This window comes from Rhizobium sp. CFBP 8762 (assembly GCF_014841565.1).
Taxonomy (GTDB): domain Bacteria; phylum Pseudomonadota; class Alphaproteobacteria; order Rhizobiales; family Rhizobiaceae; genus CFBP-8762.
Genome location: NZ_JACYUD010000008.1, coordinates 221,711 through 276,246, shown reverse-complemented (window position 1 = coordinate 276,246; position 54,536 = coordinate 221,711). Strand labels below are relative to the sequence as shown.

48 protein-coding genes and 1 tRNA gene (1 of these 49 cut by a window edge) are annotated in these 54,536 nt (G+C 57.9%); 30 read left to right on the top strand and 19 right to left on the bottom strand.

The window, feature by feature from the left end; translation table 11 throughout:
• The first annotated feature begins 115 nt into the window (after window positions 1-115).
• A tRNA-Met gene (locus tag IFT84_RS18310) sits at window positions 116-192 on the top strand.
• Between the two features lie 320 nt (window positions 193-512).
• Here IFT84_RS18310 and IFT84_RS18305 read toward each other — a convergent pair.
• Together IFT84_RS18305 and IFT84_RS18300 are read right to left on the bottom strand one after the other, a co-directional pair.
• A complete protein-coding gene (locus IFT84_RS18305; protein WP_192122022.1) occupies window positions 513-1,790 on the bottom strand; it encodes an NAD(P)/FAD-dependent oxidoreductase in 1,278 nt (425 codons plus the stop codon).
• 13 nt (window positions 1,791-1,803) lie between these two features.
• Window positions 1,804-2,472, bottom strand: a complete 669-nt coding sequence (locus tag IFT84_RS18300; protein ID WP_192122020.1) for a haloacid dehalogenase type II — start codon at window positions 2,470-2,472, stop codon at window positions 1,804-1,806.
• Between the two features lie 313 nt (window positions 2,473-2,785).
• Between IFT84_RS18300 and IFT84_RS18295 the strand changes: the two genes are divergently transcribed.
• The 6 genes from IFT84_RS18295 to IFT84_RS18270 all read left to right on the top strand — a co-directional run bounded on the left by IFT84_RS18295 (window position 2,786) and on the right by IFT84_RS18270 (window position 10,446).
• Window positions 2,786-3,622, top strand: a complete 837-nt coding sequence (locus IFT84_RS18295; RefSeq protein WP_192122018.1) for a GNAT family N-acetyltransferase — start codon at window positions 2,786-2,788, stop codon at window positions 3,620-3,622.
• Between the two features lie 20 nt (window positions 3,623-3,642).
• Complete coding sequence (locus IFT84_RS18290; protein WP_192122016.1) at window positions 3,643-5,016, top strand: aspartate aminotransferase family protein; 1,374 nt, start codon at window positions 3,643-3,645, stop codon at window positions 5,014-5,016.
• A 289-nt stretch (window positions 5,017-5,305) separates the two neighbouring features.
• Window positions 5,306-6,919 carry an ABC transporter substrate-binding protein gene (locus tag IFT84_RS18285; RefSeq protein ID WP_192122014.1) on the top strand — a complete coding sequence of 538 codons (1,614 nt, stop codon included), beginning with the start codon at window positions 5,306-5,308 and terminating at the stop codon, window positions 6,917-6,919.
• A gap of 70 nt (window positions 6,920-6,989) precedes the next feature.
• Window positions 6,990-7,940 carry an ABC transporter permease gene (locus tag IFT84_RS18280; protein ID WP_192122012.1) on the top strand — a complete coding sequence of 317 codons (951 nt, stop codon included), beginning with the start codon at window positions 6,990-6,992 and terminating at the stop codon, window positions 7,938-7,940.
• Window positions 7,941-7,942: 2 nt separating this feature from the next.
• Complete coding sequence (locus IFT84_RS18275; RefSeq protein WP_192122011.1) at window positions 7,943-8,788, top strand: ABC transporter permease; 846 nt, start codon at window positions 7,943-7,945, stop codon at window positions 8,786-8,788.
• Window positions 8,785-10,446: an ABC transporter ATP-binding protein gene (locus IFT84_RS18270; protein ID WP_192122009.1), complete on the top strand. Its 1,662-nt coding sequence runs from the start codon at window positions 8,785-8,787 to the stop codon at window positions 10,444-10,446. The genes IFT84_RS18275 and IFT84_RS18270 overlap by 4 nt, the downstream gene beginning before the upstream one ends.
• A gap of 57 nt (window positions 10,447-10,503) precedes the next feature.
• Here IFT84_RS18270 and IFT84_RS18265 read toward each other — a convergent pair whose 3' ends face one another.
• Complete coding sequence (locus tag IFT84_RS18265; protein ID WP_192122007.1) at window positions 10,504-10,980, bottom strand: Lrp/AsnC family transcriptional regulator; 477 nt, start codon at window positions 10,978-10,980, stop codon at window positions 10,504-10,506.
• 236 nt (window positions 10,981-11,216) lie between these two features.
• Between IFT84_RS18265 and IFT84_RS18260 the strand changes: the two genes are divergently transcribed.
• Entirely contained in the window at window positions 11,217-12,542 is a 1,326-nt protein-coding gene (locus tag IFT84_RS18260; RefSeq protein ID WP_192122005.1) for an NAD(P)/FAD-dependent oxidoreductase, read from the top strand.
• A 48-nt stretch (window positions 12,543-12,590) separates the two neighbouring features.
• Here the strand turns inward: IFT84_RS18260 and IFT84_RS18255 are convergent, their stop codons facing one another.
• The gene (locus tag IFT84_RS18255) at window positions 12,591-13,472 is read right to left on the bottom strand and encodes a GNAT family N-acetyltransferase (protein WP_192122003.1); all 882 of its coding nucleotides are present in this window, start codon (window positions 13,470-13,472) and stop codon (window positions 12,591-12,593) included.
• A gap of 184 nt (window positions 13,473-13,656) precedes the next feature.
• Here IFT84_RS18255 and argE point away from each other — a divergent pair, with 184 nt between their 5' ends.
• From argE to IFT84_RS18220, 7 genes are all read left to right on the top strand, one after another.
• Window positions 13,657-14,781: an acetylornithine deacetylase gene (gene argE / locus IFT84_RS18250; protein WP_192122001.1), complete on the top strand. Its 1,125-nt coding sequence runs from the start codon at window positions 13,657-13,659 to the stop codon at window positions 14,779-14,781.
• Window positions 14,782-14,888: 107 nt separating this feature from the next.
• Window positions 14,889-15,812: a 2-hydroxyacid dehydrogenase gene (locus tag IFT84_RS18245; protein WP_192121999.1), complete on the top strand. Its 924-nt coding sequence runs from the start codon at window positions 14,889-14,891 to the stop codon at window positions 15,810-15,812.
• A 16-nt stretch (window positions 15,813-15,828) separates the two neighbouring features.
• The gene (locus tag IFT84_RS18240) at window positions 15,829-16,194 is read left to right on the top strand and encodes a cupin domain-containing protein (protein WP_192121997.1); all 366 of its coding nucleotides are present in this window, start codon (window positions 15,829-15,831) and stop codon (window positions 16,192-16,194) included.
• Entirely contained in the window at window positions 16,184-17,647 is a 1,464-nt protein-coding gene (locus IFT84_RS18235; RefSeq protein ID WP_192121995.1) for an aldehyde dehydrogenase family protein, read from the top strand. Before IFT84_RS18240 ends, IFT84_RS18235 begins: the two co-directional genes overlap by 11 nt.
• A 12-nt stretch (window positions 17,648-17,659) precedes the next feature.
• Complete coding sequence (locus IFT84_RS18230) at window positions 17,660-18,703, top strand: tartrate dehydrogenase (protein ID WP_192121993.1); 1,044 nt, start codon at window positions 17,660-17,662, stop codon at window positions 18,701-18,703.
• 12 nt (window positions 18,704-18,715) lie between these two features.
• Complete coding sequence (locus IFT84_RS18225; protein WP_192121991.1) at window positions 18,716-20,185, top strand: NAD-dependent succinate-semialdehyde dehydrogenase; 1,470 nt, start codon at window positions 18,716-18,718, stop codon at window positions 20,183-20,185.
• Window positions 20,186-20,471: 286 nt separating this feature from the next.
• Window positions 20,472-21,035, top strand: coding sequence for a GcrA family cell cycle regulator (locus tag IFT84_RS18220; protein ID WP_192121989.1), 564 nt, complete (start codon window positions 20,472-20,474; stop codon window positions 21,033-21,035).
• Window positions 21,036-21,096: 61 nt separating this feature from the next.
• Here IFT84_RS18220 and efp read toward each other — a convergent pair whose 3' ends face one another.
• Window positions 21,097-21,666 (bottom strand): elongation factor P, encoded by a 570-nt coding sequence (efp, locus tag IFT84_RS18215; protein ID WP_192121987.1) that lies wholly within the window; start codon window positions 21,664-21,666, stop codon window positions 21,097-21,099.
• A gap of 145 nt (window positions 21,667-21,811) precedes the next feature.
• Between efp and epmA the strand changes: the two genes are divergently transcribed.
• Both epmA and IFT84_RS18205 read left to right on the top strand, forming a co-directional pair.
• Window positions 21,812-22,876: an EF-P lysine aminoacylase EpmA gene (epmA, locus tag IFT84_RS18210; protein WP_192121985.1), complete on the top strand. Its 1,065-nt coding sequence runs from the start codon at window positions 21,812-21,814 to the stop codon at window positions 22,874-22,876.
• Window positions 22,873-23,925: a lysine-2,3-aminomutase-like protein gene (locus IFT84_RS18205; protein WP_192121983.1), complete on the top strand. Its 1,053-nt coding sequence runs from the start codon at window positions 22,873-22,875 to the stop codon at window positions 23,923-23,925. The genes epmA and IFT84_RS18205 overlap by 4 nt, the downstream gene beginning before the upstream one ends.
• Here the strand turns inward: IFT84_RS18205 and IFT84_RS18200 are convergent.
• Both IFT84_RS18200 and IFT84_RS18195 read right to left on the bottom strand, forming a co-directional pair.
• Window positions 23,922-25,676, bottom strand: a complete 1,755-nt coding sequence (locus IFT84_RS18200) for an ABC transporter ATP-binding protein (RefSeq protein WP_192121982.1) — start codon at window positions 25,674-25,676, stop codon at window positions 23,922-23,924. The two genes, IFT84_RS18205 and IFT84_RS18200, sit on opposite strands and share 4 nt — an antisense overlap.
• Window positions 25,677-25,706: 30 nt before the next feature.
• The gene (locus IFT84_RS18195; RefSeq protein ID WP_192121980.1) at window positions 25,707-26,615 is read right to left on the bottom strand and encodes a siderophore-interacting protein; all 909 of its coding nucleotides are present in this window, start codon (window positions 26,613-26,615) and stop codon (window positions 25,707-25,709) included.
• Window positions 26,616-26,827: 212 nt separating this feature from the next.
• Here IFT84_RS18195 and IFT84_RS18190 point away from each other — a divergent pair, with 212 nt between their 5' ends.
• Genes IFT84_RS18190 through IFT84_RS18175 form a run of 4 tightly spaced genes read left to right on the top strand, consistent with a single transcriptional unit; the run spans window position 26,828 to window position 30,570 of the window.
• Window positions 26,828-28,192 carry a glutamine synthetase family protein gene (locus IFT84_RS18190; protein WP_192121978.1) on the top strand — a complete coding sequence of 455 codons (1,365 nt, stop codon included), beginning with the start codon at window positions 26,828-26,830 and terminating at the stop codon, window positions 28,190-28,192.
• A complete protein-coding gene (locus tag IFT84_RS18185; protein ID WP_192121976.1) occupies window positions 28,192-29,517 on the top strand; it encodes an NAD(P)/FAD-dependent oxidoreductase in 1,326 nt (441 codons plus the stop codon). The genes IFT84_RS18190 and IFT84_RS18185 overlap by 1 nt, the downstream gene beginning before the upstream one ends.
• A gap of 55 nt (window positions 29,518-29,572) precedes the next feature.
• Window positions 29,573-29,893 (top strand): XdhC family protein, encoded by a 321-nt coding sequence (locus IFT84_RS18180; RefSeq protein WP_192121974.1) that lies wholly within the window; start codon window positions 29,573-29,575, stop codon window positions 29,891-29,893.
• Complete coding sequence (locus tag IFT84_RS18175; RefSeq protein WP_192121972.1) at window positions 29,893-30,570, top strand: XdhC family protein; 678 nt, start codon at window positions 29,893-29,895, stop codon at window positions 30,568-30,570. The genes IFT84_RS18180 and IFT84_RS18175 overlap by 1 nt, the downstream gene beginning before the upstream one ends.
• Window positions 30,571-30,582: 12 nt before the next feature.
• Here the strand turns inward: IFT84_RS18175 and IFT84_RS18170 are convergent, their stop codons facing one another.
• From IFT84_RS18170 to IFT84_RS18140, 7 genes are all read right to left on the bottom strand, one after another.
• Entirely contained in the window at window positions 30,583-32,211 is a 1,629-nt protein-coding gene (locus IFT84_RS18170; RefSeq protein ID WP_192121970.1) for a cisplatin damage response ATP-dependent DNA ligase, read from the bottom strand.
• 2 nt (window positions 32,212-32,213) lie between these two features.
• Window positions 32,214-33,224: a ligase-associated DNA damage response exonuclease gene (locus IFT84_RS18165; protein ID WP_192122059.1), complete on the bottom strand. Its 1,011-nt coding sequence runs from the start codon at window positions 33,222-33,224 to the stop codon at window positions 32,214-32,216.
• Between the two features lie 110 nt (window positions 33,225-33,334).
• Complete coding sequence (locus tag IFT84_RS18160; RefSeq protein WP_192121968.1) at window positions 33,335-34,282, bottom strand: nucleoside hydrolase; 948 nt, start codon at window positions 34,280-34,282, stop codon at window positions 33,335-33,337.
• A 179-nt stretch (window positions 34,283-34,461) separates the two neighbouring features.
• Complete coding sequence (locus IFT84_RS18155; RefSeq protein WP_192121966.1) at window positions 34,462-35,304, bottom strand: metal ABC transporter permease; 843 nt, start codon at window positions 35,302-35,304, stop codon at window positions 34,462-34,464.
• Window positions 35,301-36,173, bottom strand: coding sequence for a metal ABC transporter permease (locus IFT84_RS18150; RefSeq protein WP_192121965.1), 873 nt, complete (start codon window positions 36,171-36,173; stop codon window positions 35,301-35,303). The genes IFT84_RS18155 and IFT84_RS18150 overlap by 4 nt, the downstream gene beginning before the upstream one ends.
• Window positions 36,157-37,044, bottom strand: a complete 888-nt coding sequence (locus tag IFT84_RS18145) for a manganese/iron ABC transporter ATP-binding protein (protein ID WP_192121963.1) — start codon at window positions 37,042-37,044, stop codon at window positions 36,157-36,159. The genes IFT84_RS18150 and IFT84_RS18145 overlap by 17 nt, the downstream gene beginning before the upstream one ends.
• On the bottom strand, window positions 37,041-37,931 hold the full coding sequence (locus IFT84_RS18140; RefSeq protein WP_274603619.1) for a metal ABC transporter substrate-binding protein: 891 nt from the start codon (window positions 37,929-37,931) through the stop codon (window positions 37,041-37,043). The genes IFT84_RS18145 and IFT84_RS18140 overlap by 4 nt, the downstream gene beginning before the upstream one ends.
• A 229-nt stretch (window positions 37,932-38,160) precedes the next feature.
• Here IFT84_RS18140 and IFT84_RS18135 point away from each other — a divergent pair, with 229 nt between their 5' ends.
• Window positions 38,161-38,745 (top strand): hypothetical protein, encoded by a 585-nt coding sequence (locus IFT84_RS18135; protein ID WP_192121961.1) that lies wholly within the window; start codon window positions 38,161-38,163, stop codon window positions 38,743-38,745.
• Window positions 38,746-38,903: 158 nt separating this feature from the next.
• Here IFT84_RS18135 and lysS read toward each other — a convergent pair whose 3' ends face one another.
• Both lysS and gltX read right to left on the bottom strand, forming a co-directional pair.
• A complete protein-coding gene (lysS, locus tag IFT84_RS18130) occupies window positions 38,904-40,409 on the bottom strand; it encodes a lysine--tRNA ligase (RefSeq protein ID WP_192121959.1) in 1,506 nt (501 codons plus the stop codon).
• Between the two features lie 7 nt (window positions 40,410-40,416).
• On the bottom strand, window positions 40,417-41,871 hold the full coding sequence (gltX, locus tag IFT84_RS18125; protein WP_192121957.1) for a glutamate--tRNA ligase: 1,455 nt from the start codon (window positions 41,869-41,871) through the stop codon (window positions 40,417-40,419).
• A gap of 236 nt (window positions 41,872-42,107) precedes the next feature.
• Here gltX and IFT84_RS18120 point away from each other — a divergent pair, with 236 nt between their 5' ends.
• A complete protein-coding gene (locus IFT84_RS18120; protein WP_192121955.1) occupies window positions 42,108-42,914 on the top strand; it encodes an NAD-dependent epimerase/dehydratase family protein in 807 nt (268 codons plus the stop codon).
• 271 nt (window positions 42,915-43,185) lie between these two features.
• On the opposite strand, the gene IFT84_RS18115 is transcribed toward IFT84_RS18120, so the two are convergent.
• Both IFT84_RS18115 and IFT84_RS18110 read right to left on the bottom strand, forming a co-directional pair.
• Window positions 43,186-43,941: a TerC family protein gene (locus tag IFT84_RS18115; RefSeq protein WP_192121953.1), complete on the bottom strand. Its 756-nt coding sequence runs from the start codon at window positions 43,939-43,941 to the stop codon at window positions 43,186-43,188.
• Between the two features lie 80 nt (window positions 43,942-44,021).
• Window positions 44,022-44,705 carry a TetR/AcrR family transcriptional regulator gene (locus IFT84_RS18110; RefSeq protein WP_192121950.1) on the bottom strand — a complete coding sequence of 228 codons (684 nt, stop codon included), beginning with the start codon at window positions 44,703-44,705 and terminating at the stop codon, window positions 44,022-44,024.
• 143 nt (window positions 44,706-44,848) lie between these two features.
• On the opposite strand from IFT84_RS18110, the gene IFT84_RS18105 reads away from it, so the two are divergent.
• The 7 genes from IFT84_RS18105 (at window position 44,849) to IFT84_RS18075 (ending at window position 54,341) form a co-directional block, all read left to right on the top strand.
• Window positions 44,849-46,084, top strand: coding sequence for an HlyD family secretion protein (locus IFT84_RS18105; RefSeq protein ID WP_192121948.1), 1,236 nt, complete (start codon window positions 44,849-44,851; stop codon window positions 46,082-46,084).
• A gap of 28 nt (window positions 46,085-46,112) precedes the next feature.
• Window positions 46,113-47,711 (top strand): DHA2 family efflux MFS transporter permease subunit, encoded by a 1,599-nt coding sequence (locus IFT84_RS18100; protein ID WP_192121947.1) that lies wholly within the window; start codon window positions 46,113-46,115, stop codon window positions 47,709-47,711.
• A 72-nt stretch (window positions 47,712-47,783) separates the two neighbouring features.
• A complete protein-coding gene (locus tag IFT84_RS18095) occupies window positions 47,784-48,857 on the top strand; it encodes a LacI family DNA-binding transcriptional regulator (protein ID WP_192121945.1) in 1,074 nt (357 codons plus the stop codon).
• Entirely contained in the window at window positions 48,841-50,292 is a 1,452-nt protein-coding gene (gene xylB, locus IFT84_RS18090; protein WP_192121943.1) for a xylulokinase, read from the top strand. Before IFT84_RS18095 ends, xylB begins: the two co-directional genes overlap by 17 nt.
• A gap of 25 nt (window positions 50,293-50,317) precedes the next feature.
• Window positions 50,318-51,625, top strand: a complete 1,308-nt coding sequence (gene xylA / locus IFT84_RS18085; RefSeq protein WP_192121940.1) for a xylose isomerase — start codon at window positions 50,318-50,320, stop codon at window positions 51,623-51,625.
• Window positions 51,626-51,737: 112 nt separating this feature from the next.
• Window positions 51,738-53,102 carry a GH1 family beta-glucosidase gene (locus tag IFT84_RS18080; protein WP_192121938.1) on the top strand — a complete coding sequence of 455 codons (1,365 nt, stop codon included), beginning with the start codon at window positions 51,738-51,740 and terminating at the stop codon, window positions 53,100-53,102.
• Between the two features lie 159 nt (window positions 53,103-53,261).
• Window positions 53,262-54,341, top strand: coding sequence for an FAD-dependent oxidoreductase (locus IFT84_RS18075; RefSeq protein WP_192121936.1), 1,080 nt, complete (start codon window positions 53,262-53,264; stop codon window positions 54,339-54,341).
• Window positions 54,342-54,379: 38 nt separating this feature from the next.
• Here IFT84_RS18075 and IFT84_RS18070 read toward each other — a convergent pair whose 3' ends face one another.
• Window positions 54,380-54,536, bottom strand: the final stretch of a protein-coding gene (locus IFT84_RS18070) for an aspartate/glutamate racemase family protein (protein WP_192121934.1). Its footprint extends 563 nt past the window's final position; only the last 157 of its 720 coding nucleotides appear in the window; its start codon lies beyond the right edge, outside the window — the gene reads right to left on this strand; the stop codon is at window positions 54,380-54,382.

Here is a 54,536-nt window from a genome sequence, read left to right as displayed (position 1 = left end):
CCCAGCGCCGATGGTACTTCGTCTTAAGACGCGGGAGAGTAGGTCGCTGCCAGGTCTGCAAAGCGCAACACACACATCGTAAAATCTCACACAACAACAAACAACCCAAACATAACGCGGGGTGGAGCAGCCCGGTAGCTCGTCAGGCTCATAACCTGAAGGCCGCAGGTTCAAATCCTGCCCCCGCAACCAAAATCAAAATACACACAAAATCCCCTGTACATCACGTGCAGGGGGTTTTGCGTTCTGGCAACCAAACTGAAAGGGGCACGTCACGTCCGCATCCAAGCATGACACTCATCGCCAAAACACCAAACCCGTTAACGATCGTGCCGAAAAACTATAACGATTTATCCCACTGCCAAAACTCTCAACCATCTGAAAAAACAACACCAAAATCAACAAACCAAACTCCATCAAAAGCTGCCAACCTTGGCACAGTCAAAACCAGCAGCAGACAAATGCTAGTGATGGCAAAGGACCTCGCGGGAGGACAGTTGGTTTTGACAACCTTAATGGTACCTATCCAGCACCCGGTAATACATTCCCACAACCGGTAAAAACCAAGCCTTGGCAAAATGACCGGGGATTGCAGGCCACTCAAAACCATCAACAGGGTTGCGATCAGTCCAGCCCATGATCTGATCGGCAATCGTGATTCCCATATGCGTTGATAACTGTGCGCCGTGGCCGGAATATCCCATTGCAAACCAGACACCATCGGCGAACCCTGCCCGAGGGAAACGGTCCTTGGTCATGTCGACCAAACCGCCCCAGCAATAATCAACGTCGATTGGACCAAGCTGCGGGAATAGCTTGCGCAAGGATGCCTTTAAAATGGCGCCGCTTGTGGCGTCGGATCGTTGATCCGAGGTCGCAGAAAATCGCGCACGGCCGCCGAATATAAGGCGGTTGTCAGGAGACAGTCGAAAGTAGTTGCCGATGTTCAAGGACGTAACGCAGGTTCTGTTCCCCGGCATCACGCATTCAGCTTCGGTAACGCTGAGAGGGCGGGTCGCAATCAGAAAGCTACCAACCGGAACAATCCGCTGTTGAAAATAACGGAAGGGGCCCGAAGTATAAGCCCCGGTTGCAAGGAATACTGTATCTGCGGTCACCGTTCCGCGCTCAGTGGTGAGATGATGCCGGTTTTTTTGCAGAGAGCGACGGGTCACGGCCGCTTTCTCAAAGATTACAGCGCCCCGGCGCTGGCTGGCAGTAGCAAGCCCGGTGAGAAACCGGCCCATGTGCATCATGGCGCTTTTCTTGGATAGCATGGCACCATGAAACTGCGTCGATCCAATTTCAGCTTTGAGATCGTCGGCCGTCAGCATCGCCGTATCCGGGTCAACGTCCCGGTGAATGGCTTCGAAATTCTCTGCGATTGAGGCGACATGCGCCGCCTTCGATGCCAGTTTTAGTTTGCCTGCGCGGCGGAAATCACAATCAATGGCTTCTTCGCTAATAATGCGTTCGATCGTGTCGATAGATTCGTCGAATGCCCGATAAAGGCTTTTTGCGCGTTCCGGCCCAAGGTGCTGTTTGGCTGCGATAAAGCTATGCGCAAGGCCGTTGTTCAGATGCCCACCATTTCTGCCGGATGCCCCGGCGCCGACGGTCGCACCCTCCAGCACGACGACCCGGACTCCTGATTTCGCGAGGTGAAGGGCCGCTGACAGACCGGTGAAGCCGCCTCCGATAATGGCCACATCAAAATGACCCTCGACCGGTCCCGCTTGCGCTCCGGAGAAAACAAGGGCGGTATCCTGCCAGTAGGGTTTGAACTGCATCACCGCTTCCTTATTACAAACCAACGACGGCAGGCAGCCCCGAAATATCCGGGATCTCGGTATACTTATAATAGGGATTGGCGGGTTCGTGCCCCCGGTTCACCCAGACCTTGTTTCGGATGCCAAGATCGTGAGCAGACATCAGATCATAGCGAAATGACGACGAGCAATGCAGAATGTCATCAGGCCCGCAACCAAGCATATCAAACATATATTCAAATGCCCGAAAGCGCGGCTTGTAGGCATTGGCCTGTTGTGCAGTGTAAACCGCGTGAAACGGCGCGACCAGTTTTTCAACATTGGACATGATCTGCTCGTCCATCGCGTTGGATAGAATAACCAGCGGTATCTCTTTGGCAACCTTTGCCAGCCCAGCGGGCACATCTGCGTGTGGGCCCCATGTCGGCACATGTTCGTAGATGGCGCGTGCATCGTCTGCGTGAAATGAAACCCCGTTTTTACGGCACGTCCGTTCCACGGCATTGTGCAGAACTTCATTGTAAGGCTTCCAGTCTCCGAGAATCTCATCGAGACGGTAGGCGGCAAAGTTCTTGATGAACTGTTTCATACGGTCTGCATCCAACTGCTCGCCGTAGATGGCCTGCGCACTTTCGGCCATTTGAAAATTGGTCAGCGTGCCGTAGCAATCGAAGGTAATATATTTGGGCCGGAACTGGGGCATAACGGGTGTGTCCTCGTGGGTTGCAGCACTTTGAGAACATCATAGCGGGCATCGCGTCACGTGAGCACTGCAATCACCGATCAGCGAAGCACAATGTTGCGTATCATCCAGCCGGTTTGGCACAGAGTTGTGCGGGCACATAGATGACCTGCGCTGAACACAGGCCTTCATGACAGATGCTTGGCACGGCAGAAGATGCGGTAAAATTGGCTGAGACAGCGGAAAGGGTGTGTGAGGTCGATATTGTCGGGACGATCTACCAGCACAACAGGGTTATTAATGACAGGAAACATGGATTACCCGGGAGAGGGGCATGACAGCAGAGCCAATTAAGTTCGTAACGTTTTCGCCAGCGCATCTGGATGGCGCTGTCGCGTTGTCGCAACAAGCCAGGTGGCCGCATCGCCGCGAAGACTGGGCAATGGTGGAATCCCTGAGCGATGGTATTGCCGCTGTGTCGGGTGACGGGGTGGTGGGAACGGCATTTGCGACACCTTACGGTGAGAACGCCGCCACCATCAATATGGTCATCGTGGATGAGTCCATGCGCGGGCAGGGTATCGGTCGAAAGCTGATGGATGCCGCCTTGGCGAAATGCGAGGGGCGGGAGGCGCGGCTGGTTGCGACCCAGGATGGACTGCCATTGTACCAGAAACTGGGTTTTCAGCCCTCTGGCACTGTGTTGCAATATCAAGGCGTGATCGGCAACAACGCATTTGACAGTACGGCAGACTGGGCCAGCGCAACGGACGTTTCCGAACTGATTGCCGTTGATCATGCCGCCTGTGGCCTTGATCGTTCGCGGCTCATGAAAAGATTGAGCGAAACCGGTCGACTGGTTGTGCTCCGAGAGAATGGCAGGATCGTCGGTTTTGCTGTGTTGCGTGACTTTGGCCGCGGTGAGGTGGCCGGACCTATCGTAGCGCGAACCCTGGAAGAGGCCCAAAGTCTGCTTGGCTTTCTGTCTGCTGCCCGCGCAGGTCATTTCCTTCGTGTCGATACGACGGAGGATGCGGGACTTGCCCCCTGGCTGGAAGCGCAGGGGCTTGCCCATGTGGGCGGGGGAATTTCCATGCGGCGCGGTGGTTATCAAATATCCCCATCGTCCGAGTTTCACGTCTTTGCCTTGGCAAGTCAGGCTTTTGGCTGAACCCTGTTACGGAGTTTGAAATGCTCAGCAATTCCTTGATTGAACTGGACCGTGCCCATCTGGTGCACCCGGTCGCGTCCTATCGCGGCCACGAACATATGGGTGTCCGGGTTCTAGCGTCCGGAGCGGGCGCGTGGGTAACGGATGCCAGCGGCCATAGGCTGGTGGATGGCTTTGCCGGTCTTTGGTGCGTCAATGCGGGCTATGGGCAGGATAGTATTATTGAAGCGGCCACCAGGCAGATGCGTGAACTGCCCTATGCTACAGGATATTTCGGGCTGGGCTCAGAATCCGCCATTCGGCTGGCAGCCGAACTGGCGGAGCGCTCTCCGGGCGACCTCAATCATATCTACTTCACGTTGGGCGGGTCGGATGCCGTGGATAGCACCGTGCGCTTCATCCGCTACTATTATCATGCCAAAGGCATGCCAGAGAAGGACCAGTTCATTTCCGTAGAACAGGGATATCACGGATCATCCACGGTCGGCGCGGGTTTGACCGCGCTCCCCGTTTTCCATGCGGGCTTTGGCCTCCCTTTCGACTGGCAGCATAAAATTCCGTCGCATTATGTCTATCGCAACCCGGTGGGCTCCGAAGATCAGGCTATCATTGCCGCGTCTGTCGCTGCACTGCGGCAAAAGGTGGAGGCTATCGGGCAAGAGCGTGTAGCAGCGTTCTACGTCGAACCCATTCAAGGCTCTGGCGGTGTACTTGTGCCGCCACCGGGCTGGATGAAGGCCATGCGCGAAGTCTGTACGGAACTGGACATTCTGTTCGTTGCCGATGAAGTCATCACCGGCTTTGGCCGCACCGGACCGTTGTTTGCCTGTACGGACGAAGACATCGTGCCGGACTTCATCACCACGGCCAAAGGCTTGACCTCGGGCTACGTGCCTATGGGTGCCGTGTTCATGTCCGACAAGGTGTACAATACTATTGCCGATGGGGCAGGGGCCGCAGCGGTTGGCCACGGCTATACCTACTCCGCGCACCCGGTCAGTGCAGCCGTGGGTCTTGAAGTGCTGCGTCTCTATGAAAATGGCCTGCTGGACAATGGTCGGAAGGTTGGCGCATTGCTGATGAAAGGCTTACGCGCTTTGGCCGATCACCCCTTGGTTGGCGATGTCCGTGGACGCGGAATGCTGGCAGCCATTGAGCTGGTAACGGACAAAGCCCGCAAGACCCCTCTGCCTGCGGCAGCCGATCCGGCCCGCCGCATTTTTGATCGTGCCTGGAACAACGGCTTGGTGGTGCGTGCCTTTGGAAATGGCATTCTGGGTTATGCGCCGCCCTTGTGCTGCACACCGGATGATATCGAGGCGATCATCGAACGGACGAGGCTGACCCTCAACCAGACACTTGAAGACCCTGACGTGCGGACGGCCATGGCGTGAGCGTGGTTCTACGGGATATTCTGCAGGAGAACCGTATTCAGAATTATCTGCCGCCACGCTTCTCGCATTCAGCGAAATCGGCAAAGGTTTTTTGCCAAACTCATATTCAGAGGCGACGATATACCAACACGCGCCCCACCATAACGATCAGAAAGCAAGAATACGAGGGCGCGATCAGCCTTGAGCATGTCGATCCACAGCTACCCGTGCGAGCGCCAAAGCGCTGGTAACGGTCGCCTTTAACGTCTTTTGCCGGAATGCCTTCAATATCAAAAAAAGGGGAAAGCGCATGTCTGTACCGTCAATTACCAACTGGACAGCGTCCGATGACGCCATGGTGGAAAATGCTATTCGATCCGGCGCAAGCCGTCGCGACCTTCTGAAAGTGATGCTGGCTGGCGGCGTCGCTCTCACGGCTGGATCGGCCCTTTTTGGCCGCGCCACCAGCGCGCTGGCCGCCACACCCGTTTCGGGCGGTGCGCTGAAGGCCGCCAGTTGGTCGTCGTCTACTGCCGATACGCTGGACCCCGCCAAAGCCTCGCAAGCCAGTGACTATGTGCGTTGCTGCGCCTTCTACAACCGGCTTACCTTTCTGGATGCCAGGGGCGTAACCAACATGGAGCTGGCAGAAAGCGTGGAAAGTGCCGATGCCAAGGTATGGACGGTCAAGCTGCGCAGTGGCGTTACCTTCCACGACGGCAAAACGCTCAAAGCCGCTGATGTAGTCTACTCCCTCAATCGCCATCTGGACCCTGCCGTCGGCTCGAAGGTCAATTCCATCGCCAAGCAGATGACCGGTATCAAGGCGCTGGATGACCTCACGGTAGAAATCACGCTGGCCAATCCCAATGCCGATTTGCCAACCATTTTGGCGATGCACCATTTCATGATCATCGCTGATGGCACCACGGATTTTGCAAAGGCCAACGGCACAGGTGCTTTTGTCTGCGAGGTGTTTGAGCCGGGCGTTCGGTCAATCGGGAAAAAGAACACGAATTACTGGAAGGAAAAGGGTCCGTATATCGATACCTTCGAGTATATCGCAATTTCCGATGACACGGCACGGGTCAACGCGCTGCTATCGGGCGACATTCAACTGGCCGCGTCGATCAATCCACGCTCCATGCGTCTGGTGGAAAGTCAGACTCACGTCGCGTTGTCCAAGTTCACTTCGGGGAACTATACCAACCTCAATATGCGACTTGATCTCAGCCCCGGCAACAAGGCCGATTTCGTGCAGGGTATGAAGTATCTGCTCGATCGTGAAAAAATACAGAAATCCGCGTTGCGCGGTGTCGCTGAACTGGGCAATGACCAGCCCGTATCGCCAGCCAGCATCTATCACAATGCAGACCTGAAACCGAAGGCGTTCGATCCTGAAAAGGCAAAATTTCACTTCGAAAAAGCCGGTCTTTTAGGCCAGACAATTCCCGTTATCGCATCGGATGCTGCTGCCTCCTCCATTGATATGGCCATGATCCTGCAGCAGGCCGGTGCAGATATCGGCGTTACACTGGATGTGCAGCGCGTACCCTCCGACGGTTATTGGTCCAACTACTGGCTGAAGGCACCGGTCCATTTCGGCAATATCAATCCGCGCCCCACGCCCGATATCCTGTTTTCGCTGCTGTATGCATCCGATGCGCCGTGGAATGAAAGCCAGTATAAATCCGAAAAATTCGATGGCATGATGCTGGAAGCGCGTGGATTGTTGGATCAGGCCAAGCGCAAGGAAATCTATGATGAAATGCAGGTGATGATTTCGGAAGAAGCCGGTACGGCTATCCCGGTTTTCATCTCCAATGTCGATGCGATCTCCGCGAAATTGAAGGGGCTGGAAGGCAACCCGCTCGGTGGGCAGATGGGTTATGCCTTCGCGGAATATGTCTGGCTGGAAGCTTGACCTTCCCCCGGTGGAGGGCGGCTGACCGCCCTTCACCAGCGCCTTTAGGATATGCCGACGCGGAGAATCCATGAACCGACACGTCCTTATGCTTGTGGTCAACCGGCTGATTATTGCAGTCATAACCCTCCTGATCGTTTCCTTTACCGTTTTTGCGGCAACGGAAATGCTGCCCGGAGATGTTGCGCAAATCCTGCTCGGCCAAGCGGCAACGGCGGAGGCAGTCGCCGGCTTGCGCACCGCCATGCATCTGGATGACCCGGCTATCGTCCGCTTTGCCCGTTGGCTGGCCGGCTTGGCTTCCGGCGACCTTGGCACGTCATACGCCAATAACCTGCCGATTGCCGATCTCATTGGCCCACGCTTTCTCAGTTCCATGAAGCTCGCTGCGGCTACGGCGGTCTTTTCCGTTCCAATTGCGCTGTTCCTTGGAATTACCGCTGCTATTTTGCGTGGCACTCTGTTTGATCGTGTGGTTACAGCGGTTACAATCGGCGTGATCTCCGTTCCGGAGTTCATGGTGGCAACATCGGCCGTGTTGATTTTCGCGGTCTATCTCCAATGGCTTCCGGCCCTTGCCTTTGCCAATGAGGTGCACTCATTCGGTGAGTTGCTGCGGGTCTTCGCCATGCCCGTCATCACGCTCAGCTTCGTCATTTCCGCCCAGATGATCCGCATGACCCGCGCTGCGGTGATTGAAACCCTGAACACTCCCTATATTGAAATGGCTTTGCTGAAAGGCGCATCGCGTCGGCGCATCGTTTTGAAACACGCATTGCCCAACGCGCTCGGCCCCATCGTCAATGCGGTGGCCCTGTCGCTCTCCTACCTGCTTGGCGGTGTCATCATCGTTGAGACAATTTTCAATTATCCGGGCATTGCCAAACTGATGGTTGATGCGGTGGCAACACGCGATCTGCCATTGATACAGACCTGCTCCATGGTTTTCTGCCTTGGCTATCTTCTACTGATTACGATTGCCGACATCATCGCCATTCTATCCAATCCGAGGTTGCGCTGACCATGGCCCGTTTTGCATTGTCTCCTCGCAGACTTGGCTACCGTTTCAATGCGGTTGGTATGATCGGCCTTTCGGTAATTGTGTTTTGGGCCACTGTCGCAGTATTTGCGCCGCTGCTGATCCCTTACCCCATAGGCGATATCGTCGATTACGATTATTTCGGGCCTATGTCCGCGCAGTTTCTGTTGGGCACTGACTACCTCGGCCGGGACATGCTTTCCCGTATTCTCATGGGGGCACGGTATACGGTCGGCATTTCACTGGCTGCCGTGGCGCTCGCCTGTTTCAGCGGCGTCGCGTTGGGAATGAGCGCAGCCGTGGCAGGCGGGTGGTTCGATGCGATCCTATCCCGTTTTCTCGATGCGTTAAACTCCATTCCGAGCAAACTTTTCGGACTTGTGGTCGTGGCAGCAGTCGGGTCGTCAATGCCGGTGCTGGTTCTGACCCTGGCCGTGATCTACACGCCCGGCTCCTACCGCTTTGCCCGCGCCTTGGCCGTCAATATCAACAGTATGGATTTTGTGACCGTCGCGCGTGCCCGGGGGGAAAAGACCTTGTATCTCATCGGTTCAGAAATCCTGCCCAACATTCTGGGGCCGGTGCTTGCGGATCTCGGCCTGCGCTTTGTTTTTATTGTTTTGCTGTTGTCTGGCCTGTCTTTCCTTGGTCTCGGTGTGCAACCTCCCAATGCCGACTGGGGCGCGCTGGTGCGCGAGAACATTGGCGGGCTGCCATTTGGCGCACCCGCGGTTATGGTTCCTTCGCTGGCGATTGCCAGCCTGACCATCAGCGTCAATATGCTGATTGATAACCTGCCCGTGAAGATACGCGACCGGAGCAACGGATGACCAATCTTGTCGAAATCCGAAACCTGCGGGTTCAGGCCAAAACTGACGCAGACCGTACAGTGGATATCATCAGGGACGTTAGCTTCGATATTGCAGAAGGGGAAATCGTTGCGCTGATTGGTGAAAGCGGTTCAGGCAAGACCACAATTGCGCTGACCTTGATGGGCCATACTCGCCCCGGCTGCCGCATAAGCGGGGGTTCGGTTCTGCTGGGCGGGCGCGATATGGCCGCTTTGCCGCAAAAAGCGCTCGCCCGGTTGCGGGGCACCGAGGTCGCCTATGTGCCACAAAGTGCCGCCGCGGCTTTCAACCCGGCGCAGACGATTATGGATCAGGTGATCGAAATCGTCCGTATCCATGGGTTGATGTCGACTGAGGCGGCGCGTGCCAAAGCCTTGAGCCTGTTCCGGGCTTTGGCGCTGCCGGACCCGGACGGAATTGGCGCACGCTATCCGCATCAGGTTTCCGGTGGGCAGTTGCAGCGATTGTCAGCCGCCATGGCGCTGATTGGCGACCCGCGACTGGTCATTTTCGATGAGCCCACGACTGCGCTCGACGTGACCACACAGATCGAGGTGCTCCGCGCGTTCAAATCCGTCATGAAGACGGGTGGCTTGACGGGCGTGTATGTCAGCCACGATCTGGCAGTTGTTGCCCAGATCGCAGATCGGATTGTGGTTTTAAAAGGTGGAGAGGTGCAGGAGATCGGCACCACAGCCCAGATTTTGGAACATCCTGCACATCCCTACACACAGCAACTGGTGGCCGCCTTCAAGCCAGCTACGCGCAGCAAGACTGTCGCGGTGGACACCGTAAAACGGCAACCGCTGCTGGAGGTACGCACTCTATCGGCAGGATATGGCCCGATACAGCCAAATGGTCGGCCGCTGGCCATGGCCGTGAATGCAGTTGATATCACCTTGGAGCACGGCCAGAACCTCGGCATTATCGGCGAATCCGGATGTGGAAAATCGACGCTGGCACGGGCCATTGCGGGTATTCTGCCGCCGACGGATGGGCACATCCTGCTTGATGGACGAGAGCTTGCGCCTTCCGCCCGCAACCGGCAACGCGAAGACCTGAGAAAACTGCAGATTGTGTTTCAGTTTGCAGATGCCGCGCTCAATCCGTCCAAATCTATCGATGATATTCTGGCTAGACCGCTCGGTTTTTATCACAGCATGTCGAAACGCGACCGTGATCAACGAATCGATCAACTTCTCGATATGGTGCACCTGCCCCGGACTGTAAAATTTCGCCGCCCCAGCGAATTGTCCGGCGGGCAAAAGCAGCGCATCAATCTGGCTCGCGCACTGGCTGCCGATCCAAAGGTTATTCTATGCGACGAAATTACCTCGGCTCTCGATACCGTGGTTGCCGCTGCCATTATCGATCTTTTGAAAGAGCTTCAAAGAGAGCTGGGTCTCTCCTACATCTTCATCAGTCATGATCTGTCCGTGGTTCAAGCCATTTGCGACGAGATTGCCGTTATGTATGCGGGCGAAAAGATCGAGCAGATAGAGCCTGCTGCGTTTGGCGCAGCCGGCGGTCATCCCTATTCGCGGCTGCTCCACTCATCGGTTCCCCAACTCAACCCCTGCTGGCTGGATGCGTTGGAACAGGACCCGGAACTGGTAAACGCGTTTTCCAAGCGATAGACGAGAGCGTTTCATCGGCTGTGAACCCAACAGCAAGCCGCCTTTTACAGGCAAACGCTATAGCGGAAACAGGCTGTTCAAAGGCATGTGCGGTTTGACGATGGGGGATTTCAGCACGACGAAGCTGAAATATTTGTCGATGCCGATATCCATGTCGATCAGCCGTTCCATGATGGTCTGGTAGTCGGCAATGCTCGCTGTTACGAACTTGACGAGGTAATCGTAACCGCCGGAGACCAGATGGCATTCGATAACGGAATCGATCTTTTCGATGGCCGCCAGAAATCGGGCGAAATCAATCTGGCGATGGTTTTTGAGTGTGATTTCTGTGAAGACCGTCAAGGTCTGGCCCAGTTTGGCGACGTTGATCTGTGCGGAGTAGCTTTGGATATATCCTTCTGATTGCAGTTTTTTCACCCGCATCAGGCAAGGACTGGGCGACAGGTTTACCAGATCGGCCAGCTCCACATTGGTGATACGGCCGTTCTTTTGCAATTCCGAGAGGATTTTGATGTCGATCCGGTCCAGTTTCATCGAAGCATCCTGTGCTTGTCGCTGCGCGTTGGCGCGAATAAGCAGCATATTATGCGGAACGCTTTCGGCGTCAAACAGGAATAATCTGCTGTTCTTGAAAAGCTTTACGGCAACTACATGCGCACGATGCACTGACGTACCATGCAGAGGCAGAACAAAATGCTAAATCGCGTTGCAATGCGGCAACCATGATTTTTGCGGCCCTGTTATAGGTCAGCAAGTCAGGAGAAACTGCTATGCCCGCACCTCTGTTGAAGGTTGAAACCTCATCCACCTTGCCCGCGCAAGCTGATGTAGTGGTGATTGGCGGTGGCGTCGCAGGTGTGTTTTCCGCCTACTACCTTGCAAGACGCGGCTTGCGTGTTGCACTGGTGGAAAAGGGGCTGATTGGTGCCGAGCAATCCAGCCGGAACTGGGGTTGGTGCCGACAGCAGAACCGCGATGCCCGTGAACTGCCGATGTCCACCAAAAGCCTTGAGCTTTGGGACACGCTTGCGGGCGACATTGGGGAGGATGTTGGCTTCCGCCGATGCGGACTGCTTTATCTCAGCAATAATGAGGCTGAAATTGCCGGTTGGGCGCGTTGGCGCGACTTTGCGCGCACGGTGGGTGTGACAACGCATATGCTCAATGCCGCCGAAGCTGCGGAGCGGGGGCGTTCGACCTTGCGGGCTTGGAAAGGCGGCGTGTTTTCCCCCAGTGATGGCATCGCCGACCCCGTTCGGGCCGCGCCCCTCGTGGCGCTCGGTGTTCTGAAAGAGGGCGGGTCTGTGCACCAGATGTGTGCGGCACGGGGTCTGGAACTGGAAGCGGGCCGCGTCAGCGGCGTAGTAACCGAGCATGGCACCATCCGTACCAAAACCGTCGTGATGGCCGGAGGGGCGTGGGCATCTTCCTTTTGTCGTCAACTGGGAATTCGTTTTCCGCAAGCGTCCATCCGCTCATCCATCATGGCGGTCAGCGCGGGAGTTGAAGGTGTGCCGGATGCGCTGCATACGTCAGAGGTTTCCGTCACGCGCCGGGGTGATGGTGGCTATACGCTCGCCATCAGCGGTCGTGCACGGGTTGACCCCACGCCGCAGCAATTGCGCTTCTCGCGAGAATTTGTCCCCATGTTTGTGAAGCGCTACAAAAGCCTGGCGCCCGGTGATCTGACCGGCTGGCGGTCGGGCCACGAGTCTTTGAAAACGTGGCGGTTGGATGCGCCGACCCCGATGGAACACCAGCGTATTCTTGATCCGAAGCCAGACCGTAGACAGATCGACGACACGTTGAAACGCGCGCGCGCTCTGCTGCCTGCCCTACAGGCAGCGGAGGTTACCAGCGTCTGGGCGGGCTATATCGACAGCACGCCGGATGGTGTTCCGGCTATTGGGGAAATTGATTCTGTACAAGGGCTTGTTCTGGCGGCCGGTTTCAGCGGTCACGGCTTCGGCATTGGGCCGGGGGCCGGGCATCTGGTGGCCGATATTATCACAGGAATGCCACCGATCGTGGACCCCGTTCCGTACCATCCCTCGCGGTTCACACACGCCTCATGGGGCAAGGTTGCAGAGTTTTAGAGCCAATACGACCGGAATGAAACAAGCATCAAAAACCCGCTGAGACCGTCAGCTCAAAGCCTGCGTGACCAGCGCGTAGGTTTTCAGGGCCTGGGTGGGGGATGCGTCCAGCCAGTCGCCGCCAAGCGACATGCTCGTCACGGTGTCGAAAACCGGCAGGCCGGATTGCGCGAGGAAATCCGCAAATGCGCCTGTGTCCTGCCGTGTGTCGATCCGCAGGAACTGGCCAACATGCGCGGCGATCAGGGGGTGGATGACCGCTATCGCGTCCCTATCGTCAGCCGCGACCACTGGCCCAATCAAGGTGCCTCGTCCAAACTGGCGTGACAGGGAAAAAGCCGCTATCTCGCCGTCCCGAAGCAGCGCCATGCCTTTGGACACCGACAGCAGATGGGTAAACAGAGCCGTACGTCTGGCACCGAAGGCTTGGTGATCGAGTTTCACCAAATCAGCAAGATGGGCTGGCGTCACGTCGCGCAGAACGGCGTCGTGCGGCACATCCGGCGCGACATAAGGTATAACGGTTCCCTGTCGTTGATAGACAGTCTTCTCAATTTTGAAGCCCAGGGACTGATAAAGCCTGCGCGCCGCATGGGTCGCGTTCAGCCGGAGCGGACGGGTTCCGATCTGCCTCATCGCGTGGTTCATCAGCCAGCGCGCCGCGCCGTGAGTCTGTAGTCGCGGCGACGTGATCACCATACCCAGCGTGGCAAAATCGGGTGCGTAGGGGAACCACATGGCAGATGCAAAAACCCGTCCAATCGCATCCCGCGCCACGATGCCGTGCCCGTTCTCGCGCAGCATCTGCCAGTCCTTCGTTCGGTGCGGCCAGCGAACGGACAGAGACAGGGCATGCAGGTTTTCCAGGTCTACATCCACGATGTCACACAGGGAGAGCTGAAAGGATTCCAACTGCATCGTTTCGGTCATCACTACGATTTCGTCCTTAGAATCGCTCTTGTTCAACGAGTATCGTTGAAAACTGCCGTATGTCCCGCTCGAAATAGGGCTGTTTTCAGCAGTTTACACTGCGCAGCCCGCACATTTGGCGTGTTACCCCTGATCTGACGCCTATGCTGGCAGTGTTACAGGCAAGCCAGCAGAGCGAGGCACCATGGAGCAAGACGAAATATTGGCACACTTGATCGCGTTGCCTTCAATCGTTGGCACGGGCAATGCTGCCATTGTCGACTGGATCGTCACCTATGCAAGAGCGTGTGGGGCCGAAGTGACTGTGGCGATGGGGCCGGAAGGCGACAGGGCCAATCTCCTCATCACCGTCGGCCCTCGGTTCGTTCCCGGCCTTGTTCTCTCGGGCCATATGGATGTGGTGCCTGCCAACGAGCCCGACTGGTTATCAGACCCTTTTACGATGCGTGCTGAGCATGGACGTCTTTATGGACGGGGCACCAGTGATATGAAAGGGTTTTTGGCCTGCGCGCTTGCTGCGCTGCCGGAGCTGGCAAAACGTCCACTCACCCGGCCAGTTCATCTGGCGTTTTCCTATGATGAGGAAGCGGGATGCCGTGGTGTGCCGCACTTGCTGGCGCTGCTGCCTGATCTCTGTGCCTTGCCGCAGGCCTGTATCGTGGGAGAGCCCAGTGGTCTGCGCGCCATACGCGCCCATAAGGGTAAGGCAGCGGCTCACCTGGAGGTTCGTGGCCGAGCTGGCCATTCATCACGCCCGGATCAAGGGCTGAATGCCGTTCATGCGATGGCAAGCGTTTTGAGCACGGCGGTTGATGCCGCCCGCGGGTTGACGGATGGTCCGTTCGAAAGCGCGTTCGAGCCGCCCTACTCATCCCTTCAGGTGGGAATGATCCATGGGGGGCAGGCCATCAATATTATTCCTGATCACTGCAGCGCTGACATTGAAGCGCGTGCAATTTCCGGACAGTCGCCCGTTGTGTTGCTGGACCCGATCCGCCAAGTGCTTGCCGACCTCGACGCCCAAGGTTTTGAAACGAGTTGGACGGTGACCAGTCAATATCCTGCATTGTCGCTGGCCGAAGATGCGCCCTTGGCTGCAATGATGGCAGAAATAACCGGGCAGGCCCCGCTTGCGGCTGTGAGCTACGGCACTGAAGCCGGGCTATACCAAGCCGCTGGCATCCCGGCCATTATCTGTGGTCCGGGCGATATCGCCCGCGCCCATCGCGCCAATGAATACATAGAACGGGACGAGTTGTCTGCCTGCCGACGCATGATCGACATTCTTGGCCAAAGGATGTGTGCATGATGTGCCACGGTTTTTGGTGCAATGTGCCGTGGGCTGGGTCTGGTTCAGCGCATCCTGCGGCGCTGTTTGGGAAACCATAGGTCTACCTTCCGCTGGAGCGCCGCCGCATGGCTTTTCTGTTTCTTTCAACGCCGGAGCGAGCGCGCGTTTTTTCTGCCGCTTTTGCAGACCGCCTTGGGCAGCTTCCTTTCATCACGGATGCCCACTCGGTTGATCCGGCGGCGGTTCGCTATCTGCTATCGTGGACCGCGCCGGACGATCTGGCACGATACACCAATCTTGAAGTCTTGTTTTCCATTGGCGCTGGTGTCGACCAGTTTCAGTTGGGCGCGCTTCCTCGCTGGGTCAAACTTGTTCGCATGGTGGACGCTGGTGTAATGCGCATGGTTCGGGACTATGTCACGATGGCAGTGCTGGCTTTGCATCGCAATCTGCCTGTGTATCTCGCACAGCAGAGCCGGGGGGAATGGACACCGCATCCCGTCACCCCGGCAGCGGAAAGGCGCGTTGGTATTCTCGGCCTTGGAATGATGGGGCAGGCCGTTCTTGAATCGCTGAAAAACTTTGGCTTTGTGTTGTCGGGCTGGAGCCGGAGCGCGCATGTCATTCCCGATGTCACGTGTTTCTCAGGGGCCGAGCAACGGAAAGATTTTTTGGCGCAGGTCGATATTCTGGTCTGTCTCCTGCCCTTGACGGCGGAAACTCGCGGTATTCTGAATGCCGATCTGTTTGCCGCTCTTCCCGTCGGTGCCAGCCTTGTCCATGCCGGGCGTGGTCCGCAACTGGATGAAACCGCGCTGCTCGCTGCACTGGACAGCGGCCATCTCTGCGGTGCCGTGCTGGATGTCACCGACCCGGAGCCGTTGCCTGCCGACCATCCGTTCTGGCAGCATCCGAATATTATTCTGACCCCCCATATCGCCAGTATCACGCAATCGGATTCGGCTGCCACGGCAGTTATCGACAATATCATTCGCCACGAAGCCGGCGAGGCGCTCGTCGGCCTCGTGGATCGCAGCCGTGGTTATTAGTAGGAGGAAAGCGTTTATGTCCCTGATCACCCGTATTGAGACCAATCCGAAAACGGCACTGCGTGAATCCCGACCAACGCCTGAACGGCTGATTTCCGGCGACCCCTCGTTCAATACATGGCCGCAGGATGCGTCGCGAGATGATACCGTCCACACCGGCATATGGGAGGCAACACCCGGCGAAACCCATTCGATCAAGGGCACCACCTTCGAGTTTTGCCATCTGATTTCCGGCTACGTCGAAATTACGGAAAAGGACGGCGAGACATTCACGTTCAAAGCCGGCGATAGTTTCGTGATGAAGCCAGGTTTTGTCGGCGTGTGGCGTACCATTGAGACCGTGCGGAAAATCTATGTCACGGCCACCGATCATGTCTCTTAGCTTTTCGCCGGAGAGTGTCGATCTGCCGCGTGGCCATTTCATCGGCGGTAAAATGGTGCCCGCCAAGGGCGAAATGCCCATGCGCCGCCCATCGGACGGCGTGCTGTATGCTGATTGCCCCATTGCCAGTGTCGAACTGGTGGATGAAGCCGTGCAGGCGGGCAAACGCGCCCTGAAAGACAGCGGCTGGGCAACTGAACGACCCCGTGAGCGTACCAAAGCGCTTCACCGCTGGGCCGATTTGATTGAGGCGGAAGCCGAAACGCTGGCCCGGCTGGAAGCGGTCTCATCCACGCGGCCCGTGGGCCAACTCGTCGATGGTGATATCGCCGTGACTGCCGAGCAAATCCGGTTCTTCGCGGAATTTGCCGATAAGGAGGGCAGCGATCTGGTGCCAACGGCGAGCGGCAGTCTGGGTATGATCATGACCGAACCCTACGGGGTTGTGGGTGCCATTACGCCATGGAACTTTCCGCTGTCCATGGCCGGTTGGAAGTTGGGGCCTGCGCTGGCCGCAGGCAACGCGGTGGTGCTGAAGCCATCCGAGCTTACGCCGTTTTCAACCCTGTATCTGGCCGAACTGTCCGTGCGCGCCGGTCTCCCCGCCGGGTTGATCAACATTGTGCTGGGAAATGGCGCGGTAACGGGAACGGCGCTGACGGGCCATCCCGAAATCGGCAAGGTCAGCTTTACCGGCTCGACGGTTGCGGGGGCAGCGATCATGGCAAATGTCGCGCGCACCGGCATCAAACCCATGACACTGGAACTGGGCGGCAAAAGCCCGCAACTGGTGTTTGCCGATGCCGATCTCAGCCGTACCGCAAAAGCTGTTGCATCCAGCATTCTGTTCAATGCGGGGCAGGCCTGTGTTGCAGGATCACGGCTAATCGTGGATGCGCGGGTGGCAGACGCGCTGGTTGATGCAATTCTGGTCCTGATCTCCGAGGCTCGACCCGGTCCCACATGGGATGCGGATACACAATATTCGCCCGTCATTTCACAAGCCCAGATCGACAGGATCGACAGCATTGTCCAGACGGCGCGACGTGCAGGTGCTGAAACATACGCGGGAGGCGGCCCGCTGGACAGCGCCGGTTATTTCTATGCGCCAACCCTGCTTGGCAATCTTGAGCCGTCGTCGCCCGCGTTGACGGAGGAAATCTTCGGACCGGTTCTTACAGTTCAGACATTTCAACACGAAGACGAGGCGCTGGCACTGGCGGACCACCCCACCTACGGGCTGGCCGCCGGCGTGTTTACGCAGGATGTGTCCCGCGCCATCCGCGTCACGCGGGCGCTTCAGGCCGGAACGGTATGGGTCAACCGGTATGGCCGTTCGCGCGATCATATTCTGCCCACCGGCGGCTACAAAAGTTCCGGTATTGGCAAAGACCTTGGCCGGGAAGCCTATCAGGCCAACCGAAAGTCAAAGAGCGTGCTGATCGATGTTTAGGACAAGCAAACGATGAAGACCTATTCCATAGCACTGATACCGGGCGATGGCATTGGCGTGCCCGTAACGGATGCCGCAGGCCAAGTGCTGGAAGCGGCCGCGCGGCGGGGAGGTTTTGCACTGGCCACGCAAACCTATCCATGGTCCTGCGCCTTCTACAAGCAAACGGGCGCGATGATGCCGCCGGACGGCGTCGAAACGTTGCGTGGTTTTGATGCAATCTTCCTCGGTGCCGTTGGCTGGCCCGCGCAGGTGCCGGACTCAGTATCGTTGCATGGCCTGCTTCTGCCTATCCGCAAAGCGTTCGTGCAATATGCCAATATCCGCCCCCACCGGCTTTTGCCGGGGGTCGAGGGGCCCTTGAAAGCACGTCAGTTCGACATTCTCTGCATTCGGGAAAACACCGAGGGTGAGTATTCCGGTGCTGGCGGGCGTGTGCATGTGGGCACGCCCGATGAGGTGGCCGTCGAAACCTCCATTTTCACCCGCACCGGTGTCGAGCGTATCCTGCGCTTTGCTTTTGAGCAGGCGCGCAAGCGACGCGGCAAGCTGGCATCCGTAACCAAATCCAACGCGCAGAAATACTCCATGGTGTTTTGGGATGAGGTGACGGAGCAACTGAAACCCGAGTATCCCGATGTCGACGTGACCAGTTACCATATCGACGCCATGGCGGCACGCATGGTCATGGCACCGGAAAGCCTCGATGTTGTTGTGGCCTCCAACCTGTTCGGCGACATCCTGACCGATCTCGGCGCGGCAATACAGGGCGGGTTGGGCTTTGCAGCCTCTGCCAACATCCACCCCGGCAGGCAGGCCCCATCCATGTTCGAACCGGTCCACGGCTCCGCACCGGATATTGCCCATCTGGGCATCGCCAACCCGATAGCGGCCATCTGGTCAGCGGCCATGATGCTGGATCATCTGGGAGAACCCGGGGCTGCCGCCGATATTCTCGCGGCCATTGAAGCGGCGACAGCACGCGGCATCGGCACCACCCCGGGCAAGGACCGGACAGAGGCTGTCACCGCCGCTGTGTTGTCGTCGCTCGTATGAAAGGCAAGTTTTATGAAAACGTTCAGCGATCTACGTGACCCTACTCTTTTGCGCCAACAATGCCTGATTGGAGGCGCGTGGCAGAACGCGCGCTCCGGTGCAACCGTGCCCGTCGTCGATCCCGCCAGCCAGTTGACCATCGGCCATGTGCCAGATGCTGGTCGTGATGAAACGCGCAGCGCCATTGTGGCAGCGCAGGAGGCTCTGGCCGCATGGAGGGCGCGGCTCCATGGGGAGCGCGCGGTCCTTTTGGAAAAGTGGCATGGGCTGATGCTGGAGCATGAACAGGATCTGGCGTTGATCCTGACACTGGAGCAAGGCAAACCGCTGAGTGAAGCCTTGGGCGAGATCCGCTACGGCGCGTCTTTTGTCAAATGGTTTGCCGAGGAAGCGCGCCGTATCGGCGGAACGACCATTCCATCACCGACGGCGGATCGACGGATCGTGGTGCTGAAAGAGGCGGTGGGCGTCTGTGCTATCATTACCCCCTGGAACTTTCCCAATGCCATGATCACCCGCAAGGTCGCGCCAGCGCTTGCGGCGGGCTGTACAGTGGTGGTCAAGCCGTCGGAGTTCACGCCGTTTTCCGCTTTGGCGCTCGGCGTTCTGGCGCAACGCGCAGGCATTCCCGCTGGCGTTGTCAACATTGTCACCGGCATGCCAGGCGACATCGGCACCGAATTGATGGCCAATGAGACTGTCCGGAAGATATCGTTCACCGGCTCTACCCGCATCGGCGCATTGCTGATGCGCGGTGCAGCCGACAGTATCAAACGCTTGAGCCTCGAACTTGGTGGCAACGCACCATTCATTGTCTTTGATGATGCCGATCTCGATCTGGCTGTTGAGGGCGCAATCGTTTCCAAGTTCCGCAATGGAGGACAGACCTGTGTGTGTTCCAACCGCATTCTGGTGCAGGCAGGCGTTTACGATGACTTTGCAGCAAGGCTCTCCGCGCGGGTATCGGCCATGCGCGTCGGTCCCGGACAAGAGGACGCGGTGGATATCGGCCCGATGATCAATGCGGCTGCTATCGACAAGATCAATCGCCACGTCGAGGATGCGCTGGCGAAGGGCGCAAAGCTTCTTTCGCGCGCTGCGTCCATGCCGGACGGCCTGCAATACGCCACGCCGATGGTTCTGGGTGATGCAACGACTGAGATGGCGTTGGCCAATGAGGAAACCTTTGGCCCGGTCGCGCCCCTGTTCCGGTTCAAAACGGAAGCTGAAGCCATAAGCATTGCCAATGCCACGCCCTTCGGTCTGGCTGCCTATTTCTATACTGAAGGTCTGACGCGCTCCTGGCGCGTTGCCGAGGCACTGGAGTTCGGCATGGTCGGGCTCAACACCGGCTTGGTATCCACCGAGGTTGCACCCTTTGGCGGTATCAAGCAATCCGGGCTGGGCCGCGAGGGCGCGCAGTGCGGCATCGAGGAATATCTGGAAATGAAGAGCTTCCACATCGGCGGTCTCAATCGCTGATTTTCAGACGTGATCCTGTCGAGTTTCGTTTGCCGCTGGTTGGACAGACCTTTCCTGCCGGATCGTTCGCCGGTTTTCATCATGAACCATTCCCGCTGAGGCACGTTGCGTCAGTGGTCGCTGACATTTTCCATGAATAAACGTCGAATTGCACGATAGTTGTGGAAAATGGTATGTGCGCGCCGGAATTTAAGTCAAAGACAAGCGGTGCATTGTAAAGCTTCGTCGCAATGGCAAACTTTGCTCTGTATCTTGTATGAAGTACCCTCGCGTTGGAATGAATGAAATGGAAAAGCCCTCCACCTGGACTGAAGCCCGGATTGAAACGCTTAGCCGGCTCTGGGCCGATGGCCGAAGCGCGAGCGAAATTGCCGCTGAAATGGGGGGTGGGCTGACACGCAATGCGGTGATCGGCAAGGTGCATCGTCTGGGCTTGCAACAGCGGCGCACAGCCAACGGAACCGCGTTGCCAGTTGCAGCAGCTCCCATAACCGCTGTGGTGGAAGACGAACCCGTGCTGGAAGCAAAGCCAGCGGTTCAGCGGGCGGCTGCTGCCAATGAGCGCCGCCCGGTAACGCCAGCGCCCGACATCATCGCCACGCCATTCTCAGGCCGTGTGCTGGAGGATGTGGCAGTGGCCGAAACGGCCCCGGCTTCAGGCTTTCCAAGCATTACCCTGCTGGAGCTTGGTTCATCCACCTGCCGTTGGCCTCTGGGGGACCCAACCACATCGGAATTCCGCTTCTGCGGGTCGCGGACAGATGGGACCAACGTCTATTGCACCCATCATTCCTGTTTGGCCTATCAGCCAAAGACAAACGTGCGTCGTTCAAGCTTCGTCCCGCGTTAAACCTATGCATAAAAAAGCCGCTGGCAGTGCCGGCGGCTTTTCTGTCTTCAAATGGCAAGGATCAGTCCTTAGCGCGCTCAACGTAGGAGCCGTCTTCTGTCATGATGACGACGCGTGTGCCAGCGTTGATATGAGGCGGCACCAGTGCGCGCAGACCGTTGGACAAAATGGCAGGCTTGTAGGACGAGGACGCGGTCTGCCCCTTGACGACCGGCTCGGTCTCCATGACTTCCAGCGTCACCAGACGCGGCAGTTCAATGGCGATGGCCAGACCGTTGTAGATCGAAAGCTGAACGACCATGCCTTCCTGAAGGTAAGCCTTCTGGTCGCCGATATCTTCGGCGGTCATGCTGACCTGATCGTAGGTTTCCGGGTTCATGAAGTGAAAGCCTTCGCCATCTTCATACAGGAAGCTATGCGGACGGTCTTCCACAAAGGCGCGCTCGACCTGCTCGGTCGTGCGCCAGCGTTCCGATACCTTCACGCCATCGGCAATGCGGCGCATATCGACCTGGGTAACCGGGGTGCCCTTGCCGGGATGGAAATTTTGCGCGGTGAGCACCACATAGAGCTTGCCGTCGGCTTCGACGACATTGCCTTTGCGGAGCGAAGATGCAATGACCTTGACCATAAGGTTTCCTTGTAAGAAGCGTACACGCCGGACGCATGACAATGCTGTTGGCGCGAAATGAAACGATGGGCTGGAGCTATCCTATCTCGGTGTAAAATGCCAGTGCGGCGTGAAGAAACCCGGTTATAGACGAATTACCAAGACAATGAACACGCCAATTTCCCGACCGTCTCCCTGGTGGATGCCTCATGTGCATGCCGACCGCCGCCCGTTTTTGCTGGCGCGAAACCGCATTCAGGCAGCGTTGCGCATGTTTCTGGCCGAGCAGGACTTCATAGAGGTCGATACCTCCACCCTGCAGGTATCCCCCGGCAACGAGGCCCATTTGCACGCCTTCGCCACGGAGGCGATAACGACGGCGGGCGCACGCGCGCCGCTCTATTTGCACACATCGCCGGAGTTTGCCTGCAAAAAGTTGCTGGCTGCCGGTGAGCGGCGTATTGCCTGCTTTGCCCATACCTATCGCAACCGCGAACGCGGGCCTCTGCACCACCCGGAGTTTACCATGCTGGAATGGTATCGCGTGGGAGAGAGCTATGAGGTGCTGATGCAGGATTGTGCCGCACTTCTGCAACTGGCTGCGGAGACCGCGGGAACGCGAGTCCTGACCTTTCGAGGCCGGGTGACAGACCCGTTTGCTTCCGTGGAGCGTGTCACAGTTGCCGAGGCCTTTCAGTGCCATGCGGGCATAGACCTGCTGGCGTCCATCGATCCATCCGGCGAAACGGACCGTGATGAACTGGCCCAGGCCATGACAGCGGTCGGCATGCGTGTGAGCAGTGATGATACATGGGCTGACCTGTTCAGCCGTGTGATCGTGGACAAGGTAGAGCCACATCTTGGCATGGAGCGGCCCACCCTTCTCACGGAATATCCGGTGGCGGAGGCTGCACTGGCGCGGCGCACGGCGTATGATCCGCGTGTTGCTGAACGGTTCGAGCTTTATGCCTGCGGTGTGGAACTTGCCAACGGCTTTGGCGAACTGACGGACGGGCCGGAGCAAAAGCGCCGGTTTGAACTGGAAATGCGGGAGAAGCAGCGCGTTTATGGCGAGACCTATCCCGTCGATGAGGACTTGATTGCGGCGCTCGATATCATGCCCGATGCGAGCGGCATCGCGCTGGGTTTTGACCGGCTGGTTATGCTGGCAACCGGTGCATCACGCATTGAGCAGGTGCTTTGGGCACCGGTCGCGGATATACCGGAATGACAGTGCGGGCGCTCAAATCGGTTCAGGATCTGGCAGATGCAGGGCTGATTGCAGACGGTGATGCAACCGGGCTGGACCGGTTGGCGCAGCACTATGCTATTTCGATCACACCCGCTATCGCGGCGCTCATCGACAGGACCGACCCGAATGATCCGATGGCGCGGCAATTCGTGCCGGATATGGCCGAACTGACGGTGACGCCGGAGGAGCGGGGAGACCCGATTGGCGATTTTGCCCACACGCCTGTGGAAGGCATCGTCCACCGCTACCCGGACCGGGTGCTGTTGAAGGCCGTGCATATCTGCCCGGTCTACTGCCGGTTCTGTTTCCGCCGTGAAATGGTGGGGCCAAAGGGCGATGGGCTGTTGTCCGGTGCGGCACTGGAGCAGGCGCTGAACTATATCCGGGATCACACCGAAATCTGGGAGGTGATCCTGACCGGCGGTGATCCGCTGGTGCTATCACCCCGGCGGCTGACAGCCCTAATGGCGGCGCTGTCGGCCATCGAGCATGTCAAGATCGTGCGGTTTCACACACGCGTGCCGGTGGTGGAGCCGGGGCGGGTGGATGCGGATCTGATTGGCGCTTTAAATGCCAGCGGCAAGGTGATTTATCTGGCGCTCCATGCCAACCATCCGCGTGAGTTCACAGCCGATGCACGAGCGGCGTGTGCGCGGCTGAATGCGGCGGGCATCGTGCTGGTCAGCCAGTCCGTGCTGCTGAAAGGGGTTAACGACGATGTGGACACGCTGGCCACGCTGATGCGCACCTTCGTGGAAAACCGGGTGAAGCCCTATTACCTGCACCATCCCGACCTTGCACCCGGAACCAGCCATTTCCGGCTGACGATTGCTGAAGGACAGGCATTGGTCGCGGCACTGCGTGGCCGTGTCTCCGGCCTGTGCCAGCCCACCTATATTCTGGATATTCCCGGCGGGCATGGCAAAGCCGACATTGGACGCGCGGAAATCAGCGCTGATACTGGCGGGTGCTACACCGTATCGGACTATCAGGGCGGGCAGCATCGCTACCCACCGAGTGACAATTAGGTAGGGTCAAACTGCGGACCAAACTGGGGCCAGAACTGGGCCCCGAACTGGGCATTGTGCAGGGTGGCATAGGCGCCTTGCGTTTGCAGCAGGCTGGTATGCGTGCCCTGTTCGACGATTCCGGTTTCGTTGACGACGATGATGCGGTCTGCATTCTGGATCGTCGCCAGCCGATGCGCGATGATCAGCGTCGTGCGGCCCTTGGACAATTCGTTCAATGCGCGCTGGATCGCCTGTTCGGTGGCCGTGTCGAGCGCGGAGGTCGCCTCATCCAGAATCAGGATTGGCGGGTTCTTGAGGAAGATGCGGGCAATCGCAAGGCGTTGTTTCTGGCCCCCGGACAATTTGACACCACGCTCGCCCACGATGGTATCGAGCCCTGCGGGCAGGCCAGCAATCACATCCTCCAATTGGGCGCGCCGCGCGGCATGCAGGATATCCTCATCCGTTGCGCCCAGGCGGCCATAGGCGATGTTGTCGCGAATGCTGCCGCCGAACAGGAACACGTCCTGCTGCACAATGCCAATCTGGTTGCGCAGCGACGCCTGCGTCATATCGCGGATATCAATGCCATCAATGGTAATGATACCGGAGTTGGCTTCGTAAAAACGAGGCAACAGCGAGCAGATCGTGGTTTTACCGGCACCGGACGGGCCGACGAATGCGATGGTTTCCCCTGCCTTGACTGACAGGTTGAAGCCTGACAGCACCGCCGCATGGTCGGAGTAGCCAAACGACACGTCCTGATAGACGATATCGCCGTGCAGATGATCAACGGCCTTTGCATTCGGCCTGTCGGCAATATCCGGTACGGTATCAATCAGGCCGGTAAACCGGCGGAAACCGGCAATGCCCTTGGGATAGCTTTCCAGCACGGAAGTGATCTTGTCGATCGGCCGGAAAAATACATCGATCAGCAGCAGAAAGCCAATGAAGCCGCCATAGGTCAATTCGCCCTGAATTACAAACCACGTACCAGCCATCATGACGATAAGCTGCACCAGCCGGGTGCTGAGATAGCTGAGCGTGATGCTGGCCGTCATAATGCGGTAGGCCATCAGCTTGGTGGTGCGGTAGTTTTCATTGTCGCTGGCAAACAGCGTGCGCTCGTGGTCCTCGTTGGCAAACGCCTTGACCACGCGGATACCGCCGACGCTTTCGCCAATGCGGGTATTGAAGTTTCCCACATTGCTGAACAGCGATTGCCAAGTGGAGGTCATGCGTGAGCCATAGCGGCCGACCAGCCATGTCATGAACGGCACGATGACGGTGGTCAGCAGCGCCAGCTTCCAGTTGATGGAAAACATCAGCAGGAACGCCCCGATAAAGGTCATAATGGCGATAAACAGGTCTTCCGGCCCGTGATGGGCAATCTCGCCCACTTCTTCCAGATCCTTGGTGACGTGGGTGATCAATTGGCCGGTCTTGTTGTTGTCAAAAAACCGGAAGGACAGCTTTTGCAGGTGATCGAATGCCTGACGCCGCATATCCGTCTCAATACCCACACCCAGGGCATGGCCCCAGTAATTGACGATGGCGATAAGCCCGGTATTGACGATGTAGATGCCGAGCAGCAGTGCAGCCGCACCGAGGATAAGACCCCAGTTCTGCCCCGGAAGCAGCTTGTCGATGAAGGTTTTAACCGCAAGCGGAAACACCAGTTCCAGCAGTCCGGCCACCACCGCACTGCCAAAATCAAGGAAAAAGAGGCCCTTATAAGGGGCATAATAGGAGAAGAAGCGCCGGATCATAGCCCTACCTGATGCAAATCACGTGTGCGGTCAATAGACTTTACCGCAGCGCCAATAGCCCATCAGGTTGAGTGCGTGGCGGTCGATGCCTTTTTCCTTGATCAGAAAATTGCGGATGTTGGCAACGGCTGCGGTTTCGCCCGCGACCCAGGCGTAGAAACTACCCGCCTTTTCATCGGCCACATCCCACAACACGTCCTCGTCCACATTCACATCGCTCAGGCGCTCGGTCGTCTCAGCCTTGGCGCTCGCGGGCAGACGGGCGCGCCGCGCAGCTTCCGCCATCAGCAGGCCATTGTCCTTGCAGCCGGTATCATCTTCACGCGCCAGCCACTCGACCTTCAAACCATCCCAGACAGGCAGGGGCAGGGCATCGTCGACGGACGGAACCTCCAGAAATGCCTGTACCTTGGGCGGGTTTTCCCGCGCGGCCAGTTGTTCCAGAATGCCGACAGCTGCCGGAATGGCGGTTTCATCCGCAATCACCAGAATGTCATCTGCCTGTGCCGGTGGCTTCCACTCATAGCCGCCGATTTCGCCCTCATACAGTCCGTTCGGCGCTGTGATCTGTACCTTGTCGCCAATCTGCGAGCGGATGGCCCAGCGTGAGGCCGGGCCGGTTTCGCCATGCAGCACGAAATCCACATCCACCTCATGCGCCTTAGCGCGCAAGTGACGAATGGTGTAGGTGCGCATGGGTGGGCGCTGTTTTGCCGGCACGGAGCGATAGACATCATACCAGTCAGCCGTGTCGGGAAGGGCGGAGGGAACTCCGTCATCGGACGGGAAGAAAATCTTGATGCGCTGGTCCGGTGCCAGTGTGCGCATGGTGGCGATGCTCGGATCTGTGAACGTCAGGCGGCACAGATGGGGGGAAATCATGGTCTTGCGAGCAAGGCTGGCATTGAAGATACGGTATGGTCTGGCGGCAATCGTCATGGCGTCAAATCCCGGCTTTAGCGTTTTGCGCTTTTATAGCTGACCTTTATACTCGGGTTTTACGCTTGGCTAGAGCATTTCCCGCAAAAGCGGACTCGTTTTCACGTCAGACACTGCGTTCAACACATGCTTTACCCCCTTATTTGCCGCAATTGACTCTGCTGGTGAAAGCAGACACCCTTGGGCCATCTTTAACAGCGCAAGGAGATATGATGGCTGCCGAGATAAGCGACCCGATGGATTTCGAGGCGTGGTTGGTCGAAAATGGACCGATAGAAAGCATTCAGGCAGTTGTCTGTGATCTCAATGGAATTATGCGCGGCAAGCGCGTGCCCGTGGAACAGGCCGGCAAGGTTCTGTCTGGCGGTATCCGCATGCCTCTGTCCATCGTGGGCGTGGATGTGTGGGGCGAGGATATTGTCGGCAGCGCGCAGGTGTTCACCATCGGCGATACCGATGGCATTTGCGGCGCGACAGGGCGCGGCGCGCTTCCGGTCAAATGGACGTCCCGCCCCAGTGCCATGGTGCCTCTGTGGTTGTACACCGAAAGCGGCAAGCCGTTTCTGGCCGATCCCCGTCAGGCGCTGGCCCACATCGTTCGCCAATATGCGGAGCTGGGGCTGCGTCCCGTTGTGGCAACCGAGATGGAGTTTTACCTGATCGACCCCGAGCCGGACAGCGCGATGCCGCCAATCTCCCCCTATACCGGAAAACGGCTGGATTCGGACGCTATTCTCTCGATTGATGAACTGGATGATTTTGGCGAGTTCTTCTCCGAGGTGTATAAAGAATGCGCCCGCCAGAATGTGCCTGCCGATGCGGCGATTGCCGAAAACGGCATCGGGCAATTTGAAATCAACCTTATGCACAGCGATGATCCGTTGAAAGCGGCAGATGATGCCCTGTTCTTTAAGCGCATTGTCAAAGGCGTGGCACGCAAGCATGGGCTGGCGGCAACCTTCATGGCCAAGCCTTACGGGCTTCGCTCCGGCAATGGCATGCACATGCATTTCAGCCTGCTGGATGAGGACGGCAACAACGTGTTTGACGATGGCACGGCGGAAGGCTCGCAGTTGCTGCGCCACGCCGTTGCGGGCCTGCTGCGCGGCATGGCGGAAACGACCCTGCTGTTTGCGCCGCATTTCAACTCCTACCGCCGTTTGCGCCCCGATACACATGCACCAACCTCCATTTCGTGGGGCTATGAGAACCGCACTGCCGCCATTCGCATTCCCGGCGGCAATCCGGCAGCGCGGCGCATCGAGCATCGCGTGGCGGGTGCGGATGCCAATCCGTATCTCGTCATGGCTGCGATTTTGGGTGCGGCCCTTGTCGGTATCCGCAACAAATGGCAGCCGGTGCGCCCCGTATCGGGCCGGGCCTATGCAGACCGCTTGAAGAAGATACCGTCTGACTGGGGCTCCGCAGTAGATGCGTTCGAAGCGGGAAAAATCGCGGCTGAAATCTTCGATCCCGTGCTGCGGGGAATGCTGGTGGCCTGCAAGCGGCAGGAAATCGCAGGCTTTGCCGAGCAGGTGACCGATTATGAATTCAGCGCGTATCTGGAAATTGTCTGATGACCAAAGATGCAAATTACGCCCAAAACACAAGCTATGCGGGCAATGGTGCCTATCCTGATAGCTACTATGCTGCCTCACGCAATAGTATCCGCACCCCTTTGGTGTTGGAAGGCGCGGTGGAGGCAGATGTCTGCGTTGTGGGGGCGGGTTACAGCGGCCTGTCCACCGCCATTCATCTGGCCGAAAAGGGCTATAAGGTCGTGGTGGTGGAAGGTGCTGGCGTCGGCTGGGGCGCATCGGGCCGCAATGGCGGGCAGATTGTCAACGGTCTCAACGCTTCGCTGTCCACCATCCAGAAACGCTATGGTGACGGTGCCGCGGATTTTGTTGGCGGGCTGGTCCAGGAGGGCGGAAAGATTATCCGCCGCCTGATCAGGGATTATCAGATTGAATGCGATTTGAAGGATGGCAACATTTATGCCGCCTATACCCCTGCCCATATGCGTGATCTGGAGGCCAAGCAGGCCCTCTGGCGCAAATATGGGATGGACGATCACCAGATGCTGGATAAAACTGGCATCCGCGCACTGGTCAACACGGATGCTTATGTTGGCGGTATGCTGGATACGACCGGCGGGCATATGCATCCGCTCAACCTGGTGCTGGGCGAGGCCCGCGCTCTGGAAAGCCTTGGCGGCATGATCTACGAACAGTCTCCGGTGACGAAGGTGGAGCACGAGCTGCCACGGCCTGTGGTGCACACGGCCAAGGGCCACGTGACCGCTGGTACAGTGGTGCTGTGCGGCAATGCCTATCTCGGCGACGTCGTGCGCAAACTTGTCTCCCGGGTCATGCCGGTTTCCACCCAGATGGTGACGACGGCGCCACTTGGGGAAGCGGCGGCGAAAGCCTTGATACCGAGCGATATGTGCGTGGAGGATGTGCGCTACATTCTCGATTACTTCCGGCTGTCTGCCGATAACCGTCTGGTGTTCGGCGGCGGCACGGTCTATGGCGGCACGGACCCCGCGGATGTGGTGGCAAAGCTTAGGCCCAATCTGGAAAAGGTCTTTCCCCAATTGAAAGGCGTTGCCATCGACTATGCGTGGAGTGGTAACTTTGCGCTGTCCTTCTCGCGTGTGCCGCAAATGGGCCGGATTGGCACCAACACCTATTTTGCCCATGGCTATAGCGGGCATGGGGTTACGGGGTCGCACCTGTTCGGGCGTATTCTGTCGGAAGCAATCCACGGCGATACCAGCCGCTTCGATCAGTTTGAGAAACTGCCCTATATTCCTTTTCCCGGCGGGCGAATGTTCCGGGCGCAGTATTCCACAATCGGCTCGTGGTGGTACTCGCTGAAGGATTCCTTAGGGATCTAGTCAGTTTTAAAGACCGCCCCATATTCGCAGAAATAGGATCTGCGAAAGTAATGAGATGAGCGACAATTTGGATCCCCTCAGCGTTGCAGCGCGTTGGGTGGAAGAAGGCCGCGCAGTAGCGTTGGCGACCGTGCTGGAAACATGGGGCTCGGCCCCCCGGCCTGTGGGTAGCCATCTGGTAGTGGATGCTGACGGGAATTTTCAGGGTTCTGTGTCCGGCGGCTGCGTCGAGGGTGATGTGCTGGCGGCGGCAGAAGACATTATCGGCACCGGCGGCGCGAAGCTTCTGGATTTCGGCGTCGCGGATGAAACCGCGTGGCGGGCAGGTCTATCCTGTGGCGGGCGCATCCGCATTCGTGTCGAAAGGGTCGGCTGATGGAGCTTGCCATTCTGGAACGGCTGGATGCGTTGCGCGCGCAACGCCAGCCGGTCGCCCATATCAGCGCTATCGAAGGTGGCGAGGATCGTTTGCTCTGTCCCGGCGAGCCGGCAGAGCCGGAACTGGCGTCGGCCTTGGCGGAAGCATTTCGTACGGGCAAGTCACGGGTCAGCGAGGACGGGGCGCATTTCATCAATGTCTATATGCCGCCCGTGCGGATCGTCGTGATTGGCGCGGTGCATATTTCTCAGGCTTTGGCAGGACTGGCGAAAATTGCCGGTTTCGATCTGACGATCATCGATCCCCGCACGGCTTTCGCAACTCCAGAGCGTTTCGGCGACGTGAACCTGATTGCCGAATGGCCCGATGATGCCCTGAAACTCCATAGGCTCGATGCCTATACGGCGCTGGTGGTGCTGACTCACGACCCGAAAATTGACGACACGCCGCTGAAAATGGCGCTGGAGACCGGCTGTTTCTACATCGGTGCGCTGGGTAGCCGAAAGACCCATGCCAAGCGGGTGGAACGGCTGATGAGGGACGGTGTGTCCGGCGAGGCGCTGGCAACGATTTCAGCGCCGGTCGGGCTGGATATTGGCGGGGTAACACCGCAGGAAATTGCGGTGTCCATTCTTGCGGAGATTATTGCGAGCTTGCGGAAAAAGCCGCAGTAAACGCGCGGTCAATCATTCTGTCGTGGCGGCTTCATCGGCGGAAATCATGGCCAGCAGCGTGTCCAGCCGGTCTGCTTCCGCCGGTATCTTATCCTCCCTCAGCCGGGCAATACGGGGAAACCGCATGGCAACGCCTGATTTATGGCGGGACGAGCGGTTGATCCCCTCAAACGCTACTTCCACCACAAAGCCGAAATCAGCCTGCGCCCGAATGGAGCGCACCGGGCCAAAACGCTCGATCGTGTTGTTGCGCACGAACTTGTCCAGCACCTGCAATTCGGCATCGGTAAAGCCGAAATAGGCCTTGCCGACCGGCACCAGTATCTCGTTCGGCCCATCCTTGGTCCACACGCCGAAGGTGAAATCCGAGTAGTAGCTTGACCGCTTGCCGTGGCCACGCTGCGCGTACATCAACACCGCATCGATATTGTAGGGATTGCGCTTCCACTTGAACCACGGCCCCTTGGCACGGCCGGGCGTATAGGGCGAATCCAGTTTCTTCAGCATGATGCCTTCGATCACCGGATCGGGCGGCTCGGAGCGCAACCGGTCCAGATCTTCCCAGCTTGTGAAAGCCACCAGCGGGGAAAGATCGAAACGGGTATGGTCCGCAGCCTCGATTTTTTCAGACAAACGAGCGCGGCGGTCTATGAACCCTTCGCTGCGGACATCCTCCGGCCCATCGAACAGAATGTCATAGGCGCGAATGAAGGCGGGGTAGTCCTCCAGCATTTTGGGGCTGACGGTCTTGCGGTTCAGCCGCTGCTGCAAGTCATAGAAGGTGCGCGTCATGCGGTTGCTGCGCGCCGTGCCGCCCACCAGCAACTCGCCGTCAATCACGCCTTCAAAATCCAGCGCATCCAGAATATCCGGGAATGTGCCGGAGATATCGTCACCACTGCGCGAATACAGACGGCGTACGCCACCGAGATTGGCAAGCTGAATGCGGATGCCGTCCCATTTCCATTCGGCGGCAAAGTCTTTCGGCTCCAGCGCGTCGAGATCGCCCTCCTGCACCGGAGTGGCCAGCATCACCGTGTGAAACACAGCGGGCATGGACAGGGCCGGTTTCGGCGTGCGCCCTTCCAGCCAGGCAAACAATTCCTCATAGGGCGGGGCGATGCCATGCCACAGTGTTTCGATATCGCTGACATCCTGCCCGCCAAAATCGGCCAGTGCCTGCTTGGCCAGGCGCGCGGAGACGCCGATGCGCAATCCCCCGGTCACGAGTTTCAGAAAAGCGTAGCGGCTGGACGTTTCCAGACAATCCAGAAGATCGCGCACCAGCGTGCGGATCTGTGCCTTGCCCGTGGTGTTCAACCGGTGCAGCACGGAAGACAGCGAGGGGTCTTCGCCTTCCAGATCGGCGGGCGCTTCCCACACCAGCGAGATGGTTTCGGCGAGATCGCCGACATAATCATAGGAGTAGCGAAAGAGCACCTCGTCCATGCGCTCCAGCGTCAGATCACGCAGCAAAGCGGGTTTGACGGCGGCAATCGACAACGTGCCGGCGATGGCAGCCAGCGCATAGCCCCGGTCCGGGTCGGGCGTGTCGCGGAAGTAATCGGCAAGCAGCTTGATCTTGGCGTTGCGTTGCGGGGTCAGCACCAGCCTGTCGAGCAGTTCAGCAAAGGCGCGCATGGCTATTCCCCTTCGTCATCATAGCCGACCAGATGCAGGGGCCGTGCGGCAATGCCTTGAAGCGCGCACCAGCGAACCAGTGCTTCCTCGCGCCCGTGAGTCACCCAGACTTCACCGGGCTGTATCTCGCTGATGGTTGCGAGCAGTTCGGGCCAATCACAATGGTCGGAGAGGATAATCGGCAATTCCACGCCGCGCTGCTTGGCGCGTTGGCGCACCATCATCCAGCCGGAGGCGAAAATGGAAACGGGATCAATAAAGCGGCGCGCCCATTTATCGGCAAAGGCCGAAGGCGGGCCGATGATGACAGCTCCGGCAAACATGGATTTGTCTTTGCCTGTAAGGGTGGCCGGGCGGAGATCACCGAGTGCAATGCCCTGTGTCTCGTAATAATCGCACAGCTTGGTCAGCGCGCCGTGGATGTAGATCGGCGCATCGTGGCCGCCCTCGCGCAGCAGCGCAATCACCCGTTGCGCCTTGCCCAGCGCATAGGCACCCACCAAATGGCTGCGCTCGGGAAACTGTTTAAGCGACGTGATCAGCTTGCCAATTTCCGCACGATCATCCGGGTGGTGAAACACCGGCAGGCCAAACGTTGCCTCAGTGATGAACACATCGCATTTGACCGGCTCGAAGGGCAGACAGGTAGGATCAGCCCTCCGCTTGTAATCGCCCGAGACGACAATGCGCATTCCATCTTTTTCGATGGCAATTTGCGCCGAGCCCAGCACATGGCCTGCCGGGTAAAAACTGACCGTCACGCCATTGATTACGGTGGTTTGCCTGAGTTCTGCAACGTGTTCGCTGACGCAGAACTGCTCCCCGTAGCGGATGCGCATGATATCCAGCGTCTGGCGCGTGGCCATGACGGCGGTGTGGCCGGAGCGCGCATGGTCCGCATGGCCGTGGGTAATCAGCGCCCGCTCCACGGGGTGAACCGGATCGACATAAAAGTCTCCGGGCGCACAATACAGGCCTTTGGGGGTGGGGTAGAGCAGGGCGTCTGGTTTCATGCCCCAGAACATAGAGCATTTCCTGTAAAAGCCAGAGCGCTTTTACATCAGGACATGTGTTCGTAAAATCCAGAGTTGCCCCAGCCAGCTCGCCAGCCGGGGCCTTTGTGTTATGCCGCTAATGTATCGTGAATGAGTTTCAAAACGCCATTGGCATCAATATCGGTGCACACGGTCTGGCTTGGCAGATCATCCCAGGCGCTGGGTGGGAAGAAGCGGCCGTCCGGCTTCATGATGGTCTTGCCATCGGCGATGCCGCCGCACAGAACCCGCACGGTGCCGGTGGTGCTTTCAAACAGGTGCGGCGCCACCACGTAGACGCAGGCGCAGCTGTCGTGCACGACCATGCCGTCATCCACCAGCTTGCCGTAGAAATCGATGTAGAACTGGGAGATATCCGACAGCAACTCCACCGCTTTGCCACCTTGGCTGGCGGTCTCTGCCAGCGCGGCGCGGCTCATCACGGTTTTCATGGTCACATCAAGGCCGATGACGACGACTTTCCACGGTGCGGTCATCACGACATCAGCGGCTTCCGGGTCGCCGTAGATATTGGCTTCGGCGGCAGGGGTGATATTGCCGGGCACATCAAAGGCCCCGCCCATAATCACGACCGACTTGACCAAACCGGCTATCTCAGGGTCTTCCCGCAGGGCATTGGCAAGGTTGGTCATGCGGCCAACGGCCACCAGTGTGATTTCGCCGGGGTTGGCACGGATGGTCTCGATCAAAAAACGATGGGCGGGACGCGGGTCGAGATTGCCATCCACATGGTCGGGAACGCCGATATTGCCAAGACCATCATCGCCATGGATGAAGGTGGGCCATGGAACGGGCGTGCGGGCCGGATCATAGGTCTGGTCCGCGCCACGGGCAACGGGGGCCGAGATACCCCATTCCTGTTGCAGGAACAGTGCATTGCGGGTGGTCGTCTCGACGGACGCATTGCCGAACACGGTGGTAATGCCGATCAGATCGATGTCTGCGTGCTTGTGAAGAAACAGAAGCGCCATGGCGTCATCAACGCCGGGGTCCGTATCAAAAATGACCTTTTGCATGTCTCGTCCCTTTTGCAATCAACAGGTTCTCGAGCATTTCCGGTAAATACGGGTTCACCGAAAATACTCTCGTTTCTTTACTTTGTCGCATTGTCCGGACATAAAAGCGGTTCCGCTTTTGACTGGAAATGCTCTGGCTGACCGAATAGCCGGGGCGCACGGGTTTGTCGATAGCGCTCTTAAGTCATGATGGTAACGCGGCGGGCCTGCACCGTCACCCGGATAAAGGCAGCAATGAACATCAAACTCAGCAACAGAACAATGGTCGGGGCGGGGGCGCTGTCGATGAAAAAGGCGATATAGATGCCCACCACGGTTGCACCAAGCGCGATGCCGACAGCAAGCCACAGCATGGTATCGAACCGCCGCGCCAGCAGAAACGCGATTGCGCCGGGTGCTACAAGAAAGGCCACCGAAAGGATGATGCCAACCGCCTTCAGCGCACCGACAATAACAAGCGACAGCACGGTCAGCAGTCCGTATCGCAGAAAACGCACCGGCAGGCCGATGGCGCTGGCGTGCTGCCGGTCAAACGCGTGGACCAGCAAGTCGCGGTTTTTGACCAGCACGAAGCCGGTGACGACCAGAGCGATCAGACCGGTTTCCAGAATATCGCCCCAGGCAATGCCAAGCATATCACCGAACAGGATATGGTCCAGATGCACATCCGGCCTTGCCTGCACATACAGCACCACACCAAGGCCGAACATGCCGGAAAACACAATGCCGAGCACCGTATCTTCCTTGATGCGGCTGTTTTCCGTCAGGTATCCAGCCGCAACGGCGCAGAATAACCCTGCGAAAAATGCGCCGACTGCCAACGGAATTTTCAGCATATAGGCCAGAACAATGCCAGGCAGCACCGCGTGGGAGACCGCATCGCCCATCAGCGACCAGCCTTTCAACACCAGAAAGCAGGACAGAAGCGCCATCGGCACCGCGACTAGAATGGTAATGATGAAGGCGTTCTGCATAAAGGCGACCTGAAACGGCAGGATAGCCAAAGTGACAATATCATTCATACGCGCACCTCAATGGGCTGGTCTGTCAGCGCACGACTTGCACGACGCCGGGCGGCCAGAAGGCCATGTTTGGGGGCAAACACAAAGGCCGTGAGGAAAATAAGCGTCTGCAGCACGACAATAATGCCGCCCGTCGCACCATCCAGAAAATAGCTGATATAGGCTCCAAGCATGTTGGTGATAGCGCCGATGCCAACGGCAAGGATGATGACGCGGCCAAAGCGATCGGTCAGCAGGTAAGCCGTGGCACCGGGTGTGACCACCATGGCGATGATGAGGAAGGCGCCGACTGTCTGCATGGCGGCCACGGTGGACGCTGCCAAAAGGGTGAAGAACATCAGCTTCAGCCGTGTCGGATGCAGGCCGATGGTGCGGGCATGGCTTTCATCAAAGAAGGTGACCATCAGGTCCTTCCATTTCAGTGTCAGCAGCAACAGACTGACGCCGCCGATCAGCACCAGTTGCAGCGTATCGCCCGGCGTAATCGCCAGAATATTGCCCATGACGATGGTCTGAATATCCACCGATGTGGGCGATAGCGATACCATGAACAGGCCAAGGCCAAAAAACGAGGTGAAAATCACACCGATAATGGCGTCTTCGCGCAATTTAGTGCGGTCGTTCAGAAACAGCATGGCTGCGGCGGCCAGACCACCGGAAAGGAATGCGCCCGCCGCAAACGGCAGGCCCAACATATAGGCCCCGGCCACGCCCGGAACGATGGAATGGGACAGCGCATCTCCGATCAGCGACCAGCCTTTCAGCATCAGATAAGCGGACAGAAAGCCGCAGACCGCGCCCACCAGACCGCTGACCCAGATGGCGTTGATCATGTAATGATATTCAAAGGGCTCAAGCAGGCCGGTCATCGTCCACCGTTTCCTGCCCGCGCTGTTTGTCGCCATAAAGCACAAACGGTCGTTCATCATCGCTGATCACCCGCAGATGGCGGGCATCCTCATCATTGTGAAGCTCCGAGCCGGAGAGAATGAAATGCCGTAGAGCGCCGCCAAACGCCTGCTTCAAATTCTCCTCCGTAAAGATATCGCTGGTCTTGCCCGACGCAATCACAGTGCCTTTAACGAACACCGTGCGGTCACAAAACTCCGGCACGCTGCCGAGATTGTGCGTGGAGACCAGCATCACACGGCCTTCATCGCGAAGCTGTTTCAAAAGCGTAATGATCTGCTCTTCGGTGTTGACGTCCACGCCGGTAAAGGGCTCATCCAGCAGAATAACCTGACCTTCCTGCGCCAGCGCGCGGGCCAGAAACACACGTTTCTTCTGCCCCCCGGACAGCTCGCCAATCTGGCGCTTGCGAAAATCAGCCATGCCGACGCGGGCCAGCGCGTCGCTCACCATCTTGCGATCCTTGGAGGTCGGTATGCGAAAGAAGTTCATATGGCCGTAGCGGCCCATCATGACAACATCTTCAACCAGCACCGGGAAGTTCCAGTCCACCTCTTCCGATTGGGGGACATAGGCCACCAGATTGCGTTTCAGCGCCTCCGCAATGGGCAGAGACAGCACGCTGACAGAGCCTTGCGCCAGTGGCACAAACCCCATGATCGCCTTGAACAGAGTGGATTTACCGCTGCCGTTTACCCCCACCAAAGCGGTGATGGTGCCGCGCGGCACACTGAAGCTCGCCTTGCGCAGGGCCGTGTGGCCGTTGCGATAGGTGACGGTGGCATTGTCGACAACAATGCCTTCAAGGGTTTTTTTCTTGCCCATCATCATTGTGCAAGGCCCTTTGTAATGGTCTCGGCGGTGACGCGCAGGAGATCGAGATAGGTCGGAACAGGGCCATCTGCATCGCTGAGCGAATCGACGTACAGCACGCTGCCATAGGCCGCGCCGGTTTCAGACGCGACTTGTTTAGCGGGATTGGCCGACACGGTGCTTTCGGAGAAAATTACATGGATATTGTGCTTGCGCATGGCGTCTATGACCGCGCGGACCTGACTGGGCGTGCCCTGACTATCGGAATTGATGGGCCAGAGATACAATTCTTCCAAACCGAAATCGCGCGCGAGATAGCTGAACGCACCTTCGCTTGTAACCAGCCAGCGCTTTTCCGCCGGAATGGCTTCGATTTGCCTGCGGATGTCGGCGTCCAGCGCCCGAATCTTGTCGCTGTAAGTCTTGGCATTGGCCGTGTATGTCGCGACGCCATCGGGATCGATATCGCTCAGCGCCTTGCGGACGTTTTCGACGTAAATCAAGGCGTTGGAAGGTGACATCCACGCATGGGGATTGGGTTTGTCCTTATACGGCCCCTGCGCAATGCCGATGGGCGTTACACCGGCGCTAACCTCGATATTCGGAACGTCCTTGAGGTTGACAAGAAACTTCTGGAACCACAGTTCAAGATTCAGGCCGTTCCACAGCACGAGATCAGCATCCTGCGCCTTCAGGATGTCGCCTGGGGTCGGCTGGTAATTGTGAATTTCCGCGCCTGCCTTGGTGATGGACTGCACGTCGGCGGCGTCACCTGCAACATTTTTGGCGATATCGGCAATGATGGTGAATGTGGTGATTACCTTCGGTCTATCCGCCGCCATGACGGAGGAGGAAAAAATAGCGAGGCAGGCGGCAAGGAGAATGCGCCGTATCGGACTGCTCAAATGAATGCTCCTGTCGTAATGACAATGCTTCTGCGAACCAGTTGCAACTAAGCAATATAGATCGCCGTCCGAGGTTGTCAACGCTATTGCAACTCATTCGCAATTAAAGGTGAGGATGGCCTACAATTTGTTGTATTTGTTTAAGCATTCTGAAATGTGCGGTGGCTAGGCTTGTGTTACATTTGACGAAACAGCCCTGAGCGACGGGCGGAGGACACTGTAGGCCAGCGTGAAAAAAGTCAGGCTCCCCCGCAAACTGGTGCTGATTGTTGCTGGCATAGCTATGCTTTCCTGCACAACGGCTGCCTTTGCGATCTATGTGGGACGGGATGCGCTTCTGGGGCCGCCGTCAACCACCATCAACGGGGTTGCTTGTACCGATGTGCTGGAAGTCAAGCTTCGCACCGGGGACCAGCGTTGGGTGCGCAAATTTGTAAAGTCAGACAGTACGGACGGGCCAACCCGCTTGAAAACAGCACTGCGCGTGGTGCAGGCTTTTGCGAAGCAGGAGCAGGCGGATCTTTATCAGGTGGTTGTGCTGGATGTGAACGGACCGGAGGTCCGCGCCGCCATGCAGGGCCGCGCCATTGGTGCCGAAATTCTCTATGCACCCAACCCCGCTATCGTGCCGGGAATGGATGGCGCCTACAAAGCCGGGTATCGCGTGGGCGAGCCCAGTGCGCAGGGCATGTTCTACGGCGAGCGGCGGGAGGTGTCGCTGGCCGATATCGAGGACGCGTTGAAGGTCATGAAAGATGACGAGGACTGTTCGAAGCGTGAGGCGCGAGTAGGGCGGGCGGATGCGTGGGCTTAGCGTATTCCAGTGAAAACGGAGTCGTTTTCACGTCTGGACAATGCGACAAATAAAGGATTTTGATCCGAAAGGCTTCGTGCCTTTCGCTTCATAAGAACTGGCAGTTTCCCCGTGTGGGTGGTCCCCTGTGGACCAAGCACAGGGGTAGGGGCGCGACCTCAATCGTTGCGATTGCGGCGTGCCGGAAACAGAATGATATCGCGGATCGACGGCGCGTTGGTCAGCAACATGATCAACCGGTCCACGCCAATTCCCAGGCCACCGGCGGGCGGCATGCCCTGATCCATGGCTTCGAGGAAATCCTCGTCAAGCGTGCGCTGTGTTTCGCCCCGCTCATGGGCTTGTGTTACCTGCTCCACCATGCGCGCGCGCTGCTCGACCGGGTCGTTCAGCTCGGAGAAGGCGTTGCCGATTTCCCAGGCGTTGCAATAGGTTTCAAACCGCTCCACCAGACGCGGTTCGCCTGGAATTTCCTTGGCAAAAGGCGAAATGTCCTTGGGGAAATGGGTGACATGCGACGGCTGGATTAGCGTGTGCTCGACCTTTTCCTCAAACAGCGTCGCTAGCACTTCACCCCAGGTCGCGGTTTTCTCCACCGCAACACCGAGGCTGGCGGCAATTGCGCGGGCCTCTTCATCACTGTGCACGGCCATCAGGTCGTGCCCGGTAACTTGCTTGACCGCTTCCGGCATGGGAACGCGGCGGAATGGCCCGGCAAAGGACAGTTCTGTTTCGCCGAACGTGATCTCCGTGGTGCCATGAATGGACTGCGCCAGCGTGCTGAACAGCCGCTCGGTCAGGCCCATCATGTCCTCGTAATCGGCATAGGCCCAGTAGCATTCCATCATCGTAAATTCGGGATTGTGCCGCGTGGACACGCCCTCATTGCGGAAGTTGCGGTTGACCTCAAACACTTTGTCGGTGAGGCCGGATACCAGAACGCGCTTCAGGTACAGTTCCGGCGCAATGCGCAGGTACATGTCCAACTTCAGCGTGTTGTGGTGGGTCTTGAACGGGTCCGCCGTGGCACCGCCATAGACCGGGTGCAGCATGGGCGTTTCAACCTCGGTAAAGCCCTCATCCTCCATGAAGCGGCGAATGCCGGAGATGATGCGCGAACGCTGCTGGAAACGTGTCTTGGACTCCTCGTTGGACAGGATATCCAGATACCGCTTGCGATAGCGCGTCTCGATATCGGCAAGGCCATGGTACTTTTCCGGCATCGGAAGCAGGGCCTTCGTCAGCATGGTGATCTCAAGCGCGTTGACGGTCAGTTCGCCACGCTTGGTGCGCCGTACCGGACCGGTAACGCCAATGATGTCGCCAAGGTCGATCAGTGGCAGAAGCGAGCGGGCCTCTTCCGGTGTGTTGTCCTTGTGAGAAAAGATCTGGATTTTTCCCGAGGCATCGTGCAGGTCGATGAACATGCCGGAATTGCGCGAGGAATACACACGCCCCGCAACGGTGACCGTGTCGCCGCTTTCGGTGTCTGGCTCCAGATCGGCATATTTCTCCGCCAGCTCGCCATTGGTCAGGGTGCGGTGAAAATGCGCGGGATAGACATCGCCGACTTTCTCACGCAGCAATTCCAGCTTCTGGGCGCGCACTTCCGTTACATCGGAAGATAGCTGGGAGGATGGGGTAACGGCGTTCTGGTCGGTCATGTCGGGCTCAGTTCTTTATAATGGTTATAGCAACAGCTTGCGCTGCCAGCTTCAGGCGCTGGCGCACCATGGCGCGGCCGAGAATGGCCATGCTGTCAAACAGCGGCAGCGAGCGCTGCGAGCCGGACATGGCGATGAACAGCGGGGGAACCACCACTTTCAGCTTCTTGCCCATGCGCTCGGCAATGGCGCGCAACTCTGCCTCGATGGTGTCCTTGTTCCATTCCAGAATCTTGTCCAGATCGACCTGAACGGTTTCCAGAATCGACAGGGTTTCCTCCGGGGGAGTTTTGACGCCCGCGAACGAGGCGCCGGTCACACCAACATCGGCACTCAGCAGGAAGGAGGTCAGACCCGGCAGATCACCGAGCTTGCCGACGCGCGATTGCGCCAGTTTCAGCCCTTCGCGCAGACGGTCGCTCTCGCTTGCCCATGTCAGCACGAGGGCGAAAAACTGCTCTTCGTCCAAGGCCTCGCGCAGCCAGCGGCCATTCAGCCATTCCAGCTTCTGTAGATCGAAGATCGCGCCGGATTTCGACAGATTGTCGGGGTCGAAATTGGCGATCAACTGGTCCATCGTCATCAGTTCCTCGCCTTCAGAGATCTGGATGAACAACAGACCCAAGAAGTTCATCAGCGCTTCCGGCAGGAAGCCGAGGGCGGAATAGTACGAGATCGATGTGGGGTTCTTGCGTTTCGACAATTTGGATTTGTCGGCATTGCGCATCAACGGCAGATGGATGAACTGCGGCGCATCCCAGCCGAAATAGGTGTACAACAGAACGTGCTTGGGCACGGATGCCAGCCACTCTTCGCCACGCGCAACGTGGGTAATCTTCATCAGGTGGTCATCCACCACATTGGCCATGTGGTAGGTCGGCATGCCATCGGCTTTCAGCAGAACCTGCATATCCACGGCGTCCCATGGAATTTCCACGTCGCCATACACGCCATCGGTAAAGGTGCAGGCACCACTCGTTGGAATTTTCATGCGCACGACATGCGGTTCACCTGCCTTGACGCGGGCGGTCACTTCTTCGGCGGACAGGTTCAGGCAGTGGCCATCGTATTTTGGTGGCAAATTGGCGGCGCGTTGGGCAGCGCGCATTTCATCCAGACGCTGCGGCGTGCAGAAGCAGCGGAAAGCATGACCCTTTTCCAGCAACGCGTCCACATAGGGGCGGTACATGTCCTTGCGGTCGCTCTGGCGATAAGGGCCGTAGGGCCCGCCAACGTCAGGACCTTCCGACCATTCCAGCCCGCACCATTTCAGCGCGTCCAGCACCTTCTGCTCAAATTCCGGCGTGGAGCGTGTCGCATCCGTATCCTCAATGCGCAGGATAAAGGTGCCGCCCATCTTCTTGGCGAAAAGATAGTTGAACAAAGCAGTGTAGGCTGTGCCGACATGCGGCTCGCCGGTAGGGGAAGGTGCAATGCGCACCCGAACGCCGGAATTGGTCATGATACTGGCCTATATACGTGCTGGCGACCGCCTATACCGAATTGAAACCAGTATTGCCGGCCAAAAAGTTAGAAATCGGGACCTGTTCGGCACCGTTTCTGTTGGCTGGCCTTAGGCCATAAACAGGCCTCAAGGTCAAGAAAAACCGATTGTAGGAAACGGGTGGTTATTTCTTTTGCATCCAGTGTCAATGCGGGCCAGATTGTCGGTCCAACCTGTTCAGCCATGGATGTATGATGATCAAATACAAACGGATTCTCCTGACGGGTGCCAGCGGCGCACTCGGGCGCGTTCTGCGCCAGTCCCTGCCAACGGTAACGGCGACCTTGCGACTGACGGACCGGGAAAGCATTGAACCGGACAGCGAGCATGAGGAAGCGACGGTCTGTGACCTTGCGGACCGAAACGCCGTCATGGACCTGACACGCGATGTGGACGCCATTGTCCACATGGGCGGCATGGCGCTGGAAAACACCTTCGACACCATCGTGCAATCCAACATCATTGGGCTTTACAACATATTCGAAGGTGCGCGACGCAACGGCGTGAAGCGCGTCATCTGGGCGAGTTCGGTCCATGCCATCGGGTATTACAAGCGCACCGAGACGATTGAGCCGGACTGCCTGACCCGTCCGGACAGTCTTTATGGCGTGTCGAAAGTGTATGGAGAGGCTATCGCGCAATACTACTACGATAAGTTCAGTCTGGAGAGTGTCTCCATCCGTATCGGCTCATGCGTACCAAAGCCACTGGACTGGCGTATGCTGACGACATGGTTGAGCTATCCCGATCTCCAGCATCTGATAGAGCGCTGCCTGACGGTGCCCAAGGTGGACCATACTATTCTCTATGGCGTGTCGAAAAACGATGAAACATTCTGGGACAACACCAAGGCATCACATATCGGGTATCGCCCCAAGGACAATGCCGAAATCTACCGTGCCGAAATTGAGGCAAATGTGGCACGGCCAGATCCGGGCGATCCCATCATAGCCTACCAGGGTGGGCCGTTCGTTGCCGCCGGACATTTTGAGGACCCGTGAACTTTTTTTGGAACCAGCTTGGCAAAGCTGCGTTTTGGGTATGACGAACACGGGCCGTGTCAATCGGACGTGATGATGCTGAAGAACACAGGGATTTTTCCGATTTCTTCCTGTGGTCAACGAAATGGCAGCCGAGCTTCTTATTCATCCGGTCCCGTGTTCTGACCTCCAAGTCCCCATTTGGCCTGTATCCGTTTTCCCCCGGATGCAGGCCTCTCTTTTTGTGCTGTGCTATTTTAAGCAGAAGGCCCGCTTTCGCGGGCCTTTCGCATTAGTGGGTCTTCGTCGCGTCGCGCTTGACGCGCGCCCTTCGGCGCGACATCATGTTCAGCACTTCCACAAGAGCCGAGAACGCCATGGCGGCGTAAATGTAACCCTTCGGTACATGGAAGCCGAAACCTTCGGCAATGAGCGTCGTGCCGATCATCAACAGGAAGCCCAGTGCCAGCATGACGATGGTCGGGTTCTTTTCGATGAAGTTGGCCAGAGGCGTTGCAGCCAGCAGCATGACGGTGACCGCAACTACGACAGCCACGACCATGATCGGCACATGCGGTGTCATGCCGACCGCGGTGATGATGCTATCGACCGAAAATACGAGGTCAAGCAGCAGGATCTGTACGATGACCGATGAGAATGTCATTGCCACCTGTTCGCCGACGAGGTTTTCCTTGTCGTCTTCGACATCCACATTGTGATGGATTTCCTTGGTCGCTTTCCACACAAGGAAGAGACCACCGGCGATCAGAATAATGTCCTTCCAGGAGAAGGCGTTGCCGAACACTTCAAAAACCGGGTTGGTCAGTTGCACGATCCACGCAACGGTGGCCAGAAGACCAAGACGCATGATGAGCGCAAGGCCGATACCAATGCGACGCGCCTTTTCGCGCTGCTCGACGGGCAGCTTGTTGGTGAGAATGGAAATGAAAATCAGGTTGTCGATCCCCAGCACCACCTCCATGACGATGAGGGTGATTAGGGCGACCCAAGCGGTCGGGTCCTGTAAAAGCAACAGGATATCCTGCATTCTCAATTCCTTCTTTCGTTAAACCAGACCCGATATGTATTCGACGTGGCGTAATTAACAAGAAAGGAATGCAGGAAAAGTTATGTTTCTGCTCTGATATAGGCGCGAAGAAACACATCGACAGCCGATGTGACCACTTTATGAATATGGTGCGGGTCTGGCTCCGTCGGCAACAGACCGAAAAGGCGCTTTTTGAACAAACCCGCCATCGACATTTCAATAAATTGGGCGGCAGCTATCTCGGTGTCAGCAATCGTGATCCGGCCTGCCGCAACCTGGGTGTCCAGATAGCGTTTCAGCACGGTAAAACCGTTTTGCGGGGTGGCTGCAAAAAAGCGCAGCGCAAGATCCGGCATCCGGTCGATAACGCCCAGAACCATGCGCATGGCACCGATCGTATAGGTGGAATTGATGTTGCGAGAGAGTTCCAGCCCGAATTCGAGCAGCGCCTCGTCAATCGGCTCGTGCTCGTCCAGCGCATGCTGTACGGCTTCCACAATGCGGTTGCGTTCCTGCTCGATCAATTCGCCGAACAGGTCCTCCTTGTTCTGAAAGTAAACGTAGATGGTTCCTTTGGAAACACCGGCTTCCCGGGTGATGTCATTCATGCTGGCAGCGTCAAAACCCAGCTTCACGAACACGCGCTTGGCCCCATCCAGAATCTGCTGGCGCTTGGCCGGGTCTTCGCCGGCCGCACGGCGACCAGCCCCGCAGCAATCGTCAACGGCTGTCAAAACCGACTTTTCTGCCTGATGATTGGGCATTGGCTCACTGTTTCCGTGGTTCAAGCGCAGTTGTCGAACCGATCGGTTCGATTTCTCTTGATATGCGGATTAAAAGGTCCTATGTCAACCGAACTGATCGGTTCGATACATAACTATTTCCTCAAGTTCAGGCTGGTTACCAAATGTCTGCATCCCACAATTCCGGTGCTGCTCGGGTTCGCGCGGTTGCGCAGCCGGAGCCCGATAGCCATGATGACGCGCCGGAAACGGCGGAAGCCCCTGCAACGGTACCGGCCACGACGCCAGCAGCCGAGGCCGCTCCCCAGCCAGCGCCCACACCTGCGGTTGCGCCTGAGAAGAAATCGTTTGTGCGCCGGGCTATTCTGCCGGTTATCGGGCTGGCTGTGTTGGCGGCTGGCGGCTGGTACGGCTATCACTACTGGGTGGATGGCCGCTTCATGGTCTCTACAGATGATGCCTATATCGAAGGGGATATCGCATCCATTTCGCCGAAGGTCTCCGGCTATGTCGAGCGTGTCAATGTCATTGCCAACCAGCAGGTAAAGGCGGGTGATCCGCTCATCACGCTGGACAAGGGTGATTACCGCATTGCTGCCGATCAGGCCCGTGCGCAGATCGCCACGCAGACACTGGCGCTGAAACGCATTGACGCGCAGATCGAAGGATCGCGCGCCAGCCTGCAGCAGGCGCAAGCACAAAAGACGGTGGCAGAAGCCACCGTGCGCAGCGCAAAGTTGACGCAGGGCCGTGCCAGCCAGTTGCAGGCGAAAGCCTATGCCTCGACCTCCACACTGGATACCGCAGCCGTGGCGCTGGATCAGGCCAATGCCAACCTGATTGGCGCAGATGCCAATATTGCCTCTGCCAATGCGGCGATTGCCGTGTTGCAGGCGCAGCGCGCGGAAGCCGAAAGCAGCGTGCGGTCTCTGGAACTGGCGCTGGAAAAGGCAGAGCGCGATGTCGGCTTTACGGTGCTGAAGGCACCGTATGACGGGATCATCGGCAATCTGTCGGTGCAGACGGGTGATCTGGTGTCTGCGGGCCAAAAGCTCGCGGCTCTGGTGCCGGTGCGTCAGTTGTATATCGATGCCAACTTCAAGGAAACACAGATTGCTCATCTGGCACCCGGCTCCAAGGTGAAGGTGCATGTGGATGCCTTCGATGAAGAACCGATCATTGGCACGGTCTCGTCCATTGCGCCTGCGTCCGGCTCCGTGTTCTCGCTGCTGCCAGCGGAAAATGCCACGGGTAACTTCACCAAGGTTATCCAGCGTGTTCCCGTGCGCATTGATCTGCCCAAGGACGCGCTGGACAGTGGCCGCCTGCGCGCAGGCTTAAGCGTCATCGTGGACGTGGACATGCGCACTGCACCCGGCACCGCCGTCGCCGCCAGGTAGCATTTTATAGTTTGATTTGGAGGCCGTGATGGCCCAGGCAGCAGTTGCAGCGTCCGCACGTGCACCCTCCCAGGCTGTCGCCGGGGAGGAGCCGATCAGCACGAAACGCATGATCGCGTTTTTTGCCATGGTCGTCGGCATGTTCATGTCGATCCTCGACATTCAGATCGTCTCGGCCTCGCTGGCGGAAATCCAGGCGGGTCTCAGCGCCGGGTCCGATGAAGTGGCCTGGGTGCAGACGGCTTATCTGATTGCCGAGGTCATCATGATTCCGCTGTCGGGCACGCTGGCGCGGATCGTCTCGACGCGGGTGCTGTTTGCAACCTGCGCGGCAGGGTTCACCGCCGCCAGTGCGCTGGCCGCCACCGCCACCAATATCGATCAGATGATCATCTACCGCGCCATTCAGGGATTTATCGGCGGCGGCATGATACCATCCGTTTTTGCCGCGGCTTTCACCATCTTTCCGCCGTCCAAGCGCAACATCGTGTCCCCGATGATCGGTCTTGTGGCGACACTGGCCCCAACTATTGGACCAACCATCGGCGGCTATCTCAGTCATGCGTTTTCGTGGCACTGGTTGTTTTTGATCAACGTTATTCCGGGCATCTTTGTCACGGTGCTGACGTGGAATCTGATCGATTTTGACAAGCCGGAATATTCCCTGTTCAAGACATTCGACTGGTTCGGACTGGCCTGCATGGCCGTGTTTCTGGGCTCGCTGGAATATGTGCTGGAAGAGGGCAATGCCAATGACTGGCTGAACGACGAGGCAATCCGCTACGCCTCGGTTGCCATGGTCATTGCCGGTGTCATCTTCTTCTGGCGGGCCTTCAAGGTTCCGTTCCCGGTGGTGGATCTCAAGGCTTTTTCCAACATCAACTTTGCCTTGGGCTCCATATTTTCCTTCGTCATGGGTATCGGGCTATATGGTCTCACCTACCTTTATCCGCTCTATCTAGGCCGTATTCGGGGTTATGACTCGCTGATGATCGGGGAGACGATGTTCGTCTCCGGTCTTGCCATGTTCCTGACGGCGCCGGTGGCAGGTTTTCTCTCCAGCAAGCTTGATCCGCGCGTGATGATGATGGTGGGCTTTGGCAGTTTTGCGCTCGGCACCTGGTCCATGAGCCACCTGACCGCCGACTGGGATTTCTACGAGCTGCTGGTGCCGCAGATCCTGCGTGGGGTCGGGTTGATGCTGTGCATGGTGCCGATCAACAATCTGGCGCTCGGCACGCTGCCGCCCGCACGCATCAAGAATGCGTCCGGCCTGTTCAATCTTACGCGAAACCTCGGTGGCGCGGTGGGGCTGGCGGCAATCAACACCATTCTTACCTCCCGTCAGCAGGAGCATTATGCCCGCCTGTCGGAGCATGTGCAGTGGGGCAACCCCGAAGCCATGAAGATGATGCAGGACATGACGGCAAACTACAATTCCCACGGGCTGGATGGCGCGCGGATTGCCGTGCAGAAATTGTCGGGAATGGTGACGCAGCAGGCCACGATCCTGTCCTTTATCGATGTGTTTCTCATCCTGACGGTGCTGTTCGGCGGGCTGATTTTTGCGACCCTGATCGTGCGCAAGCCCAAGCCCGTTGCACCAAGCGCCAGCGGCGGACACTAACCTTCCCCACTTTTTGATTTACGTACATCAAAAAATAAACTATGCCTTCCCGTGTGCTGATGGGGAGGGATCATGCGGCCAACGGTTCACGATATTGCTGCCACGGCGGGCGTCAGCCTTGCCACGGTGGACCGTGTGCTGAATGGCCGCCCCGGTGTGCGCACCGTCACCCGCCAGAAGGTAGAGGAGGCCATCGGCGCGCTTGGTTTCACCCGCGACATGGCTGCCGTCAATTTGGCCAAGGGCCGGGTCTACCCGTTCGTGTTCATCGTGCCGCAAGGCAACAATTCCTTTATGACGAAGCTGAGCTCTGAAATCCGGGATGCGGCCACACGCATGCGGGTCGAGCGTACCTCCATTCGGCTGGTGGAAGTCCCGCCCTTCGATGTAGATGCACTGGTGGCAGCCATGAAGCGTGTGCGCGATGACAAGCCCGCAGGTGTGGCGCTGGTTGCCATTGATGCGTCACCCGTGCGGGCCGGTATCGCGGATATGAAGGCGGCTGGCATACCGATGGTCACGCTGGTATCGGACGTGCCGGGAGCAGGGCATGATCATTACGCCGGAATTGATAATCTGGCAGCGGGGCGCACGGCAGGCAGTCTGATGGGCCGGTTCCTGGGCGGGCGCGAAGGCTCCGTGCTGGTGCTGGCCGGGTCCATGCTGGTGCGTGACCATGCCGAGCGCCTGCAGGGGTTTGCGCAGTCCATGGCGCGGATATCACCAACCAATCCTATTTTGCCGGTGCTGGAAGGGCAGGACGACCCGGAACGTTCCGAGAAGCTGGTGCGCGAAGCGCTGGGCAAGTTTCAAGACTGCATCGGTCTCTACAGTCTTGGGGCGGGCAATCGCGGCATGATCCGTGCCTTGGAACATCATGCCACAGAAAAACGGGCAGGGGCGCTGCGCGTCATCGCGCATGAACTGACCCCCCACAGCCGCGCCGCACTGGCTGCGGGCATGATCGATGCCATTCTCAATCAGGATGCGGGCCATGAAGTGCGCAGCGCCATTCGCGTGCTGAAAGCCAAGGCAGACGGGCAAAGCGTGATCACGGCGCAGGAACGCATCCGCATCGACATCTTTCTCAACGACAACCTACCGCCTGAAATGGAAGAGGAAAACATCCATGTATCTTGGTCTTGATCTCGGCACATCCGGCGTAAAAGCCATGCTGATGGATGGCGATCAGCACATCATCGGCTCGGCTTCGGGTGCGCTCACCGTGTCGCGGCCCCATCACGGCTGGTCCGAGCAGAACCCGGCGGACTGGATCACAGCCACGGAAGAAGCCATTGCCGGCTTGAAGGCTGCGCACCCGAAAGAATTGGCTGCCGTGCGCGGCATCGGCCTGTCCGGGCAGATGCATGGCGCAACCCTGATTGGCGACGATGACGCAGTTTTACGCCCGTGCATGTTGTGGAACGATACACGGGCCTACGAGCAGGCGGCGGCACTGGATGCCGATCCGCAGTTTCGGTCCGTTACCGGCAATATTGTGTTTCCCGGTTTCACCGCGCCGAAGGTGGCGTGGGTGGCGGATAATGAGCCCGATGTTTTTCAGAAAATCCGCACCGTGTTGCTACCCAAGGATTACTTAAGACTTTGGCTGACGGGCGAGCGCCTGTCGGACATGTCGGATTCTGCCGGTACGGCGTGGCTTGATACCGCAAACCGCCGCTGGTCACAGGCGCTTCTGGATGCCACGGGCCTCACACAAGACCAGATGCCCGGCCTTGTGGAAGGGACTGAAAAGGCCGGAACCCTGCGTACGGAACTCGCAACGAAATGGGGCCTTGGCACCGGTGTCGTGGTGGCGGGCGGTGCGGGCGACAACGCAGCCTCCGCCATCGGCATGGGTACGGTTCATGCCGGATCGGCGTTCGTGTCGCTCGGCACATCCGGTGTGCTGTTTGCGGCAAACGACAGCTACCTTCCCAACCCTGAAAGCGCGGTTCATGCTTTCTGCCATGCGCTGCCGGATACGTGGCACCAAATGGGCGTGATCCTGTCGGCCAGCGATGCCCTGAACTGGCATGCTGGCGTCACAGGCAAAAGCGCCGCCGACCTGACGGCAGAACTTGGCAACACGCTGAAAGCGCCGACCGGCGTTGTGTTCCTTCCTTATCTTTCCGGTGAGCGCACGCCGCACAACGACGCCACCATTCGCGGCGTGTTTGCAGGCCTTGGGCATGAGAGCGACCGGGCCGCGCTGACGCAGGCCGTGCTGGAAGGCGTGTCCTTTGCCATTCGCGATAATCTGGAGGCGCTGAAGGCGGCTGGCACCACCGTGTCCCGTGTTACGGCCATCGGCGGTGGTTCGCGCTCGCACTACTGGTTGCAGGCCATTGCCACTGCGCTGGATATCGACGTGGATGTTCCGGCAGACGGAGATTTTGGCGCGGCCTTTGGTGCTGCGCGTCTGGGGCTGATTGCTGCAACCGGCGCTGATCCCAAGGCCGTCTGCACCGCACCGGCCACTGCAGAAACAATTTCGCCCGATGCCAGCCAGCGGGGGATCTACGAGGAAACCTATCAACGCTACCGGCGGCTATACCCTGCCATCCGGGCGGCATTTTAATTTTTTGGTACCGGAGGAGAAAAATATGAGCACAGGTTATTTCGGCGATATTTCGCGCATTGCCTATGAGGGACCGGACAGCACCAATCCGCTGGCCTTCCGCCATTACAATGCCGATGAAATGCTACTGGGCAAGCGCATGGAGGATCATTTGCGCTTTGCCGTTGCCTACTGGCACACATTCACATGGCCGGGCGGCGACCCCTTTGGCGGGCAGACCTTCGAGCGGCCATGGTTTGAAGACACGATGCAGGCCGCAAAGCTGAAGGCCGACGTGGCGTTTGAACTGTTCACGGCGCTCGGATCACCCTTCTACTGCTTCCACGATGCGGATGTGCGGCCGGAGGGCAAGAATTTCGCCGAAAACACCCGCAACCTGAATGAGATCGTCGATTATTTTGCGCAAAAGCAGCAAGAGACCGGCGTGCGCCTGTTGTGGGGTACGGCCAACCTGTTTTCCCATCGACGCTACATGTCCGGTGCCGCGACCAACCCGGACCCGGATGTTTTCGCCTTTTCCGCCGCCACCGTTAAAACCTGCATGGATGCGACCCACAGGCTGAACGGTGAGAACTACGTTCTGTGGGGTGGTCGCGAAGGCTATGAAACGCTCTTGAACACCGATCTGACCCGCGAACTGGACCATATGGGCCGCTTCCTCAACCTGGTGGTGGAATACAAGCACAAGATCGGCTTCAAGGGTACGATCCTGATCGAGCCGAAGCCGCAGGAGCCAACCAAGCATCAGTATGATTACGATGTGGCCACCGTGTATGGCTTCCTCAAAAAATATGGGCTGGAGAACGAGGTAAAGCTCAATATCGAGCAAGGCCATGCCATTCTGGCGGGCCACTCGTTCGAGCATGAGCTGGCGCTGGCCAATACGCTCGGCGTGTTCGGCTCCATCGATATGAACCGCAACGATTATCAGTCCGGTTGGGATACCGACCAGTTCCCCAACAACGTGCCGGAAATGGCGTTGGCCTATTATCAGGTTCTGTCCGGCGGCGGCTTCACCACCGGCGGCACCAATTTCGACTCCAAGCTGCGCCGTCAGTCTCTGGATGCAGAAGACCTGTTGATCGGCCATATCGGCGGCATGGATGCCTGCGCGCGCGGCCTGAGGGCAGCGGCGAAAATGATCGAGGACAAGGCTTTGTCCGGCCCGCTGGAAGCCCGCTACGCCGGTTGGAACTCGGATGCGGCCAAAACCATGCTGACCACCATGTCGCTGGAAGACATTGCGGCACATGTGGAAAAAACCGATCTCAACCCGCAGCCACGCTCCGGCAAGCAGGAACTGCTGGAAAACATCGTAAACCGCTACGTTTGATCGCTACCAACAGAAATCCCGGCAGCTCCGGGATTTCTGTTGCGGTGCAGCAATTGACTTTCCGGTCTGTAACGTTACTGAAAAGCGGACACTCAATACGCAAAGGTCTAATATGATCGATCCCAAAACCCTGTCGGCGCGGTTCCCCGGCGATTTCCTGTTTGGCGTGGCAACGGCGTCTTTCCAGATTGAAGGCGCGACCAAGACAGATGGCCGCAAGGCATCGATCTGGGATGCGTTTTCCAACATGCCGGGCCGGGTTTTTGGACGTCACAATGGCGATATTGCCTGCGACCACTACAACCGCATGGACGAAGACCTGGACCTGATCAAGAGCCTCGGAGTAGAAGCCTACCGCTTCTCCATCGCCTGGCCGCGCATTATTCCCGAAGGCACCGGACCGATCAACGAAAAGGGTCTGGATTTTTATGATCGTCTGGTGGATGGGCTGAAAGCCCGCAACATCAAAGCCTATGCCACCCTCTACCATTGGGATCTGCCGCTGGCGCTGATGGGCGATGGCGGATGGACCAGCCGGACAACCGCTTACGCCTTCCAGCGCTACGCCAAAACGGTGATTGCGCGCATCGGTGATCGTCTGGACAGTGTCGCGACGTTCAACGAGCCGTGGTGCTCCGTCTGGCTCAGCCACCTCTACGGCATTCATGCCCCCGGTGAGCGCAATCTGGATGCAGCCCTTCACGCGCTTCACCACACCAATCTCGCCCATGGTCTGGGCGTGGATGTTGTGCGCCACCATCAGCCGAATTTGCCCGTAGGCATCGTGCTGAACGCCCATTCCATTTATCCCGGAAGCGAAAGCGCTGAGGATATGGCGGCGGCGGAGCGGGCTTTCGAGTTCCACAATGGCGTGTTCTTTGGCCCGGTGTTTGAGGGAAAATATCCCGACGGCTTCATGAGCGCGCTTGGTCATCGTATGCCTGAGATCGAAGAGGCCGATTTGGCGATCATCAGCCAGAAGCTGGACTGGTGGGGCCTGAACTACTACACGCCGATGCGTGTCAGCCATGATGCGACGCCAAATGCGGACTTTCCCGCCACCGTCGCCGCAGAACCCGTCAGCGATATCAAGACGGATATAGGCTGGGAGGTTTATTCCCCGGCGCTCGCCAACCTTGTGCGCCGCCTCAACAGCCAGTATCCGCTGCCACCCTGCTACATCACCGAGAACGGTGCCTGCTACAATATGGGCGTGGTCGACGGCCAGGTGGACGACCAACCGCGGCTGGACTACATCGCCGATCATCTGTCGGTGACAGCGGACCTGATTGCCGAGGGCCAGCCGATCAAGGGCTATTTTGCCTGGAGCCTGATGGACAATTTTGAATGGGCGGAAGGCTATCGCATGCGCTTTGGCATCGTCCATGTCGATTACAATACCCAGGTCCGCACGGTGAAAAAGAGCGGCCACTGGTACTGCGAATTAGCCGCGCAGTTTCCGCGACAGGAAATTTGAACAAGACAAGCCCCTTCATTTTCCCAATGAACCTCATCTTGCCGAATGTGTGTTCGCTTTAATTTAGCATTGCCAATAAAAGCATTGTGATGGTACCTGCGTTTGACCGGGCGAGACGCTGGCGCGGTCTTACCCGTGTTTGAGTGTAAGGATTTGATAATGCAAGAACGAGCAAACCTATTGGTTGTCGGGGGCGGCGCCAGTGGGTTGGCTTTCGCTCTGTGCTATGCCCGCCTCGGTTTGTCCGTCAGGATTATTGAAAAACGACCGTCACGATCTTTGGTGCAAAAGGCCACCGGAGTTGCCCAAGGTGCATGGCACCAATTGGCGGAGTTTGGGATTACCGAGAAAATCATCGGTGATGCGTTTCCGATGACGCAGTTCGTTTTTCACGACAATGCCAAGCTGGTGGCCCAGATCAAAGTTCCCCCGGTGAATGGAGAACCGCCCGCCCACCTCTATCCGCAAGCAAAACTGGAAGAGGCCATGGAAGAGGCTTTGGCTTCCTACGGTGTCTCGATTGAATACGGACGACAGTTTGTGGGCGTCGTTGACGAGGGCGACAAAGCGAAAGTTTCCATAGTCCATAACGATGAAACAGAATGCATGGAAGTGGACTGGCTTATCGCAGCTGACGGCAGCCGAAGCGACGTCCGATCGTTCCTTCGCATTCCCTTTGTCGGGCGAGACTATCCCGAAGACTGGTCTGTCGCAGAGATCAGAAGCGAACAATGGCCTACAGAAATACAGGCGCAGCTCTTTCTTCAATCGGATGGAGTCGGATTTTTCCTGTCACGACCCTCCCACGGCGTTGTGCAGGGAATTTTGAATGCGAAGGGTGCAGCGGATAAGTTGTGCAACACGTTCCCGGACGCCACTTTGCTTTACGAACGGCAATTTAAGGTTTCTCTTCGGCGCGTACTTTCGCCGCGCCATGGGCGGGTGTGGCTGATCGGCGATGCAGCCCATGTCCAGTCTCCTGTGGGGGGGCAGGGGGTAAATCTGGCAATTTGGGACGGGGTAACATTGGCTCGCGCATTGGCGGACGGTCGTACGGATGTTGAGCGAACCCTGCGCAGACGCGCGCAGTCAGTGCTTCGGTTTACGGACTTTGATTATCGAATGCTGTCAGCGAAATCACGGATGATCCGGTATCCCCGGAATTTATATTGGGGATTTGCGGCGCGCTACCCTATTCTTGCAGCGTGGTTTTTTAAGCTCATTTCCGGGAAATGGTAAGCCTCAATTGGGTGTCTCATTTCTCGGGTGTCGCGTGTTTATGCGGCATTCTGTATCGGTGTTGCTTCCAATGCAAAGCGGACGGCGGCTTGTGCGTGAATGTCTGTGGAATCGAAACCCGGCAGCGACAGGTTTGCCGGGTCAAGGATCAGGCAGATTTCCGTGCATCCGAGAATGACGCTGTCAGCGCCTGCG

What these genes read in the sequence shown, in the direction of transcription:
- IFT84_RS18305 (WP_192122022.1), bottom strand. Translation starts at nt 1,790, where the DNA reads ATGCAGTTCAAACCCTACTGGCAGGATACCGCCCTTGTTTTCTCCGGA.
- IFT84_RS18300 (WP_192122020.1), bottom strand. Translation starts at nt 2,472, where the DNA reads ATGCCCCAGTTCCGGCCCAAATATATTACCTTCGATTGCTACGGCACG.
- IFT84_RS18295 (WP_192122018.1), top strand. Translation starts at nt 2,786, where the DNA reads ATGACAGCAGAGCCAATTAAGTTCGTAACGTTTTCGCCAGCGCATCTG.
- IFT84_RS18290 (WP_192122016.1), top strand. Translation starts at nt 3,643, where the DNA reads ATGCTCAGCAATTCCTTGATTGAACTGGACCGTGCCCATCTGGTGCAC.
- IFT84_RS18285 (WP_192122014.1), top strand. Translation starts at nt 5,306, where the DNA reads ATGTCTGTACCGTCAATTACCAACTGGACAGCGTCCGATGACGCCATG.
- IFT84_RS18280 (WP_192122012.1), top strand. Translation starts at nt 6,990, where the DNA reads ATGAACCGACACGTCCTTATGCTTGTGGTCAACCGGCTGATTATTGCA.
- IFT84_RS18275 (WP_192122011.1), top strand. Translation starts at nt 7,943, where the DNA reads ATGGCCCGTTTTGCATTGTCTCCTCGCAGACTTGGCTACCGTTTCAAT.
- IFT84_RS18270 (WP_192122009.1), top strand. Translation starts at nt 8,785, where the DNA reads ATGACCAATCTTGTCGAAATCCGAAACCTGCGGGTTCAGGCCAAAACT.
- IFT84_RS18265 (WP_192122007.1), bottom strand. Translation starts at nt 10,980, where the DNA reads ATGAAACTGGACCGGATCGACATCAAAATCCTCTCGGAATTGCAAAAG.
- IFT84_RS18260 (WP_192122005.1), top strand. Translation starts at nt 11,217, where the DNA reads ATGCCCGCACCTCTGTTGAAGGTTGAAACCTCATCCACCTTGCCCGCG.
- IFT84_RS18255 (WP_192122003.1), bottom strand. Translation starts at nt 13,472, where the DNA reads ATGACCGAAACGATGCAGTTGGAATCCTTTCAGCTCTCCCTGTGTGAC.
- argE (WP_192122001.1), top strand. Translation starts at nt 13,657, where the DNA reads ATGGAGCAAGACGAAATATTGGCACACTTGATCGCGTTGCCTTCAATC.
- IFT84_RS18245 (WP_192121999.1), top strand. Translation starts at nt 14,889, where the DNA reads ATGGCTTTTCTGTTTCTTTCAACGCCGGAGCGAGCGCGCGTTTTTTCT.
- IFT84_RS18240 (WP_192121997.1), top strand. Translation starts at nt 15,829, where the DNA reads ATGTCCCTGATCACCCGTATTGAGACCAATCCGAAAACGGCACTGCGT.
- IFT84_RS18235 (WP_192121995.1), top strand. Translation starts at nt 16,184, where the DNA reads ATGTCTCTTAGCTTTTCGCCGGAGAGTGTCGATCTGCCGCGTGGCCAT.
- IFT84_RS18230 (WP_192121993.1), top strand. Translation starts at nt 17,660, where the DNA reads ATGAAGACCTATTCCATAGCACTGATACCGGGCGATGGCATTGGCGTG.
- IFT84_RS18225 (WP_192121991.1), top strand. Translation starts at nt 18,716, where the DNA reads ATGAAAACGTTCAGCGATCTACGTGACCCTACTCTTTTGCGCCAACAA.
- IFT84_RS18220 (WP_192121989.1), top strand. Translation starts at nt 20,472, where the DNA reads ATGGAAAAGCCCTCCACCTGGACTGAAGCCCGGATTGAAACGCTTAGC.
- efp (WP_192121987.1), bottom strand. Translation starts at nt 21,666, where the DNA reads ATGGTCAAGGTCATTGCATCTTCGCTCCGCAAAGGCAATGTCGTCGAA.
- epmA (WP_192121985.1), top strand. Translation starts at nt 21,812, where the DNA reads ATGAACACGCCAATTTCCCGACCGTCTCCCTGGTGGATGCCTCATGTG.
- IFT84_RS18205 (WP_192121983.1), top strand. Translation starts at nt 22,873, where the DNA reads ATGACAGTGCGGGCGCTCAAATCGGTTCAGGATCTGGCAGATGCAGGG.
- IFT84_RS18200 (WP_192121982.1), bottom strand. Translation starts at nt 25,676, where the DNA reads ATGATCCGGCGCTTCTTCTCCTATTATGCCCCTTATAAGGGCCTCTTT.
- IFT84_RS18195 (WP_192121980.1), bottom strand. Translation starts at nt 26,615, where the DNA reads ATGACGATTGCCGCCAGACCATACCGTATCTTCAATGCCAGCCTTGCT.
- IFT84_RS18190 (WP_192121978.1), top strand. Translation starts at nt 26,828, where the DNA reads ATGGCTGCCGAGATAAGCGACCCGATGGATTTCGAGGCGTGGTTGGTC.
- IFT84_RS18185 (WP_192121976.1), top strand. Translation starts at nt 28,192, where the DNA reads ATGACCAAAGATGCAAATTACGCCCAAAACACAAGCTATGCGGGCAAT.
- IFT84_RS18180 (WP_192121974.1), top strand. Translation starts at nt 29,573, where the DNA reads ATGAGCGACAATTTGGATCCCCTCAGCGTTGCAGCGCGTTGGGTGGAA.
- IFT84_RS18175 (WP_192121972.1), top strand. Translation starts at nt 29,893, where the DNA reads ATGGAGCTTGCCATTCTGGAACGGCTGGATGCGTTGCGCGCGCAACGC.
- IFT84_RS18170 (WP_192121970.1), bottom strand. Translation starts at nt 32,211, where the DNA reads ATGCGCGCCTTTGCTGAACTGCTCGACAGGCTGGTGCTGACCCCGCAA.
- IFT84_RS18165 (WP_192122059.1), bottom strand. Translation starts at nt 33,224, where the DNA reads ATGAAACCAGACGCCCTGCTCTACCCCACCCCCAAAGGCCTGTATTGT.
- IFT84_RS18160 (WP_192121968.1), bottom strand. Translation starts at nt 34,282, where the DNA reads ATGCAAAAGGTCATTTTTGATACGGACCCCGGCGTTGATGACGCCATG.
- IFT84_RS18155 (WP_192121966.1), bottom strand. Translation starts at nt 35,304, where the DNA reads ATGAATGATATTGTCACTTTGGCTATCCTGCCGTTTCAGGTCGCCTTT.
- IFT84_RS18150 (WP_192121965.1), bottom strand. Translation starts at nt 36,173, where the DNA reads ATGACCGGCCTGCTTGAGCCCTTTGAATATCATTACATGATCAACGCC.
- IFT84_RS18145 (WP_192121963.1), bottom strand. Translation starts at nt 37,044, where the DNA reads ATGATGATGGGCAAGAAAAAAACCCTTGAAGGCATTGTTGTCGACAAT.
- lysS (WP_192121959.1), bottom strand. Translation starts at nt 40,409, where the DNA reads ATGACCGACCAGAACGCCGTTACCCCATCCTCCCAGCTATCTTCCGAT.
- gltX (WP_192121957.1), bottom strand. Translation starts at nt 41,871, where the DNA reads ATGACCAATTCCGGCGTTCGGGTGCGCATTGCACCTTCCCCTACCGGC.
- IFT84_RS18120 (WP_192121955.1), top strand. Translation starts at nt 42,108, where the DNA reads ATGATCAAATACAAACGGATTCTCCTGACGGGTGCCAGCGGCGCACTC.
- IFT84_RS18115 (WP_192121953.1), bottom strand. Translation starts at nt 43,941, where the DNA reads ATGCAGGATATCCTGTTGCTTTTACAGGACCCGACCGCTTGGGTCGCC.
- IFT84_RS18110 (WP_192121950.1), bottom strand. Translation starts at nt 44,705, where the DNA reads ATGCCCAATCATCAGGCAGAAAAGTCGGTTTTGACAGCCGTTGACGAT.
- IFT84_RS18105 (WP_192121948.1), top strand. Translation starts at nt 44,849, where the DNA reads ATGTCTGCATCCCACAATTCCGGTGCTGCTCGGGTTCGCGCGGTTGCG.
- IFT84_RS18100 (WP_192121947.1), top strand. Translation starts at nt 46,113, where the DNA reads ATGGCCCAGGCAGCAGTTGCAGCGTCCGCACGTGCACCCTCCCAGGCT.
- IFT84_RS18095 (WP_192121945.1), top strand. Translation starts at nt 47,784, where the DNA reads ATGCGGCCAACGGTTCACGATATTGCTGCCACGGCGGGCGTCAGCCTT.
- xylB (WP_192121943.1), top strand. Translation starts at nt 48,841, where the DNA reads ATGTATCTTGGTCTTGATCTCGGCACATCCGGCGTAAAAGCCATGCTG.
- xylA (WP_192121940.1), top strand. Translation starts at nt 50,318, where the DNA reads ATGAGCACAGGTTATTTCGGCGATATTTCGCGCATTGCCTATGAGGGA.
- IFT84_RS18080 (WP_192121938.1), top strand. Translation starts at nt 51,738, where the DNA reads ATGATCGATCCCAAAACCCTGTCGGCGCGGTTCCCCGGCGATTTCCTG.
- IFT84_RS18075 (WP_192121936.1), top strand. Translation starts at nt 53,262, where the DNA reads ATGCAAGAACGAGCAAACCTATTGGTTGTCGGGGGCGGCGCCAGTGGG.